This window comes from Citrobacter sp. Cpo103 (assembly GCF_030332605.1).
Taxonomy (GTDB): domain Bacteria; phylum Pseudomonadota; class Gammaproteobacteria; order Enterobacterales; family Enterobacteriaceae; genus Citrobacter; species Citrobacter portucalensis.
Genome location: NZ_JAOWHO010000035.1, coordinates 1,033,500 through 1,091,170, shown reverse-complemented (window position 1 = coordinate 1,091,170; position 57,671 = coordinate 1,033,500). Strand labels below are relative to the sequence as shown.

At 52.4% G+C, this 57,671-nt stretch carries 53 protein-coding genes and 1 pseudogene (2 of these 54 cut by a window edge); 22 read left to right on the top strand and 32 right to left on the bottom strand.

Features of this window, described 5'->3' with window-relative positions; translation table 11 throughout:
• Window positions 1-636, bottom strand: the 5' portion of a protein-coding gene (locus OGX89_RS21705; RefSeq protein ID WP_003832417.1) for an ABC transporter permease. It extends 339 nt beyond the left edge of the window; the window shows 636 of its 975 coding nt (coding positions 1-636); it begins with the start codon at window positions 634-636; its stop codon lies off the left edge, out of view.
• Complete coding sequence (locus OGX89_RS21700; RefSeq protein ID WP_126956063.1) at window positions 636-2,258, bottom strand: ABC transporter substrate-binding protein; 1,623 nt, start codon at window positions 2,256-2,258, stop codon at window positions 636-638. Before OGX89_RS21700 ends, OGX89_RS21705 begins: the two co-directional genes overlap by 1 nt.
• 396 nt (window positions 2,259-2,654) lie before the next feature.
• Between OGX89_RS21700 and OGX89_RS21695 the strand changes: the two genes are divergently transcribed.
• Entirely contained in the window at window positions 2,655-4,742 is a 2,088-nt protein-coding gene (locus tag OGX89_RS21695) for a TonB-dependent receptor (RefSeq protein ID WP_126956061.1), read from the top strand.
• Between the two features lie 116 nt (window positions 4,743-4,858).
• Here OGX89_RS21695 and OGX89_RS21690 read toward each other — a convergent pair whose 3' ends face one another.
• Window positions 4,859-5,056: a hypothetical protein gene (locus OGX89_RS21690; RefSeq protein WP_003832412.1), complete on the bottom strand. Its 198-nt coding sequence runs from the start codon at window positions 5,054-5,056 to the stop codon at window positions 4,859-4,861.
• 169 nt (window positions 5,057-5,225) lie between these two features.
• Window positions 5,226-6,749, bottom strand: coding sequence for a cyclic di-3',5'-guanosine monophosphate phosphodiesterase PdeG (gene pdeG / locus OGX89_RS21685; RefSeq protein WP_126956059.1), 1,524 nt, complete (start codon window positions 6,747-6,749; stop codon window positions 5,226-5,228).
• A gap of 241 nt (window positions 6,750-6,990) precedes the next feature.
• On the opposite strand from pdeG, the gene OGX89_RS21680 reads away from it, so the two are divergent.
• Both OGX89_RS21680 and OGX89_RS21675 read left to right on the top strand, forming a co-directional pair.
• Complete coding sequence (locus OGX89_RS21680) at window positions 6,991-7,263, top strand: hypothetical protein (protein ID WP_003832409.1); 273 nt, start codon at window positions 6,991-6,993, stop codon at window positions 7,261-7,263.
• Window positions 7,264-7,346: 83 nt separating this feature from the next.
• Window positions 7,347-7,469 (top strand): annotated as a pseudogene (locus OGX89_RS21675) (cytochrome b); the annotation flags it as partial.
• Between the two features lie 60 nt (window positions 7,470-7,529).
• Here the strand turns inward: OGX89_RS21675 and OGX89_RS21670 are convergent.
• From OGX89_RS21670 to icd, 3 genes are all read right to left on the bottom strand, one after another.
• Window positions 7,530-7,784, bottom strand: coding sequence for a hypothetical protein (locus OGX89_RS21670; RefSeq protein ID WP_003832408.1), 255 nt, complete (start codon window positions 7,782-7,784; stop codon window positions 7,530-7,532).
• 10 nt (window positions 7,785-7,794) lie between these two features.
• Window positions 7,795-8,280, bottom strand: coding sequence for an outer membrane beta-barrel protein (locus tag OGX89_RS21665; protein WP_032934565.1), 486 nt, complete (start codon window positions 8,278-8,280; stop codon window positions 7,795-7,797).
• 525 nt (window positions 8,281-8,805) lie between these two features.
• Window positions 8,806-10,056, bottom strand: coding sequence for an NADP-dependent isocitrate dehydrogenase (icd, locus tag OGX89_RS21660; protein WP_003030769.1), 1,251 nt, complete (start codon window positions 10,054-10,056; stop codon window positions 8,806-8,808).
• A 202-nt stretch (window positions 10,057-10,258) separates the two neighbouring features.
• Here icd and rluE point away from each other — a divergent pair, with 202 nt between their 5' ends.
• The 9 genes from rluE (at window position 10,259) to roxA (ending at window position 19,080) form a co-directional block, all read left to right on the top strand.
• The gene (gene rluE, locus OGX89_RS21655) at window positions 10,259-10,882 is read left to right on the top strand and encodes a 23S rRNA pseudouridine(2457) synthase RluE (RefSeq protein ID WP_003832405.1); all 624 of its coding nucleotides are present in this window, start codon (window positions 10,259-10,261) and stop codon (window positions 10,880-10,882) included.
• A gap of 34 nt (window positions 10,883-10,916) precedes the next feature.
• The gene (locus tag OGX89_RS21650) at window positions 10,917-11,855 is read left to right on the top strand and encodes a hypothetical protein (RefSeq protein ID WP_126956057.1); all 939 of its coding nucleotides are present in this window, start codon (window positions 10,917-10,919) and stop codon (window positions 11,853-11,855) included.
• A gap of 9 nt (window positions 11,856-11,864) precedes the next feature.
• Window positions 11,865-12,326 (top strand): NUDIX hydrolase, encoded by a 462-nt coding sequence (locus OGX89_RS21645; RefSeq protein ID WP_008784446.1) that lies wholly within the window; start codon window positions 11,865-11,867, stop codon window positions 12,324-12,326.
• Window positions 12,327-12,379: 53 nt separating this feature from the next.
• Entirely contained in the window at window positions 12,380-13,486 is a 1,107-nt protein-coding gene (gene mnmA, locus OGX89_RS21640) for a tRNA 2-thiouridine(34) synthase MnmA (protein ID WP_115191207.1), read from the top strand.
• A gap of 34 nt (window positions 13,487-13,520) precedes the next feature.
• Window positions 13,521-14,162, top strand: a complete 642-nt coding sequence (gene hflD, locus OGX89_RS21635; protein WP_003832401.1) for a high frequency lysogenization protein HflD — start codon at window positions 13,521-13,523, stop codon at window positions 14,160-14,162.
• A gap of 3 nt (window positions 14,163-14,165) precedes the next feature.
• The gene (gene purB / locus OGX89_RS21630; RefSeq protein ID WP_286561099.1) at window positions 14,166-15,536 is read left to right on the top strand and encodes an adenylosuccinate lyase; all 1,371 of its coding nucleotides are present in this window, start codon (window positions 14,166-14,168) and stop codon (window positions 15,534-15,536) included.
• 195 nt (window positions 15,537-15,731) lie between these two features.
• Entirely contained in the window at window positions 15,732-16,403 is a 672-nt protein-coding gene (phoP, locus tag OGX89_RS21625) for a two-component system response regulator PhoP (protein WP_003846709.1), read from the top strand.
• Window positions 16,403-17,866: a two-component system sensor histidine kinase PhoQ gene (phoQ, locus tag OGX89_RS21620; RefSeq protein WP_003832291.1), complete on the top strand. Its 1,464-nt coding sequence runs from the start codon at window positions 16,403-16,405 to the stop codon at window positions 17,864-17,866. The genes phoP and phoQ overlap by 1 nt, the downstream gene beginning before the upstream one ends.
• Before the next feature lie 92 nt (window positions 17,867-17,958).
• Entirely contained in the window at window positions 17,959-19,080 is a 1,122-nt protein-coding gene (gene roxA / locus OGX89_RS21615; RefSeq protein ID WP_126956055.1) for a [50S ribosomal protein L16]-arginine 3-hydroxylase, read from the top strand.
• Window positions 19,081-19,180: 100 nt separating this feature from the next.
• On the opposite strand, the gene pepT is transcribed toward roxA, so the two are convergent.
• Window positions 19,181-20,407, bottom strand: a complete 1,227-nt coding sequence (gene pepT / locus OGX89_RS21610) for a peptidase T (protein ID WP_126956053.1) — start codon at window positions 20,405-20,407, stop codon at window positions 19,181-19,183.
• Between the two features lie 250 nt (window positions 20,408-20,657).
• Here pepT and potA point away from each other — a divergent pair, with 250 nt between their 5' ends.
• Genes potA through potD form a run of 4 tightly spaced genes read left to right on the top strand, consistent with a single transcriptional unit; the run spans window position 20,658 to window position 24,485 of the window.
• Window positions 20,658-21,794 carry a spermidine/putrescine ABC transporter ATP-binding protein PotA gene (potA, locus tag OGX89_RS21605; RefSeq protein ID WP_126956051.1) on the top strand — a complete coding sequence of 379 codons (1,137 nt, stop codon included), beginning with the start codon at window positions 20,658-20,660 and terminating at the stop codon, window positions 21,792-21,794.
• Entirely contained in the window at window positions 21,778-22,635 is an 858-nt protein-coding gene (gene potB, locus OGX89_RS21600; protein ID WP_003832285.1) for a spermidine/putrescine ABC transporter permease PotB, read from the top strand. The genes potA and potB overlap by 17 nt, the downstream gene beginning before the upstream one ends.
• Entirely contained in the window at window positions 22,632-23,411 is a 780-nt protein-coding gene (gene potC, locus OGX89_RS21595; protein ID WP_003030794.1) for a spermidine/putrescine ABC transporter permease PotC, read from the top strand. The genes potB and potC overlap by 4 nt, the downstream gene beginning before the upstream one ends.
• A gap of 27 nt (window positions 23,412-23,438) precedes the next feature.
• On the top strand, window positions 23,439-24,485 hold the full coding sequence (gene potD, locus OGX89_RS21590) for a spermidine/putrescine ABC transporter substrate-binding protein PotD (protein ID WP_003030797.1): 1,047 nt from the start codon (window positions 23,439-23,441) through the stop codon (window positions 24,483-24,485).
• Between the two features lie 102 nt (window positions 24,486-24,587).
• Here potD and cobB read toward each other — a convergent pair whose 3' ends face one another.
• The 5 genes from cobB to lolC form a co-directional block, all read right to left on the bottom strand.
• Window positions 24,588-25,409, bottom strand: coding sequence for a Sir2 family NAD+-dependent deacetylase (gene cobB, locus OGX89_RS21585; protein ID WP_003832281.1), 822 nt, complete (start codon window positions 25,407-25,409; stop codon window positions 24,588-24,590).
• Window positions 25,410-25,424: 15 nt separating this feature from the next.
• Window positions 25,425-26,336, bottom strand: a complete 912-nt coding sequence (nagK, locus tag OGX89_RS21580; protein ID WP_126956049.1) for an N-acetylglucosamine kinase — start codon at window positions 26,334-26,336, stop codon at window positions 25,425-25,427.
• A gap of 89 nt (window positions 26,337-26,425) precedes the next feature.
• Window positions 26,426-27,670, bottom strand: a complete 1,245-nt coding sequence (gene lolE, locus OGX89_RS21575; RefSeq protein WP_003030804.1) for a lipoprotein-releasing ABC transporter permease subunit LolE — start codon at window positions 27,668-27,670, stop codon at window positions 26,426-26,428.
• On the bottom strand, window positions 27,670-28,371 hold the full coding sequence (gene lolD, locus OGX89_RS21570; RefSeq protein WP_003832278.1) for a lipoprotein-releasing ABC transporter ATP-binding protein LolD: 702 nt from the start codon (window positions 28,369-28,371) through the stop codon (window positions 27,670-27,672). Before lolD ends, lolE begins: the two co-directional genes overlap by 1 nt.
• On the bottom strand, window positions 28,364-29,563 hold the full coding sequence (lolC, locus tag OGX89_RS21565) for a lipoprotein-releasing ABC transporter permease subunit LolC (protein ID WP_126956047.1): 1,200 nt from the start codon (window positions 29,561-29,563) through the stop codon (window positions 28,364-28,366). The genes lolD and lolC overlap by 8 nt, the downstream gene beginning before the upstream one ends.
• Window positions 29,564-29,824: 261 nt before the next feature.
• Here lolC and OGX89_RS21560 point away from each other — a divergent pair, with 261 nt between their 5' ends.
• From OGX89_RS21560 to ldtC, 3 genes are all read left to right on the top strand, one after another.
• Window positions 29,825-30,889, top strand: coding sequence for an acyltransferase family protein (locus tag OGX89_RS21560; RefSeq protein WP_126956045.1), 1,065 nt, complete (start codon window positions 29,825-29,827; stop codon window positions 30,887-30,889).
• Between the two features lie 118 nt (window positions 30,890-31,007).
• Window positions 31,008-34,454 carry a transcription-repair coupling factor gene (gene mfd, locus OGX89_RS21555; RefSeq protein ID WP_286561095.1) on the top strand — a complete coding sequence of 1,149 codons (3,447 nt, stop codon included), beginning with the start codon at window positions 31,008-31,010 and terminating at the stop codon, window positions 34,452-34,454.
• Window positions 34,455-34,609: 155 nt separating this feature from the next.
• Window positions 34,610-35,575: a L,D-transpeptidase LdtC gene (gene ldtC, locus OGX89_RS21550; protein WP_126956041.1), complete on the top strand. Its 966-nt coding sequence runs from the start codon at window positions 34,610-34,612 to the stop codon at window positions 35,573-35,575.
• A gap of 86 nt (window positions 35,576-35,661) precedes the next feature.
• Here ldtC and bhsA read toward each other — a convergent pair whose 3' ends face one another.
• The gene (gene bhsA, locus OGX89_RS21545; protein WP_003030810.1) at window positions 35,662-35,919 is read right to left on the bottom strand and encodes a multiple stress resistance protein BhsA; all 258 of its coding nucleotides are present in this window, start codon (window positions 35,917-35,919) and stop codon (window positions 35,662-35,664) included.
• A gap of 243 nt (window positions 35,920-36,162) precedes the next feature.
• Between bhsA and comR the strand changes: the two genes are divergently transcribed.
• Both comR and OGX89_RS21535 read left to right on the top strand, forming a co-directional pair.
• A complete protein-coding gene (gene comR, locus OGX89_RS21540; protein WP_003832266.1) occupies window positions 36,163-36,798 on the top strand; it encodes a TetR family copper-responsive transcriptional repressor ComR in 636 nt (211 codons plus the stop codon).
• 255 nt (window positions 36,799-37,053) lie between these two features.
• On the top strand, window positions 37,054-39,234 hold the full coding sequence (locus OGX89_RS21535) for a TonB-dependent siderophore receptor (protein ID WP_126956039.1): 2,181 nt from the start codon (window positions 37,054-37,056) through the stop codon (window positions 39,232-39,234).
• A gap of 57 nt (window positions 39,235-39,291) precedes the next feature.
• Here the strand turns inward: OGX89_RS21535 and OGX89_RS21530 are convergent, their stop codons facing one another.
• The 8 genes from OGX89_RS21530 to hinT all read right to left on the bottom strand — a co-directional run bounded on the left by OGX89_RS21530 (window position 39,292) and on the right by hinT (window position 46,144).
• A complete protein-coding gene (locus OGX89_RS21530) occupies window positions 39,292-39,831 on the bottom strand; it encodes a glycine zipper 2TM domain-containing protein (protein ID WP_003030814.1) in 540 nt (179 codons plus the stop codon).
• 168 nt (window positions 39,832-39,999) lie between these two features.
• Window positions 40,000-41,304, bottom strand: a complete 1,305-nt coding sequence (gene ndh, locus OGX89_RS21525; RefSeq protein ID WP_003832263.1) for an NADH-quinone dehydrogenase — start codon at window positions 41,302-41,304, stop codon at window positions 40,000-40,002.
• Between the two features lie 1,043 nt (window positions 41,305-42,347).
• Window positions 42,348-42,890: an alpha/beta hydrolase YcfP gene (gene ycfP / locus OGX89_RS21520; RefSeq protein WP_003030817.1), complete on the bottom strand. Its 543-nt coding sequence runs from the start codon at window positions 42,888-42,890 to the stop codon at window positions 42,348-42,350.
• 21 nt (window positions 42,891-42,911) lie between these two features.
• A complete protein-coding gene (gene nagZ / locus OGX89_RS21515) occupies window positions 42,912-43,937 on the bottom strand; it encodes a beta-N-acetylhexosaminidase (RefSeq protein WP_003832260.1) in 1,026 nt (341 codons plus the stop codon).
• A gap of 10 nt (window positions 43,938-43,947) precedes the next feature.
• Window positions 43,948-44,772: a thiamine kinase gene (gene thiK, locus OGX89_RS21510; RefSeq protein ID WP_063941451.1), complete on the bottom strand. Its 825-nt coding sequence runs from the start codon at window positions 44,770-44,772 to the stop codon at window positions 43,948-43,950.
• The gene (gene lpoB / locus OGX89_RS21505) at window positions 44,753-45,394 is read right to left on the bottom strand and encodes a penicillin-binding protein activator LpoB (RefSeq protein ID WP_003832255.1); all 642 of its coding nucleotides are present in this window, start codon (window positions 45,392-45,394) and stop codon (window positions 44,753-44,755) included. The genes thiK and lpoB overlap by 20 nt, the downstream gene beginning before the upstream one ends.
• Window positions 45,395-45,407: 13 nt before the next feature.
• Window positions 45,408-45,782: a YcfL family putative periplasmic lipoprotein gene (locus OGX89_RS21500; protein WP_079937935.1), complete on the bottom strand. Its 375-nt coding sequence runs from the start codon at window positions 45,780-45,782 to the stop codon at window positions 45,408-45,410.
• A gap of 2 nt (window positions 45,783-45,784) precedes the next feature.
• On the bottom strand, window positions 45,785-46,144 hold the full coding sequence (gene hinT / locus OGX89_RS21495; RefSeq protein ID WP_003030826.1) for a purine nucleoside phosphoramidase: 360 nt from the start codon (window positions 46,142-46,144) through the stop codon (window positions 45,785-45,787).
• Between the two features lie 349 nt (window positions 46,145-46,493).
• Here hinT and fhuE point away from each other — a divergent pair, with 349 nt between their 5' ends.
• On the top strand, window positions 46,494-48,680 hold the full coding sequence (gene fhuE, locus OGX89_RS21490; RefSeq protein ID WP_126956037.1) for a ferric-rhodotorulic acid/ferric-coprogen receptor FhuE: 2,187 nt from the start codon (window positions 46,494-46,496) through the stop codon (window positions 48,678-48,680).
• Window positions 48,681-48,702: 22 nt separating this feature from the next.
• On the opposite strand, the gene paaY is transcribed toward fhuE, so the two are convergent.
• From paaY to paaD, 10 genes are all read right to left on the bottom strand, one after another.
• Window positions 48,703-49,299 carry a phenylacetic acid degradation protein PaaY gene (paaY, locus tag OGX89_RS21485; RefSeq protein ID WP_100272609.1) on the bottom strand — a complete coding sequence of 199 codons (597 nt, stop codon included), beginning with the start codon at window positions 49,297-49,299 and terminating at the stop codon, window positions 48,703-48,705.
• An 11-nt stretch (window positions 49,300-49,310) separates the two neighbouring features.
• Window positions 49,311-50,237: a phenylacetic acid degradation operon negative regulatory protein PaaX gene (paaX, locus tag OGX89_RS21480; RefSeq protein WP_003832246.1), complete on the bottom strand. Its 927-nt coding sequence runs from the start codon at window positions 50,235-50,237 to the stop codon at window positions 49,311-49,313.
• 157 nt (window positions 50,238-50,394) lie between these two features.
• Window positions 50,395-51,714 (bottom strand): phenylacetate--CoA ligase PaaK, encoded by a 1,320-nt coding sequence (paaK, locus tag OGX89_RS21475; RefSeq protein WP_286561089.1) that lies wholly within the window; start codon window positions 51,712-51,714, stop codon window positions 50,395-50,397.
• A 28-nt stretch (window positions 51,715-51,742) separates the two neighbouring features.
• Complete coding sequence (pcaF, locus tag OGX89_RS21470) at window positions 51,743-52,948, bottom strand: 3-oxoadipyl-CoA thiolase (RefSeq protein WP_003832241.1); 1,206 nt, start codon at window positions 52,946-52,948, stop codon at window positions 51,743-51,745.
• A complete protein-coding gene (gene paaI, locus OGX89_RS21465; RefSeq protein ID WP_286561086.1) occupies window positions 52,948-53,370 on the bottom strand; it encodes a hydroxyphenylacetyl-CoA thioesterase PaaI in 423 nt (140 codons plus the stop codon). The genes pcaF and paaI overlap by 1 nt, the downstream gene beginning before the upstream one ends.
• Window positions 53,363-54,781 carry a 3-hydroxyacyl-CoA dehydrogenase PaaH gene (gene paaH / locus OGX89_RS21460; RefSeq protein WP_126956035.1) on the bottom strand — a complete coding sequence of 473 codons (1,419 nt, stop codon included), beginning with the start codon at window positions 54,779-54,781 and terminating at the stop codon, window positions 53,363-53,365. Before paaH ends, paaI begins: the two co-directional genes overlap by 8 nt.
• Before the next feature lie 3 nt (window positions 54,782-54,784).
• Entirely contained in the window at window positions 54,785-55,573 is a 789-nt protein-coding gene (paaG, locus tag OGX89_RS21455; RefSeq protein WP_126956033.1) for a 2-(1,2-epoxy-1,2-dihydrophenyl)acetyl-CoA isomerase PaaG, read from the bottom strand.
• 2 nt (window positions 55,574-55,575) lie between these two features.
• Window positions 55,576-56,343, bottom strand: coding sequence for a 2,3-dehydroadipyl-CoA hydratase PaaF (gene paaF, locus OGX89_RS21450; RefSeq protein ID WP_126956031.1), 768 nt, complete (start codon window positions 56,341-56,343; stop codon window positions 55,576-55,578).
• Complete coding sequence (gene paaE, locus OGX89_RS21445; protein ID WP_126956029.1) at window positions 56,340-57,410, bottom strand: 1,2-phenylacetyl-CoA epoxidase subunit PaaE; 1,071 nt, start codon at window positions 57,408-57,410, stop codon at window positions 56,340-56,342. Before paaE ends, paaF begins: the two co-directional genes overlap by 4 nt.
• A 7-nt stretch (window positions 57,411-57,417) precedes the next feature.
• Window positions 57,418-57,671, bottom strand: partial view of a 1,2-phenylacetyl-CoA epoxidase subunit PaaD gene (gene paaD / locus OGX89_RS21440; protein ID WP_063941442.1) — the 3' portion only. It continues 244 nt past the right edge of the window; only the last 254 of its 498 coding nucleotides appear in the window; the start codon falls outside the window, past its right edge; its stop codon occupies window positions 57,418-57,420.

Genomic DNA, 57,671 nt, shown 5'->3' with positions numbered 1-57,671 from the left:
GGCGATGCTTTCCCGCGTATGAAGCGTAATTTGTCCCAGTCCCAGCAAACTGAGCGCGCAAACGGGAAGCACCAGATGGCGCAGACGCTCGGTCAGCATGGCCATATCGCCGCTGTTACCCGGCTCCCATGCGCAGCAGACCGGAAATACCGGCCAGCGCACGGCAAATAACGCCAGCAGCAACATGCCAATCCAGAAGGTCGGCAACGAGGAGAGCAGATAGCTGAGGCGACAGATTGCTTTGTCCGGCCAGCGATTCAGGTAGCGACCCGCGACAAACCCCATTGCCGTTCCCAATATGCCGGAGAGTAGCCACGCGCCGCCAAGCAGCGCAAACGAGGTGGAAAAGCGTTCCTTGATCACGCTGGCAACCGGCGCATTAAACAACATGGAATAGCCGAGATCGCCCTGCAATACCCGTAAAAACCAGTGACCAAAACGCTCCCATAGCGGCTGGTCCAATCCCCAGCGAGCAGCAATGCGTGCATATTGCTCCGGCGGCACATGCAGGAGATCGTTGCCAATATAAGCGCGAATCGGATCGACTGGAGAAAAGCTGAGCAGCACAAAAGTGCCAGCCGCAACCAGCACTAATAACACTATCAGCCGTAGAAAATGGCCCACAACAGACTTCATCAACGGCAGGTCCAGGTCCATTCGTCCAGATTATTGAGCAGTGACCAGCTACCGTGAATCTCCGGTGCACCTTTGCCTAAATCAATACACGGATTTGCCAGGTAGGTGTGCTGAATATTCAGCAGCCATGCCCAGGCAGCATCGCCCTGCACGCCAGCCCCTTGCTTGCCATCCCACTCCACCTGTTGCCAGAAAGGCAACGCCTTTTGCCAGTCTGGGGCGTCGATAGCCTGTTTAAGATGCTGTTCAACAACAGGATTGCTGTAATAGCCTGGGTTGTAATATTCCACGCCCGCGGCCTGACTACTGTAATGATGGAAAAGCTCCATCGGATCCAGGCTTCCCCAACCAAATAGTGTCGGGTTCGCATGCATGTGACGCTCAACAGTTTCCCAGCTTCCGGACTGTAGTGATACCTGAATTCCCAACGGTTCCAGCATCGCACGTACGGCCTCAGCTAAATCCCGGCGCGTACTGTCACCGCTGGCGTACCATAAAGTCAGTCGAGCCTCTTTGCCGTCTTTCACTCGCACGCCATCTTTACCTACCTTCCAGCCGGCTTCTTCCAGAATCGTACGTGCTTTTTCACTGTCACCATCTTTGAACGCAACGGATTGCCCCTGCCACGGCAGCCCCTGCACTGCGCTATACGCAGGAATCGCATGACCTTCCATGACCTGATCGGCAAGCTGCTTACGGTCGATGGCATAGTTGATGGCGCGCCTGATGGCAACATCGGCCGTGATATCGTTCCCAATCGGATAGCCATTGGCATCTTTTTTACCTGCAGGAACCATCGGGAACACAATGCCCCGGTTTTCCACGCTATCGCGTACCCAAAGTTTCAAATTTGTCTGCTGAGGAGCGACCGCCATCGACGGCGCGATACGTACGAGTCCCAGTTGGCCACTGCGCGCTGCGGCATAAGCGTTATCTTCATCAAGGAAGACAAACACCAGCTTACTAAAATCATTTTTCTTACCGGCATACCAGGGGTTAGCCTCCACGATCAACTGCTGTCCCGGCTGAAAACTCACCAGCCGATAAGGACCCGCGCCAATCGGATTTTTGGCAAATGTTTTTTCGTCATACCGTTTCGCCGGAACAATACCCAAAGAACCCAGCACATTCACAAAGGTGCTCTGTGGGCTATTTAGCGTAATTTCTACCGTACGGTTATCTTTCAGGCTGGCATGGGTGAAGTTTCCCATGTCGATTTTGCCGCCGCTTTTTGCTGCTTTGTTATAGGTGAACACCACATCTTCAGCGGTTAGCGGGGAACCATCAGAGAATTTAAGGTCAGGTTTTAACGTCAATGTCCAGGTTTTGCCGTCTGCGCTGGTCTCTACTTTTTCCGTCAGCAGGTTTCCCCAGCTCATATCTGCATTTTGTTTTAATAATGGTGCATGCAAAAGCAAATAGCTGCCATGACTCCAGCCCAGCATCGGGTCAAACCCTTCCGTTGGTTCTGGGCCAATTGCCAGTTTTAACGTCTGCCCTTCGTTCGCATTTTGCGCGGCAAGAAGTGGTGAAGTTAATGCGAGAGTCAATGCGCACGTAAGCAGTGCCAGCTTGCCTTTGATCATTATGTTATCCAGATTTACGTTATTTTTATGCTGCATAACGATTTACCCTCGTTAAGCAGTCTCCTGGGGAAGGGATTATGGCGGACAGAAATGACGAAAAAAATGATGCGGCGCAGAAAAGTATGACGATTTTCTAAAATTATCATACTTTTTTCTGATACTCCGTTATGAGTACGATGTGAACCTCAGAAAATAGATTAATCCCTCGCCATTTATTCACAGGGATATTAATCCCGAACTAATAATTGCCTGTGCGGACTATTGGCCCTTCCTGCTAATTCCTTTTCTAAAACTCATGACAATTTATGTATATTTATTCAAGAAAAACACCAGAAGTGACAAGTTATGTAAATTTGTAATGATAATTATTTGTATTATCATTTCCATCAATTATCTTACTGCCTTTGAATTTTTAACAAAGGAAGTTTGACTATGCGTTTAAAACCTGTTTCCTCTGTCGTTCTGTCCTGTTTAGGATTTTCCAGCCCCCTGGTATTTGCTGAAGATGTCATGGTGGTAACCGCTTCCGGTTATGAAAAGAAAATCACCAATGCCGCCGCCAGCGTCTCTGTTATTTCTCAGCAAGAGTTACAAACCAATAAATATAATGACTTAGGTGAAGCCCTGCGTTCTGTTGAAGGGGTAGATGTTGAAAGCAGCACCGGTAAAACCGGCGGTCTGGAGATCAGCATCCGTGGCATGCCTGCCAGCTATACCTTGATCCTGATTGACGGTATTCGTCAAAACGGCAGCAGCGACGTAACGCCAAACGGTTTCTCTGCCATGAATACCAGCTTTATGCCCCCACTGGCGGCGATCGATCATATTGAGGTGATCCGCGGCCCGATGTCGACGCTTTATGGGTCCGACGCAATCGGTGGCGTGGTGAATATCATCACCAAAAAAAGCACCGATAAATGGAGCACTTCCATCAATACCGGCGTTAACCTGCAAGAGAGTAATAAATGGGGTAACAGTACGGTCGCCAACTTCTGGTCAAGCGGCCCGTTGATTGCGGGCGTATTGGATATGCAGGTTCGGGGGAGCACAACCCAGCGTCAGGGTTCCAGCGTCACCTCCCTCAGCGATACCTCCTCCACCCGCGTACCTTATCCTACCGAGTCGGAAAACTATAATATTGGCACGCGTCTCGACTGGAAAACCAACGAGAACAATACGTTATGGTTAGATCTCGACTCCGCCAGACAGCGCTATGACAACGATGACGGGCAGTTGGGCAACCTGACAGGGGGGTATGATAAAACGCTACGCTATGAGCGTAACAAAGTGACCCTCGGCCACGATACAGCCTTAACGTTCGGCACCTGGAAATCCTCCCTCGGCTGGAATAAAACCGAAAACAAAGGCCGGCAATTGGTATCTTCCGCACTCACGCCAGAGAACGCAGGCCGGGCCGGTGACGCGCGTGAACTGAAGAACACCAACGTCATTCTTGACTCAGTGCTGCTGACGCCATTAGGTGATTCACACCTCTTAACCCTTGGCGGAGAATACTGGGATGCACGGATGAAAGATGGTGTGGTACTGGCCAATACCGGCGAGACGTTCCATCAAAAAACGTGGGCAGCTTATGCGGAAGATGAATGGCATATTCTCGACTCGCTGGCCTTAACCGCAGGAACACGCTATGAGCATAACGATGTCTTTGGCGGTCATCTCAGCCCGCGTGCCTATATGGTCTGGGACGTTTCCGACGCCTGGACGCTCAAAGGCGGCGTAACGACAGGTTATAAAGCACCATCACTAAGCCAGTTGCATAACGGGATCAGCGGTGTAACCGCACAGGGAACGGTGAATACGGTCGGTAACCCGGACCTCAAACCTGAGGAAAGTATCAGCTACGAAACCGGGCTGTATTACGAGAACGACGCCGGGCTTAACGCCAACATTACCGGCTTCTATACCGAATACAAAAATAAAATTGTCTCATATTCTATCGATGATAATACCAACAGCTATACCAACAGCGGCAAGGCAAGGACCGATGGCGTTGAATTTGCCAGCACCTTCCCTCTATGGTCGGATGTGCTGACCTTATCTCTCAACTACACCTACACTCAGAGCAAGCAAAAAGATGGTGACAATAAAGGCGCGCCATTAAGTTACACACCAAAACATATGGCTAACGCCCGTCTGAACTGGCAGGCAACGGAAGATATGAACGCCTGGCTCAGCGCACGTTATCGCGGCAAAGCCCCACGCTTTACCGAAAATTACGACAACCTTAGTGCGGTACAAAAGGCCGTCTATGACGATAAAGGCGCTGATTTAAAAGCCTGGACCGTTGTCGACATGGGGATGTCTTATAAGCTGACCAAAGATCTGACGCTTAATACGGCGGTTAATAACGTGCTGGATAAAGACTTTAGTGAGGTCAAATTGTACCAGGTGGGCCGCAATAGCACCTACGCAGGTGATTATTATCAGACTGCACAATCCACTACCGGATACGTAAACCCTGGTCGTAACTACTGGGTATCTTTAAATTATCAGTTCTAATTTTATAAGATCCTGCTGGTCGGGGCACACTAATACCCCGACCAGCAGAATATTATTGAGAGAAGACACAAGATATAATCATCATCTTATTTTAACATATAAGAATATTTAAACAATTAATACAGAAATACCCCTTCCTGCACCATTAGATATAATGCCAAAACAATAATCCCGACGATACCGCCTAAAAACAGGACTGCGGCAATCGCAAGCTGATTGCGATTTGTGTTCTTCGCTTTGCTTCGCACATCCAACTTATTTTTCGCCGCTTTGTGACTTGAATCACGCTCCATCGCGAATGTTATATCTGCCATACCATTATCCAGTTGCTGTATATGAAAACACAAATAACCACCACATCGATAAGGGTATAGATTTTAAATATCAGAATCCGAGATTTGCCTCACGATAAAGATAATCGTCGGATTTTTGCTACCGAAGCAGATTTCATGCTCACTTTTCATCAATTAGGTTATCTTGTATTTATTCGACAAAAACCTTCACTTTAGGCTTTGACAGCAGAATCATGACGAACTCAGTGAAGGTTACTGGTTTATAGAAATAGTACCCTTGCAGGAAAACAATGTTGTTTTTGTTGAGATAATCAAGCTGAGCCTTCGTTTCAACCCCTTCAGCAACGATGCTTAAAGACAGCTTGCGCGCCAAATCGAGAACACAATCCAAAATTCGGGTTGAATCGGGAAGCTCATTTACCCTTCCCACAAAGCTCTGATCGATTTTAATGTAATCAATGTGCATGTCATGCAAATAAGAAAGCCCAGAATAGCCCGTACCAAAATCATCCAGCGCAATCACAAAGCCATTCTCATGCAGGATATTGAGCCTCTGCACAAGATCTTCATCCACATCTAACGGCTCGCGCTCAGTAACTTCGATTACCAGATTGAGGTCATCTCGGTTAAAACTATCCCTGTAATGCAGGCACTCCTGCACGAATGTAGGGGATGTGATATGGGATGCGCTGAAGTTAATGCCGATATGGAAGCCAGATGGCAGTTTGCTGGCAATGGCGTTCATATTCGCCGCGACCTGCCTCATCAGACTTTGAGTTAGGGGCACTATCAGGCCTGATTTTTCGGCCACGGGAATGAAGGAAGCAGGAGAGATATATCCGGCTTTTGGATGTTTCCATCGGGCCAGCACTTCAACACCGCGTAACGTCCCCTCACGACCATTTACGATAGGTTGATAAAAGGGCACGATCTCTCCTTTTACTATCGCCCTGCTCAACGTTTCTTCAGGGGTATCGTTCTTGTTCATATACTTATCAATGGCATAAGCAACTGCGAAAGACATTAACAGGATAAAAACCAGAATCCCTGAACCTTGTGTAACCAGCCTTTTTGCACTAAACAGTGGCGGTTTATTATAAATAATACTGAACGGATACTTTGCGGAATTCACCAGGCCAGACATCCGTGCGCTTGCCGTAACGGTTTTCACATCGCCCAATAAACCCAGCACTTCGTCACCTACGAGTAGTGAATATGCCACTCCCTTTAACGGAACATTCAATGCTCCACGGATATGCACCCCGCTAATGGTGACAATGATGCGGTTAATTTGAAAACGAGTTTGATACAGCAGAACGGGTATCTCATTTTCCGTATTTCTTGCGGGAGTAAGCAGCAGATTTGTATCAGCAATCACCGGAATATGCTTAAGCAAGATCCGATTACCTGGCAGTGACGTACACCAAACCTTCCCTTGTCGGATAATGATCAGCGTTCGCAAATGAGGCCGCAGAGCAGCTTCGGTTCCGAGTTGGTATTGCCCCTCCAGATCGCATTTTTTTTCGGCGATGTGCATAGCGGTTCGGGTTGCCTGGAAAGCTTCATCCAGTATGTTATCCATATTTTTCGCGGCATATCTGGCTCCTCCAAGGGTTTCTGTCGAAGAGGAATACCAAAGCTGCATATTAAGAATAAAAACACCGATCAAAAAAAGACACACCGCAGCGGTTACCGGTAAAAGTGCTTTGCGCATTCTCATGTCCTGTGGCGAAAGCCGATCAGTCGTTGCGATGAGCATTGACGTGTTCTAATTCATCTCTACAGAGCATGGTAGACAGAAACAAAAGTCGCCATGCGCCCAGTCACATTTCCTCAATAACAACGTAACTTACTAATTTATTGATAAAATCATTACTGAAATTTGCAGTACAAAACCGGCGTTGCACCTCATCCAATTTTGCTATCATAGGAATGCACTAATAAGAGGTAATCAAATGAAAATCTTTATCACTGACAATGACGGGCACCTGATTCCTGTTGACGGAAAAAGCGTTGTCATCGAATTGAATAGTGGCGGAACCATCGAGATCGCCGAGGAGTACAGTCGGGACGATGTTCCTGAGGGCATTAATCTGTGGGGCGGACGAGAACCATCCCCTTCACTCTCTTTCGAGGAAATCAAAGCCAGAACAGAAGGCCTGGGAGTTTACCCCATCGCAGCCAACGCTCTGCATGTATTTCCGTACAAACTTTCATCAAAAGAATGATCGCACACAGCAGACGAAGCGTTTTTCTCAAACCAAAGTAAGGCCATGGTTATCAAAAAAACTCTGGCTTTGGGGGAAGTCAGTTCGCCGATATCTGTTACTTTCTGATTGCAGCCCATGCTGGCGCTGCATTATTTCATCACTATATACAGAAGGATAATACGCTTTTGAGAGTGATGCCTGAGCAAAACCATTTGAATAATTAATAGATGATTAAAATATTAAGAACATAAGCACTCAAGACCGTATGTGCGTGTTCTTAAATATTAATCGTCATCATGATGCTTATGTTTCTTGTGATCACTCATAGCCTCTTTGAAAGCATCCGCTTGTGTATTAGCTGCCTGCAGTCGACTCATATTAGCACTGTAATTATTCCAATATTCTTTTTCTTCGTGATAACAAACATCACGGCTAATTCCCTTCGCTTCGCACTTTGCTAAGCGTTGTTCTTCTGATACACAACCAGACATCAAGGAAACAGCAGAAAACGCAACCAATATTATCATTAATTTATTCATATAAATAACCTTAGAATGTCCAGCCGGCGCCGACTACAATACTATTAGCTTGTGCGCCAAAGACCTTAGAACCTTCATAGCCTGCATCAACAGTGAAACCTGCAATGGGGATAAACTGAATACCAGCGCCATAGGCAAAACCTGTAGAAGTGTCAGTTTCACCATTAGCTTTGATCGCACCTCTCCCAATACCCGCCATTACATAAGGTTTTACCACATCATTTACTTTATAACTTGCGCCGACTAATGCAGAACCATAACCACGATCTATATCATTATCGTCATTTGCTGAAATGGTTAAGGATGTCATAACACCAAAATCACTCTCATCTGGGGTATAACCATATTTAGCGTTAAAACCATTAAGGTTCTGTCCATCTGTCCGGGTATGTACATAACCGCCGGTGACTACGCTTTCTCCTGCATAAACTGTCATAGCAAAACATAATGTAACAGCCACTAAACCTGTTTTTAAACTTAGCATTTTAATAACCATTTTCATCATCAACTAATAGTAAGTAACACACATAATAAGGAATCATGCTTTGAGTTTTATTTCTCAAGCATGTTGCCAACAGAAAAACAGAAAGGTAAAAAAACATCAATCGGAGAAAATGTTCTTTTTTGGACATTACTAATATTCAGAATAATCAACTGTCATAACACGCTGATAAAAATGGATTTAAAATTAGAGCAAAAAAAATCTTAAAATGCTTATTCCTTTTACATATTCCCAATATTTTCCTTATTGTTAAAATGATTATTTCCCATCTGATAATCAATAAGATACAAACACCACTCAATTATAGTTAGTTCTCATACCCGAATAGAGTTAAATAAAGAAATATTGACAGCCATGGAAATTTTTATCAAAAAAATAAAATTGTAATGGCAAAGATAAAAATTTGTTCTTCAGTGCTATTTAAATGAGTTTAATAGTATGAGCGCCAGGAAAGCATTTTGCAGGTAAAAAAAAACGGGAACCTCTCGGCTCCCGTTCTCATACAACCCAAGATCTGGATTACATGTTTTCGATGATCGCGTCACCAAACTCTGAACATTTCAGCAGCTTAGCGCCGTCCATCAGACGTTCGAAGTCATAGGTTACGGTTTTCGCGTTAATCGCGCCTTCCATACCTTTAACAATCAGGTCAGCCGCTTCTACCCAACCCATGTGGCGTAACATCATTTCAGCAGACAGAATGATGGAACCTGGGTTCACTTTATCCTGACCTGCATACTTCGGTGCAGTACCGTGGGTTGCTTCGAACAGAGCGCATTCGTCACCAATGTTTGCACCCGGCGCGATACCAATACCACCCACCTGTGCGGCCAGCGCATCGGAGATGTAGTCACCGTTCAGGTTCATACAGGCAATCACGTCATACTCAGCCGGACGCAGCAGGATCTGTTGCAGGAACGCATCGGCGATAACGTCCTTAACCACGATCTCTTTACCGGTTTTCGGGTTCTTGATTTTCACCCATGGACCGCCGTCGATCAGTTCACCACCGAATTCTTCACGCGCTAACTGGTAACCCCAGTCTTTGAACGCGCCTTCGGTGAACTTCATGATGTTGCCTTTGTGTACCAGGGTAACTGAATCACGATCGTTGGCGATGGCGTATTCAATCGCTGCACGCACCAGACGTTTAGTCCCTTCTTCAGAACACGGTTTGATACCAATGCCGCAATGTTCCGGGAAGCGGATTTTCTTCACGCCCATCTCTTCGCGCAGGAATTTAATCACTTTCTCAGCATCGGCAGAGTCAGCTTTCCACTCGATACCCGCGTAGATATCTTCGGAGTTTTCGCGGAAGATGACCATGTCGGTCAGTTCAGGGTGTTTAACCGGGCTTGGTGTGCCCTGATAATAACGCACCGGACGCAGGCAGACATACAGGTCAAGTTCCTGACGCAGAGCTACGTTCAGAGAGCGAATACCGCCGCCAACAGGGGTGGTCAGAGGGCCTTTAATGGCAACACGATATTCACGAATCAGATCTAAGGTTTCAGCAGGCAGCCAGACGTCCTGGCCATAAACCTGAGTGGATTTCTCGCCGGTGTAGATTTCCATCCAGGAGATTTTACGCTCGCCTTTATAGGCTTTCTCGACAGCAGCATCGACAACTTTGATCATCGGTGGGGTTACATCAACGCCGATACCGTCGCCTTCAATGAACGGGATAATCGGATTTTCAGGAACGTTGAGTTTGCCGTTTTGCAGGGTGATCTTCTTACCTTCCGCCGGAACAACTACTTTGCTTTCCATTCACCTCTCCTTCGAGCGCTTCTGGTTCTGCTCGTCTGTCATCACGCTGCATGTGCGTTTGCGTCCTGCTACACGGATGCGTTAGAGCAACTTTTTGTTAATGATTTGTAATGAGCGTGTCAATACTACCCTATTGTTCGCCGCCATGAAAGACACTCGTTCTTAGGCTATAATGCGGCAATTGATATAATCTGAAAATACCATGCAAAAAACTTCTTTTAGAAATCACCGGGTTGAGCGATTCAGCTCACGACAAGTCACTAAGCAGCGTAAAGAAAACCAGCCAAAACGCGTGGTTTTGTTCAATAAACCCTACGATGTTTTGCCACAATTTACTGACGAGGCTGGCAGAAGCACGTTAAAAGATTTTATTCCCGTGCCGGGAATTTATGCGGCGGGCCGACTCGACCGGGACAGCGAAGGGCTTTTGGTGCTAACCAATGACGGCGCGCTGCAGGCGCGGTTAACGCAACCCGGTAAGCGTACCGGGAAAATTTATTACGTCCAGGTTGAAGGCGAGCCGACAGCAGAAGCGCTGGACGCCCTGCGTAACGGAGTAACGCTCAATGATGGCCCCACGCTACCCGCAGGCATTGAAGTAGTAGAGGAACCCGTATGGCTGTGGCCGAGAAATCCGCCGATTCGGGAACGGAAAAACATTCCCACCAGCTGGTTGAAAGTTACCTTATATGAAGGCCGCAACCGTCAGGTACGTCGTATGACAGCGCATGTTGGATTTCCTACGCTGCGCCTCATCCGCTATGCCATGGGGGATTACACGCTGGAAAATCTTGCTAACGGCGAGTGGCGGGAACTGAAATCGTAACCGTACGGTTTAACGTGAGTGTTAACAGGGAAGAATGAAAAAAATGGATAAGCAGCTTTTTGCAGCATTCATCCTGCTCGGCGCGTCACCGTTTTGTTCAGCAAAACTGGACTGTGAGACGATTGCCGGAACAGCAGCCGGAGAGGCAAACTACCTTTATGAGTCTGCCAAAGTAAAAACCGACTCACGCCTGCATTTCTATTCTGCACCAGCAACAGAGTGTCAACTCCCCGCGTTCATGGTCAATGGCGACACCGTCGAGGTGCTCAGGAGTTCACAGCGCTACAAAAGCACGGGCATGCTTTCCAAAGATGAACCTTATCGTTACGTACGTTATCGGGACGCTAAAGGAACCTTCGCCACCGGCTGGGTCTCGGTAGTTGGGTTAACGCCGTTATCCAGTCCGCTTGCAGTAAGCGCGTCTTGCCAGACATGGGCAAATAAAGCGATGTCGCAGCGCGGGTTCTTACCCTCCTCCTCCGCAAACCACTATCAGGTAACAGGAGACACCCGCGCATGGTTCTATGCGATGCCAACCGAACAGTGTCGCAGCCCGTCCGTATTTTTAGTGCCCGGCGACCTCGTCTCTGTACAAGAACAATCCAACGATGATTTTATGGAAGCGGTCTATTACACCACCGATCGCCAAATCATACGCGGCTGGTTAAAAAAGTCGCAGTTACAGGCTATAAACAGCGGTGACCACTATCGCGACGACATCAACCCGCAGTCGACAGACAAAGCAACAAGAGTCGCCACCCTTGGGCTACGTCACGACCACCAATGTATCTTTTATGAAAGCTGGAATGCTAAAAAGGCCATTGAAATTATCGTGCGCGAGGATCATCAAACTGCATTGTGCCGTGGAGGGGCCGACCCACAAACGTCACCTCCCGTGGCTTATATCAGTATCGACAAGGCCAGCGGTGAAATTAGCTGGCCTGATGTTACCGAAGGATTTGCTGAGGAATAAGGGGAAAACATGTTCAAACCGCACGTCACGGTCGCCTGCATTGTGCATGCAGAAGATAAATTCTTAGTCGTTGAAGAAACGATCAATGGCAAAGCCTTGTGGAATCAGCCTGCAGGACACCTGGAAGCCGATGAAACGCTGGTGCAAGCCGCAGCACGCGAACTGTGGGAAGAAACAGGCATTAAAGCGCAGCCGCAGCATTTCATTCGTATGCATCAATGGATTGCGCCGGACAGAACGCCCTTTTTGCGTTTTCTTTTCTCTATCGAGCTTGCCAATATGTGCGCTACAGAACCCCATGACAGCGATATAGATTGCTGTCGTTGGGTCAGCGCAGAAGAGATTTTCTCTGCGCCAAACCTGCGTTCGCCGTTGGTTGCAGAGAGTATTCGCTGTTATCAGAGCGGACAGCGCTACCCACTGGCCATGATCGGCGAATTTAACTGGCCGTTTACAGAGGGTGTCAAGTAAAGGGCTGCGTGCTAGAATATGCCGCCTTGAAGTTCAATGTCGTGAGTATTCCTATGTCTGAAAGCCCAAAAAAAGTGATCGTCGGCATGTCCGGCGGTGTCGATTCCTCCGTTTCTGCCTGGCTGTTACAACAACAGGGCTATCAGGTAGAAGGCCTGTTCATGAAGAACTGGGAAGAGGACGATGGCGAGGAATACTGCACAGCGGCCGCCGACCTTGCGGATGCGCAGGCTGTCTGTGACAAACTCGGCATTGAACTGCATACCGTCAACTTTGCCGCAGAATACTGGGACAACGTCTTTGAACTGTTCCTTGAAGAGTACAAAGCGGGCCGTACGCCGAACCCGGATATTCTGTGCAATAAAGAAATTAAGTTTAAAGCCTTCCTTGAGTTTGCCGCAGAAGATTTAGGTGCCGATTACATCGCCACCGGTCACTACGTGCGTCGCGCGGATGTCGACGGCAAAAGCCGCCTGCTGCGTGGGCTCGATGGCAATAAAGACCAGAGTTATTTCCTCTATACGCTCGGCCATGAGCAAATCGCGCAAAGCCTGTTCCCGGTCGGTGAACTGGAAAAACCGCAGGTGCGTAAAATTGCCGAAGATCTTGGTCTGATTACAGCCAAGAAAAAAGACTCCACCGGCATCTGCTTCATTGGCGAACGTAAGTTCCGCGAGTTTCTTGGTCGTTACCTGCCGGCTCAGCCAGGCAAAATCATCACCGTTGACGGCGAAGAGATTGGCCAGCATCAGGGGCTGATGTACCACACTCTGGGTCAGCGTAAAGGTCTGGGTATTGGCGGAACGAAAGAAGGGACAGAAGATCCATGGTATGTGGTGGATAAAGACGTTGAGAACAACATTCTGGTTGTCGCTCAGGGTCATGAACATCCACGTCTGATGTCCATTGGGCTGGTGGCGCAACAGCTGCATTGGGTCGATCGCGAACCGTTCACCGGCACCATGCGCTGCACGGTGAAAACCCGCTATCGTCAGACCGACATTCCGTGCACCGTTAAGGCACTGGATGCTGAGCGTATTGAAGTCATTTTCGACGAGCCAGTCGCGGCGGTCACGCCGGGTCAGTCGGCTGTCTTTTACAATGGCGAAGTGTGCCTCGGCGGCGGCATTATCGAACAACGATTGCCTCTGCCGGTATAATTACTTACACATTTGATACAAGGAAGCAGTGAACGTGGCAAAGAATTATTATGACATCACCCTCGCCCTGGCAGGCATTTGTCAGTCGGCACGCCTGGTGCAGGAACTGGCGCACCAGGGGCATTGTGATGCCGATGCATTACACGTTTCACTGAACAGTGTCATCGACATGAATCCCAGCTCTACGCTGGGCGTGTTTGGCGGCAGCGAAGCCAATCTGCGTCTTGGCCTTGAAACGCTGCTTGGCGTACTGAACGCCAGCAGTCGTCAGGGACTGAACGCGGAACTCACCCGCTATACGCTAAGCCTGATGGTGCTGGAGCGTAAGCTGTCAGCGGCCAAGGGCGCTATGGACACGCTGGGAGACCGTATTAGCGGCTTGCAGCGCCAACTAGACCATTTTGATTTGCAGTCAGAAACGTTGATGAGTGCGATGGCTGGCATTTATGTTGACGTCATCAGCCCACTTGGCCCGCGTATTCAGGTCACGGGTTCCCCGGCCATCCTTCAGAGCCCACAAGTACAGGCTAAAGTACGCGCTTCGCTGCTGGCTGGCATCCGTGCTGCCGTGCTCTGGCATCAGGTTGGTGGAGGCCGTCTGCAACTCATGTTTTCTCGTAATCGCCTGACGACTCAGGCAAAACAAATTCTTGCTCATTTAACCCCGGAGTTGTGATCTATGGAATTATCCTCACTGACCGCCGTTTCCCCTGTCGATGGACGCTACGGCGATAAAGTCAGCGCGCTGCGCGGGATTTTCAGCGAATACGGTTTGCTGAAATTCCGCGTACAGGTTGAAGTACGCTGGCTGCAAAAACTGGCCGCGCACGCAGCGATCAAGGAAGTTCCTGCTTTTGCTGCCGACGCAATCGGTTTCCTTGATGCGATCGTCGCTAACTTCAATGAAGAAGATGCTGCGCGCATCAAAACCATTGAGCGTACGACCAACCATGATGTGAAGGCAGTTGAGTATTTCCTGAAAGAGAAAGTGGCGGATATCCCGGAACTGCACGCTGTTTCCGAATTTATCCACTTTGCGTGTACTTCAGAAGACATCAACAACCTGTCTCACGCGCTGATGTTGAAAACCGCACGCGAAGAAGTGGTTCTGCCGTACTGGCGTAAGCTTATCGACGCGGTGAAAGATCTGTCTGTACAGTATCGCGATATTCCTCTGCTCTCCCGTACCCACGGTCAGCCAGCCACCCCTTCTACGCTAGGCAAAGAAATGGCTAACGTGGCTTACCGTATGGAGCGTCAGTATCGTCAGCTCAACCAGGTTGAAATTCTTGGTAAGATCAATGGTGCAGTCGGTAACTATAACGCCCACATCGCCGCTTACCCGGAAGTTGACTGGCATCAGTTCAGCGAAGAGTTTGTCACCTCGCTGGGCATCCAGTGGAACCCGTACACCACGCAGATTGAGCCGCACGACTACATTGCCGAGCTGTTTGACTGCATCGCCCGTTTCAACACCATCCTGATCGACTTTGACCGCGATGTCTGGGGTTACGTGGCGCTGAACCATTTCAAACAGAAAACCATCGCGGGTGAAATCGGCTCTTCCACCATGCCGCACAAAGTTAACCCCATCGATTTCGAAAACTCCGAGGGTAACCTGGGTCTGTCTAACGCGGTTCTGCAGCACCTGGCGAGCAAACTGCCGGTCTCCCGCTGGCAGCGTGACCTGACTGACTCTACCGTTCTGCGTAACCTGGGCGTAGGTATTGGCTATGCGCTGATCGCGTATCAGTCCACGCTGAAAGGCGTGAGCAAACTGGAAGTGAACCGCGATCATCTGCTGGATGAACTGGATCATAACTGGGAAGTTCTGGCAGAGCCGATTCAGACCGTGATGCGTCGCTACGGTATTGAGAAGCCGTACGAGAAACTGAAAGAGCTGACCCGCGGTAAGCGCGTTGACGCCGAAGGTATGAAGCAGTTTATCGACGGTCTGGCGCTGCCGGAAGAAGAGAAAACTCGCCTGAAAGCAATGACGCCTGCCAATTATATTGGTCGCGCCATCACCATGGTTGATGAACTGAAGTAATCTGTTTGATGCCGGAGCGTGCTTGAGCCTGTTCCGGTCTTCCGTTCATATCGTAGTAAGCCGGAAAGCATCAGCGCTTCCGGCTTTTTTATTGTCCGCGAGATTATCCCTTCCCCCGGTTTATTAAATGTTTATCCCCACAGCCACATAATCAGCGTTAAACTATTCATACCATTATTTTAGGGAGAAACGATGATGCGCGTACTGGTTGTCGAGGATAATGCTTTATTACGCCACCACCTCAAGGTTCAGTTACAGGATTTAGGGCATCAGGTGGATGATGCAGAAGATGCGAAGGAAGCGGACTATTATCTGAATGAACATCTGCCAGATATCGCGATCGTTGATTTAGGACTCCCCGATGAAGATGGTTTGTCGCTGATCCGCCGCTGGCGCAGTAATGAGGTTTCGCTGCCGATTCTGGTATTAACCGCGCGCGAAGGCTGGCAGGACAAGGTGGAAGTCCTCAGCGCTGGCGCTGACGATTATGTCACCAAACCGTTTCACATCGAAGAAGTGGCTGCGCGCATGCAGGCACTGATGCGCCGCAACAGCGGTCTGGCATCGCAAATTATCTCCCTTCCGCCTTTTCAGGTGGACCTCTCTCGACGCGAGTTATCCGTCAATGATGAAGTTATCAAGCTCACTGCGTTTGAATACACCATTATGGAAACGCTCATCCGTAATAATGGCAAAGTGGTCAGTAAAGATTCGCTCATGCTGCAGCTTTATCCGGATGCCGAGCTGCGCGAAAGTCACACCATTGATGTTCTAATGGGACGTCTGCGTAAGAAAATACAGGCGCAGTATCCGGACGACGTCATCACCACCGTGCGTGGTCAGGGATATCTTTTTGAACTGCGCTAATGAATAAACTATTGCGTCATTTTTTCCCGCTATCGCTGCGGTTGCGCTTTTTACTGGCAACCGCAGGCGTGGTGTTGGTGCTTTCGCTGGCCTACGGCATGGTTGCCCTGGTGGGCTACAGCGTCAGCTTTGATAAGACAACGTTCCGCCTGCTGCGGGGTGAAAGTAATCTGTTTTATACCCTGGCAAAGTGGGAAAACGGCAAGATAAACGTCGAGCTGCCTGAACATCTCGATATGCAAAGCCCAACAATGTCGCTGATCTATAACGAAAGCGGTGAATTGTTGTGGGCGCAGCGCAATGTTCCCTGGCTGACGAAAAGTATCCAACCGGACTGGCTAAAAACGAACGGTTTTCATGAAATTGAAGCCAATGTAGACGCCACCAGCACTTTACTGGGCGAAGATCACTCCGCTCAGCAGCAGTTAAAAGAAGTCAGAGAAGATGATGACGACGCCGAAATGACCCACTCCGTGGCGGTGAACGTCTACCCCGCCACAGCCAGAATGCCGCAACTGACTATTGTGGTTGTCGACACCATTCCTATAGAGCTAAAGCGCTCGTATATGGTCTGGAGCTGGTTTATTTATGTCCTGGTCGCCAATCTGTTGCTGGTCATTCCGCTGTTATGGGTGGCCGCCTGGTGGAGCCTGCGGCCAATTGAGTCGCTAGCGCGTGAAGTCCGTGAGCTTGAGGAACATCATCGTGAGATGCTAAACCCCGCCACCACACGCGAATTGACCAGCCTGGTTCGCAATCTCAATCGACTTTTAAAAAGCGAACGTGAGCGCTACGATAAATACCGCACCACGTTAACCGATCTCACCCATAGCCTGAAAACGCCACTAGCGGTACTGCAAAGTACGCTGCGCTCAATGCGTAACGAAAAGATGAACGTCAGCGACGCAGAGCCTATCATGCTGGAACAAATCAGTCGTATTTCCCAACAGATAGGCTATTACCTGCATCGCGCCAGTATGCGTGGCAGCAGTGCCCTACTCAGCCGCGAGCTGCACCCGGTCGCGCCGTTGCTGGATAAGCTCACCTCGGCGCTGAATAAAGTGTATCAGCGTAAAGGGGTCAACATTAATCTCGATATCTCACCTGAGATCAGCTTTGTGGGTGAACAGAATGACTTTGTCGAGGTGTTGGGCAACGTCCTGGATAACGCCTGTAAATATTGTCTGGAGTTTGTCGAGATTTCGGCGCAACTGTCTGAGGATCAGCTGCATATTCTGGTCGAAGACGATGGTCCTGGTATTCCGCAAAGCAAACGGGAAGTGGTGTTTGACCGTGGACAGCGCGTAGATACACTACGTCCCGGACAAGGCGTCGGTCTGGCGGTGGCGCGAGAAATCACTGAACAGTATGACGGGCAAATTATTGCTGGTGATAGCCTGCTGGGTGGAGCGCGCATGGAAGTTATTTTTGGCCGCCAGCAGCCGGGCCAGAAAGACGAGTAATCGTCGCATGTAATAAATATGTACTGACTTCACGCTTGAGGTTAAGTATCCGTTATAATCGGTTGCAGATACCAGCCTGCGGGATGCTCACTATGGAATACCAACTCACACTTAACTGGCACGATTTTCTTGAACGCCACTGGCAGAAACGCCCGGTGGTCTTAAAACGCGGGTTTAACAACTTTATCGACCCACTCTCTCCTGACGAACTGGCTGGACTGGCAATGGAAAGCGAAGTCGACAGCCGACTCGTCAGCCATCAGGATGGTAAATGGCAGGTTAGCCATGGTCCCTTCGAAAGCTACGACCATCTTGGCGAGAACAACTGGTCTTTGCTGGTGCAGGCGGTCAACCACTGGCACGAACCTACCGCCGCGCTGATGCGCCCGTTCCGTGAATTACCGGACTGGCGTATCGACGATCTGATGATTTCTTTCTCTGTACCCGGCGGCGGCGTTGGCCCGCACCTGGATCAGTACGATGTATTTATCATTCAGGGAACCGGTCGTCGTCGCTGGCGCGTAGGCGAAAAGCTGCAGTTGAAGCAGCACTGCCCTCACCCGGATCTTCTTCAGGTCGACCCGTTCGAAGCCATCATTGATGAAGAGCTGGAACCCGGCGATATCCTGTACATTCCACCGGGATTCCCGCACGAAGGCTATGCGTTAGAAAACGCGATGAACTATTCGGTTGGCTTCCGCGCGCCAAACACTCGCGAGCTGATCAGCGGGTTCGCCGATTACGTTTTGCAACGCGAACTGGGCAGCACCTATTACAGCGATCCTGACCTGCCACCGCGCGATCATCCGGCAGATGTTCTGCCGCAGGAAATGGACAAGCTGCGCGAAATGATGCTGGGTCTGATTAATCAGCCAGAACATTTTCAGCAGTGGTTTGGCGAGTTTATCTCTCAGTCTCGTCATGAGCTGGATATTGCCCCGCCGGAGCCACCGTATCAGCCAGACGAAATTTATGATGCCCTGAAACAAGGTGATGTGTTAGTGCGTCTGGGCGGATTGCGCGTATTGCGCATTGGCGATGACGTCTACGCTAACGGTGAGAAAATTGACTCGCCACATCGTCCTGCGCTGGAAGCGCTGGCCAGTCATATTGTGCTGACGGCTGAGAACTTTGAGGATGCGCTGGAAGATCCTTCTTTCCTTGCCATGCTTGCCGCGCTGGTCAACAGCGGGTACTGGTTCTTCGAAGGGTAATAGACTGTGCCTGATGCGACGCCATGCGTCTTATCAGGCCTACTGGAGTGAAATATTGTAGGCCGGATAAGCAAAGCGCCATCCGGCAACTACACATGCTTTATTTTTGTTTCGCGGCCAATTCAGCAATACGCACAATCACCTGCACCGCTTTTTCCATTCCTTCCAGCGTCACAAACTCATGCTTGCCATGATAGTTGTAGCCGCCGGTGAACAGATTCGGACACGGTAATCCCATAAACGACAGCTGCGCGCCGTCAGTGCCGCCACGGATCGGTTTCAGCACCGGCTCAATATCACAATCGCGCATCGCCTGCTGGGCGATATCCAGCACGTACGGATGCTCAATCACTTTTTCGCGCATATTGTAGTAACTGTCTTCAATCACCAGTTCGATATAGCAGTCTGGGTGTAACCCTTTGCCAACCTTCTTGGCGATATCCATGACCTTGCGTTTACGCGCTTCAAACTGCTTACGGTCAAAATCACGAATAATGTAGTGCATATCCGCCCGATCGACCGTCCCTTTCATGCTCGCCAGATGATAAAAGCCTTCATAGCCTTCCGTCTTTTCAGGGCTTTCATCTGCCGGAACCTCAGCGTGAATACGCGCCGCCAGGGACAGCGCATTCACCATCACCCCTTTTGCGGTGCCGGGATGCACATTGTTGCCAACAATTTTGATATTAACCGACGCGGCGTTGAAGTTTTCAAACTCCAGCTCACCTACGCCACCACCGTCAACGGTATAGGCCCACTGCGCATCGAATGCCGCAACATCAAAATGCTTCGCCCCTTTACCCACCTCTTCGTCCGGCGTAAAGGCCACGCGGATATCACCGTGCGCAATATTTTTTTGGATAAGCACAGCCAGTGCGGTCATGATTTCCGCCACGCCTGCTTTATCATCCGCGCCCAACAACGTTTTACCGTCTGTGGTGATCAGCGTCTGACCCAGAAGTTGATGCAGCACCGGGAACATCACCGGCGATAAAACTTCATCACCAATGCCTAACGCAATATCGCCACCGCGATAGTTTTCAACGATTTGCGGATTGACATTTTTACCGCTGAAATCCGGTGAGGTATCCACATGGGAAATAAAGCCGATCGCAGGAATATTGCCAGCAACGTTAGCGGGTAACGTTGCCATCAGCGTGCCTTTTTCGCTCAGTGAAATATTAACCAGCCCCATCTCTTCGAGCTGTTGTTTGAGCAGTTGTAATAATTTCCACTGTCCTTCGGTGCTGGGTACCTGCCGCACACCCGATTTTGATTGGGTGTCCAGCGACACGTAGTGTAAAAAACGCTCAAGTAGTTTATCCATGCAGTCACCCTCACTTTTTGTGACAACATTATCAATAAGCAACAAAAGACAAATATTGCGTCAGGTCACTTTTATCCCCGCAAGTGAGAATATTTCGCCCTGACATCCCCTCTGACTATAGGGCTAAGTCAGTAATTCGCAACAAGGATTGGCGATTACAATGGTTTGCCGTAGAATAACGGCCCTCATTAAGAGTCATCAAGGTGGTTAACCACAAACCCCGCATCGGTCAGCCATCCGTTGCGTTTACATGGGACAGAGTAAAAAATTGAATAAACAACCGCGTTCGCTTTCTCCACTGGTGCAATTAGCGGGAATTCGCAAAAGTTTCGATGGCAAAGAGGTGATTTCCAGCCTGGATTTGACCATCAATAATGGCGAGTTTCTTACGCTGCTTGGCCCCTCTGGCTGCGGTAAAACAACCGTTCTTCGCCTGATTGCCGGTCTGGAAACGGTTGATTCCGGTCATATTTTGTTGGACAACGAGGACATCACTCACGTTCCAGCGGAAAATCGCTACGTGAATACCGTCTTCCAAAGCTATGCACTATTCCCCCACATGACTGTGTTTGAGAATGTGGCCTTTGGTTTACGCATGCAAAAAACGCCCGCAGCCGACATTTCTCCCCGCGTTACCGAAGCCCTGCGCATGGTGCAACTGGAAGAGTTCGCCCAGCGAAAACCGCATCAACTTTCCGGCGGACAGCAGCAGCGCGTAGCGATTGCCCGAGCAGTGGTCAACAAACCCCGCTTACTCTTGTTAGATGAATCCCTCTCTGCGCTGGACTACAAGCTGCGTAAGCAGATGCAGAACGAACTGAAAGCGCTGCAGCGTAAGCTTGGTATCACTTTTGTCTTTGTCACACACGATCAGGAAGAAGCGCTGACTATGTCTGACCGCATCGTGGTGATGCGCGATGGTAAGATTGAGCAGGACGGTACGCCGCGCGAAATCTACGAAGAGCCAAAGAATCTGTTTGTCGCCGGGTTTATCGGCGAGATCAATATGTTTAACGCCACGGTGATTGAACGTCTGGATGAACAACGTGTTCGTGCTAACGTTGAAGGCCGCGAGTGCAATATTTATGTCAACTTCGCGGTAGCTCCCGGACAAAAGCTGCACGTTCTGTTACGCCCTGAAGATTTACGCGTTGATGAAATCAACGATGATAATCATATCGAAGGCCTGATCGGCTACGTGCGCGAACGCAACTACAAAGGCATGACGCTGGAGTCGGTTGTGGAACTGGAAAATGGCAAAATGGTGATGGTCAGCGAATTCTTCAACGAAGATGATCCTGACTTTGACCACTCGCTCGACCAGAAAATGGCAATTAACTGGGTAGAAAGCTGGGAGGTCGTACTGGCTGATGAAGAGCACAAGTAAATTCCAGAGTGTGGTGATCTTCACCATTGTCGGTTGGCTTGTGTTATTTGTCTTTCTGCCCAACCTGATGATCATCGGCACCAGCTTTTTGACCCGTGACGACGCCAATTTCGTCAAAATGGTCTTTACGCTGGAGAACTATACGCGTCTGCTCGATCCGCTCTATTTTGAGGTGCTGGTTCACTCCCTCAATATGGCGCTGATTGCCACGCTCGCCTGTCTGGTACTCGGCTACCCGTTTGCCTGGTTTTTGGTGAAACTGCCGGAAAAAGTACGCCCGCTGCTGCTATTCCTGCTGATTGTTCCGTTCTGGACCAATTCCCTTATTCGCATCTACGGACTCAAAATTTTCCTCAGTACCAAAGGCTATCTCAACGAGTTTCTGTTATGGCTCGGCGTTATCGATACACCCATTCGCATTATGTTTACCCCCAGCGCGGTGATTATCGGGCTGGTATACATCCTGCTGCCGTTTATGGTGATGCCGCTCTATTCCAGCATTGAAAAGCTCGATAAACCGCTGCTGGAAGCCGCACGCGATTTAGGTGCCAATAAGCTTCAGACCTTCACTCGCATCATTATTCCGTTGACGATGCCGGGGATTATCGCCGGATGCCTGCTGGTCATGCTGCCCGCAATGGGGCTGTTTTACGTTTCCGACTTAATGGGCGGTGCGAAAAACCTGCTGATTGGTAACGTAATTAAAGTTCAGTTCCTGAACATCCGCGACTGGCCGTTTGGTGCAGCCACCAGCATTACGCTGACCATCGTGATGGGTCTGATGCTGCTGATCTACTGGCGCGCCTCCCGCTTACTGAACAAGAAGGTGGAACTCGAATGATCGGTCGACTGCTTCGCGGCGGTTTTATGACCGCTATCTACGCGTATCTGTATATTCCAATCATCATTCTGATTGTGAACTCCTTTAACAGTTCGCGCTTTGGCATCAACTGGCAGGGTTTTACTACCAAATGGTACGGCCTGCTGATGAATAACGACAGCCTGTTGCAGGCAGCACAGCACTCGCTGACGATGGCGGTGCTATCCGCCACGTTTGCCACCTTGATCGGCTCACTTACTGCGGTTGCGCTGTACCGTTACCGTTTTCGCGGTAAACCGTTCGTCAGTGGCATGCTGTTCGTGGTGATGATGTCGCCGGATATTGTGATGGCAATATCTCTGCTGGTGCTGTTTATGCTGATCGGCATTCAACTGGGTTTCTGGTCGCTGCTGTTCTCGCATATCACTTTTTGTCTGCCTTTTGTGGTGGTGACGGTTTACTCTCGCCTGAAAGGTTTTGATGTCCGCATGCTTGAGGCGGCTAAAGATTTGGGTGCCAGCGAAGTAACTATTCTGCGCAAGATAATACTACCACTGGCTATGCCTGCGGTGGCTGCGGGTTGGTTGCTGAGTTTTACGCTGTCGATGGATGATGTTGTTGTTTCATCTTTCGTCACCGGACCGGGTTATGAAATTTTGCCATTAAAAATCTACTCAATGGTTAAAGTCGGCGTATCACCAGAGGTGAACGCGCTGGCGACCATTTTGTTGGTTCTGTCGCTGGTTATGGTGATTGCCAGCCAGCTTATTGCACGTGATAAAACCAAGGGCCGCTAAGGCCCTTAATTCAGGGGACGTTAAATGATGAAAAAATGGTCACGCCACCTGCTCGCGGCGGGTGCTCTGGCACTGGGCATGAGCGCCGCTCACGCGAATGACAACAACACGCTCTATTTCTATAACTGGACTGAATACGTACCACCGGGTCTGCTGGAACAGTTCACCAAAGAAACCGGCATTAAGGTTATCTATTCGACCTACGAGTCGAATGAAACCATGTACGCCAAGCTCAAAACCTATAAAGACGGCGCATACGATTTGGTGGTTCCGTCCACCTATTACGTCGATAAAATGCGTAAAGAAGGCATGATCCAGAAGATCGACAAATCGACGTTGACCAACTTCCACAACCTCGATCCGGAAATGCTCAACAAGCCGTTTGACCCGAACAATGACTACTCCATCCCGTATATCTGGGGTGCGACGGCCATTGGCGTCAACAGCGATGCTATCGATCCTAAAACCGTCACCAGTTGGGCCGATCTGTGGAAGCCGGAGTACAAAGGCAGTCTGCTGTTAACCGATGATGCGCGAGAAGTGTTCCAGATGGCGCTGCGCAAGCTGGGATATTCCGGCAATACCACCGATCCTAAAGAGATTGAAGCCGCCTATAACGAGTTGAAGAAGCTGATGCCTAACGTTGCGGCATTTAACTCTGACAACCCGGCCAACCCGTATATGGAAGGCGAAGTTAATCTGGGGATGGTGTGGAACGGCTCCGCGTATGTTGCGCGTCAGGCGGGCACACCGCTGGAAGTGGTATGGCCGAAAGAAGGTGGCATTTTCTGGATGGACAGCCTGTCTATTCCGGCTAACGCGAAAAACAAAGAAGGTGCACTGAAGCTGATTAACTTCCTGCTGCGCCCGGACGTGGCGAAAGAAGTCGCAGAAACTATCGGTTACCCGACGCCAAACCTGGCAGCACGCAAGCTGTTAAGTCCTGAGGTCGCGAACGACAAAACGCTCTACCCTGATGCAGAAACCATCAACAAAGGGGAATGGCAGAACGATGTCGGTTCCGCCAGTGCTATCTACGAAGAGTATTATCAGAAGCTAAAAGCAGGACGCTAATTCAGCGTTGTAAGGAATGCCCGATGGCGCGACGCTTATCGGGCCTACATAAATGCAAACCGTAGGCCGGATAAGGCATTTGCCGCCATCCGGCAAAAAAAATCACAGCCCTTTCAATAACTTCTCAACAAACTCAGGCACTACCTGGCTTGCCGGACCGTAATACTTCTCTTCAAACTCGCTGCCTACCTGGCTCGGTTCGAGATTTAGTTCTACCGTATGTGCCCCATGCAGCCGCGCCTCATGCACAAAACCCGCTGCCGGATAAACATGTCCCGATGTGCCAATCGCAATGAACACATCTGCCATTGCCAGTGCCATATAAATTTCATCCATACCCAGCGGCATTTCACCAAACCACACTACGTGTGGTCGCAGCGGTGCCGGAAACTGGCAGCAATGACATTTATCTTCCGGGGTCACATCGCCCGTCCATTCCAGAATCTGCCCGCTTTGCGAACAGCGAACTTTGAGCAACTCGCCGTGCATATGGATAACGTTCTGGCTGCCCGCACGCTCATGCAGATTATCAATGTTCTGCGTCACCAGTAAAAAACGATCGCCCAACTCGGCTTCGAGTTTTGCCAGTGCGATATGCGCCGCGTTGGGCTGGATTTCCGGCTGTTGCAACTGATGGCGACGGGCGTTATAAAACGACTGAACCAGTTCCGGGTTTCGACTAAATCCTTCCGGAGTCGCAACGTCCTCTACCCGATGTTCTTCCCAGAGACCATCCGCCGCGCGGAATGTTCGAATTCCTGACTCAGCGGAGATTCCCGCTCCAGTCAGTACCAGCACTCTTGGTTTTTCCATCAATTCAGGCACCACTCTGTCTCTGAAAAAGATTCGTTGACGCAGGCGATCGCGCAAATGGCGTTTATTTTTACGAAAGCGGCTTAACCGATGACCCCGACGCGACAGCATAACAACCTCTTTGTATTAATCGGTAAGATGTAGGAAAGCAGCCCCGCGCATCCCGCCGGCATCACCGTGCCGTGCCTGCTCAATACGCGGTACCCGGGCAACCGGCAGCAGATGACGCGGCAATCGGTTCGTCAGTTGCGTCGTAATAGCGGTAAAATTCGACAAGCCTCCGCCAATCACCACCAAATCAGGATCGACGATAGTCAGGATATTCCCAAGACACACCGCCAGCAAATCCAGATAGCGTTCAACGTGGGCCAGCGCGTGCTCATCACCCTGCTCCCACAGCGCGATAATTTCGCGGGCATCCAGCGGTTGATGGTAGTAATGCTGATACAACCACGCAAATCCACCGCCGGAAAGATAGCTTTCGATGCATCCCAGTTGACCGCATCCGCAGCGGCGCAGCGGGAAATCAAAGCCCATCAGCGTCAGCGCATCGACCGGCAAACGAATATGACCAAACTCACCGGTGATATAGCTGCGTCCGGTGATGGATTTCCCGTTAAGCACCAGGCCGCCGCCGACGCCCGTACCGAGGATCAACCCCATCACCAGCGGATACTGGGTGAACTCGTCATCCCAGGCTTCGGAGAGAGCAAAACAGTTCGCATCGTTATCCAGACGCACATCGCGGTCAAGGCGAGCGCTGAGATCGGCGCGGAGCGGTTTGCCACTGGCGGCAGGAACGTTGGCCGCGTACAGCGTGCCGTCTTCGGTTTCCGGCATGCCCGGAATGCCGATGCCTACCGAACCTTTGATGCCAAACCGCTGATCCGCTTCCGTCACCAGATTGCAGACCGCATCAAGGAAAGCGTCGTAGCTGTCGCGAGGCGTAGGAACGCGAGTTTCCCATTGCAGACGACGTTGCTTATCAAACACGCCCAGCGCAATTTTGGTCCCGCCGATGTCAAATCCGTAATACATCACCGCTCCTTGATACACGTCATCCTTCAAGATGCCTCTGCGTTGGCTACGCCTTGATGCAGCATGAATGCTGTCGTGTATTATTGTTGTTATTGGCCGCTAAGTACTCTCGCAGGATCAATATTGCTGGCGCGACGCGCCGGATACCAACTTGCCAAAAGACTCAGCACGAGTGCTGTCACCAGCACGTAAATCACATCCAGCCAGTGTAATTCCGATGGCAGGAAGTCAATGAAATAGATATCGCCGGACAGGAACTGATGGCCGATAAGCGCCTCAATCCCGTTTATGATCGGCGTCAGTTGCAACGAGACAACCACCCCGATGACGACGCCTATCAGGCTACCGAACAGACCCGCCAGCAGGCCGTACCAGACAAAAATGGCACGGATCAACCCATCTTTCGCCCCGAGTGTTCTTAATACCGCAATATCGCCACTTTTGTCTTTTACCGCCATCACTAACGTGGAAACGATATTAAAACAGGCCACGCCAATCACCAGCACCATAGCCAGATACATAATGGCGCGGATCATTTGAATATCGCGGTACATATAGCCGTAGGTGCCAATCCAGCTCTTGATGTAAACATAGTTATTGGTGACTTCACCCGCGTCTCGCACCAGCTTATTGGCGTTAAACACGTCGTTAACCTTCAGCGCGATCCCGGAAACGCTGGTTCCCATATCGAGATATTGCTGCGCATCTTCCATTGGGATCATGGCAAAGCTGTGATCGAGCTGACCGCTCAGTTGCAGGATCCCCGTCACGTGCAAACGCACGCGTTTAGGCTGCTGTAGCTTATGATCCGCACTGGCGTTAGGGATCATAATCGACACCCAGTCGCCCTGCTTCACCTTCAGCGCATCGGCAATACCCTTACCAATGATGATTTGTTGTTCACCGGCTTTAAAATTATCCCAGGCGTGGTTTTGCACAAAGGATGGCAGCGCGCTTAAACGCTGTTCCTGTTTCGGGTCAACGCCCTTCACCTGCACCGCGCGTAAGTTCGCCCCGCTCTCCACCAGTCCGGTAAAGTTGATATAAGGCGCCGCGGCGACAATACCCGGCACTTTTTGTACCTTGTCGAGCGCTTCCTGCCAGTTATTCCACGGCTGATTTACGGCTTCAATCTCTCCGTGTGGGACTACGGCCAGAATACGGTTGTTCAGCTCACGCTCAAATCCGTTCATGGCACTTAAACCGACGATCAGCACCGCCACACCCAACGCGATGCCAACGGTAGATATCACCGAAATCAAAGAAACCATACCGCCGCGACGCCGACCACGGCTAAAGCGCAGACCAATCAATAACGATAAAGGCGAAGCCATTACTCAGCTCCCATCAAGCTCAGTTCAGCCGTCAGGCGACCATCGCGCATTTCAAGCTGGCGACTCATCCGCTTCGCCAGTTGCAGATCGTGCGTCACCACCAGAAATGCCGTGCCCTGAGAGCGGTTCAGCTCGCCCAGAAGCTCAAAAATGCTGTCCGCGTTACGCGCATCCAGGTTACCTGTTGGCTCATCTGCCAGGACCAGGCGCGGGTTATTCACCAGCGCACGCGCGATGGCCACACGCTGGCGTTCGCCGCCAGACAGTTCAGACGGGCGATGACTGGCACGATGATCCAGCCCTACTGCTTTCAGCATATCCCGTGCGCGCTCGGTGATTTCAGCCGGTTTTTTCTTGCCGATCAGCAGCGGCATCGCTACGTTTTCCAGCGCGGTAAAATCCGGCAGCAAATGGTGGAACTGGTAAATAAAGCCCAGCTTCTGATTACGCAGTTCCGCTTTCGCCGCCGACGAGAGCTTGCTCATTGGCTGACCGCTAAAAATGACGTCGCCGGAAGTCGGGGTATCCAACCCACCTAACAGATGCAGCAGCGTACTCTTGCCGGAGCCGGAGCTGCCGACAATCGCCATCATCTCACCTTCACCGACGCAAAAACTGACATCGTGCAGTACATCGGTCTGCACAGTGCCTTCCTGATAGCGTTTGCACAGGTTGTCGCATTGCAGCAGGATCTTATTCATAACGTAAAGCCTCAGCGGGTTGAGTGGCGGCAGCGCGCCAGGAAGGATAAAGCGTAGACAGCAGCGCGATGGCCATCGCCACCAGCGCAATGACGATAACCTGCAGCGGCTCGATAGCGACCGGCAGCGCAGCGCCATCCAGCAGCACACCAATAATTGGCATCAGATTGTTCAGTTGGCTGGCGAGCAATGCACCCAGTACAGCGCCCAGCAGCGCGCCAATCACCCCGGCACTGGCCCCCTGAACCATAAACACCATCATTATCTGCCGCGGCGTTAGCCCCTGCGTTTGTAAAATCGCCACTTCCCCTTGCTTCTCCATTACCATCAGACCCAGCGAGGTAATAATATTAAAAGCCGCCACCGCCACGATCAGGCTAAGCAGCAGCCCCATCATGTTCTTTTCCATGCGCACGGCCTGGAACAGTTCCCCTTTGCGCTCGCGCCAGTCCTGCCATTTGGTGCCTTGCGGCAGCGTTTGCTGGCTCAGCGTGTCAACTTTTAACGGTTCGTTCAGCCACAGACGCCAGCCAGTGATATTACCCACCGGATAGCGCATCAGACGCGAGGCATCCTGAATGTTGGTCAGCATCTGGTAGCCATCGACTTCGCTGTTGGCGGCGAAAGTGCCAATCACCGTAAACAAACGCTGGCTCGGCAAACGCCCCATCGGCGTAAACTGGCTGGCCGAGGGCACCATCACACGGATTTGATCGCCACGGTTCACGCCCAACTGCCCGGCAAGCTGCTCGCCGAGGATGACATTATACTTACCCGGTTGCAGATCTGTTTGCTTCACATTGACCAGATACGGCGTTAACGGATCTTTTTGTGCCGGATTGATACCGAGCATCACGCCGACCGCCACGCTACGCGCGCTTTGCAGCACCACATCTCCCGTAGTTATGGGTGCAACGCGGTTGACGCCGTTCAACACCACCGCTTTTTCCGGCAGTTGTTGCGGGTTGAGGGAACCCTGTTCAGATGAGAGTACGGCCTGAGGCATCAGGCCAAGAATATTGTTTTGCAGCTCGCGCTCGAAACCGTTCATCACCGACAACACCGTGACCAGCGCCATTACCCCGAGAGTAATGCCTATGGTGGAGAGCCAGGAAACGAAGCGACCGAAGCGATCTGCTGCACGCCCACGCATATAACGCAGGCCGATGAATAGAGCGACAGGTTGGTACATGAAATCCGTCTGGTTGCTGTTAGCAAAGTCACGAGTATATAAGCGAAAGCGGAATGGGTAAATGACTGAACCGTAAGTGTTCGTCAGCACTATTCCTAAAAGTATAAATAAATCAATTCGCTAAAGTTGTCCCTCTTCCCTTCAGCCCGGGTCCCTGATCTTTATCTTAAAAAAACAAAATGCAGACAGTTACGCATTACAGCGCACAGTGGGTTGCGCAGGATGGCAGGCTATAGCCAACAATATGGATACGCCGTCTCGATGAAGAAAAAAGAACTATGGATTAATCAAATCAAAGGGTTATGTATTTGTCTGGTGGTGATTTACCACTCGGTAATCACATTTTACCCGCACCTTACTACTTTTCAGCATCCGCTTTCAGAGCTGCTGAGCAAATGCTGGATTTACCTCAATTTGTACCTGGCGCCATTTCGCATGCCGGTGTTTTTCTTTATTTCGGGATATCTGATCCGTCGCTACATTGATAGCGTCCCGTGGACAACCTGCGTGGAAAAACGGATCTGGAGCATTGCCTGGGTGCTGGTACTTTGGGGTGTGGTGCAATGGCTGGCGTTAGTTGCGCTCAATAACTGGTTGGCCCCACAGCGCGATCTGAGCCATGCCGCCAACGCCGCTTATGCCGATTCGATCACAGGTTTTACCCACGGAATGCTGACCGCCAGCACCAGCTTGTGGTATCTGTATGCGCTGATTGTCTATTTTGTTCTGTGTAAGATTTTCAGCCGCTGGGCGGCGCCGCTGTTGGCGTTATTTGTGGTGCTGAGCGTGGCGATCAATTTTGTCCCGACGCCGTGGTGGGGAATGAACAGCGTGATTCGCAATCTGCCCTGGTACAGCCTCGGTGCATGGTTTGGCGCAACGCTGATGGTATGGATCAAGGAGGTGCCTCTGCGCCGCCATGCGGTCATTGTTCTGGTTAGCGCAATCGCCGCCGTCGTCGCGTGGCTGGCAAATGTCTCACTATTACTTTCTCTGCTTTCCATTGTGCTGATCATGAAGCTGTTTTATCAATTTGAGCTGCGCTTTGGTATGCGTGAGTCCGGCCCGTTAAGCGTGATTGGTGCCAATACCATTGCCATCTACACCACCCACCGTATTTTGGTTGAGCTGTTCAGCTTAACGCTAATCCCTAAAATCAATTATACCGCCTGGCCTGCCTATGCGGAGCTGGCCCTGCTGCTGGTGTATCCGTTCGCCTGCCTGCTGCTGTGCACCTTGTTTGGCCTGTTGGTACGTAATATTTCACAAAAAACAGTGGCTGACCTGCTCTTTTCCCCGCCTTCTTTATCGGCTGTCTCGCGCTAACCCCTACGCGCTTTTTGCCCCCATCAGGGGGCGAATCAATTTGCTTATGAGAAACGATCACGGATAATAAAGAACATTGCTTATCAGATGTATATCTAAACGAGATCCTGACAACCGAATGCCTGAACAACATCGTTATACGCTCCCGGCGAAAGCTGGCGATCAGCGCCAGTTAGGTGAGCTTACCGGTGCAGCCTGCGCAACGCTGGTCGCCGAAATCGCCGAACATCACGCGGGTCCAGTGGTCCTGATCGCGCCGGACATGCAAAATGCGCTGCGTCTGCATGATGAAATTCGTCAGTTTACCGACCAGATGGTGATGAACCTGGCCGACTGGGAAACGCTACCCTACGACAGCTTTTCTCCCCATCAGGAGATTATCTCCTCGCGGCTCTCCACGCTGTATCAACTGCCTGCCATGCAGCGCGGCGTGCTGATCGTTCCGGTAAATACACTGATGCAGCGCGTTTGTCCGCACAGCTATCTGCACGGCCATGCGCTGGTCATGAAAAAGGGCCAGCGACTTTCACGTGACGCTCTGCGTGAACAGCTGGACAGTGCGGGCTATCGCCATGTTGATCAGGTCATGGAACACGGCGAATACGCCACCCGCGGCGCGTTGTTGGATTTGTTCCCGATGGGCAGCGAGTTGCCTTATCGTCTGGATTTCTTTGATGACGAAATCGACAGCCTGCGTCTGTTTGATACCGACACCCAGCGCACGCTGGAAGAAGTCGATGCCATTAATTTGCTTCCCGCGCACGAATTCCCGACTGACAAAACGGCCATCGAGCTATTCCGTAGCCAGTGGCGCGATACCTTTGAGGTGAAACGCGACGCCGAACATATTTACCAGCAGGTTAGCAAAGGCACGTTACCTGCGGGTATTGAATACTGGCAACCGCTGTTTTTCTGCGAGCCGCTGCCGCCGCTGTTCAGCTACTTCCCCTCCAATACATTATTGGTGAATACCGGTGATATCGAGACCAGCGCAGAACGCTTCCAGGCCGATACCCTGTCACGCTTTGAAAATCGCGGTGTTGATCCGATGCGCCCGCTTCTGCCGCCGGAATCGCTGTGGCTGCGGGTTGATGAGCTGTTTTCTGAACTTAAACGCTGGCCGCGCGTTCAACTGAAAACCGAGAGTCTGGCGAACAAAGCAGCAAATACCAACCTCGGGTTCCAGAAGCTGCCGGATATTGCCGTTCAGGCGCAGCAAAAAGCGCCGTTAGATGCGTTACGTAAATTCCTTGAAGGCTTCACCGGTCCGGTGATTTTCTCGGTGGAAAGTGAAGGCCGCCGTGAAGCGCTTGGCGAACTGCTCGCCCGTATCAAAGTGGCGCCGAAGCGGATATTGCGACTCGATGAAGCCGTAGATAACGGTCGTTATCTGATGATTGGCGCAGCTGAGCACGGCTTCATCGATAGCAAACGCAATCTGGCGCTGATTTGTGAAAGCGATCTGCTTGGGGAACGCGTGGCGCGCCGCCGCCAGGATTCTCGTCGCACCATCAACCCGGATACGTTAATTCGTAACCTCGCAGAGCTGCATCCCGGTCAACCGGTGGTGCATCTGGAGCACGGCGTGGGTCGTTATGCCGGTATGACCACGCTGGAAGCGGGCGGCATCACCGGTGAATACCTGATGCTCACTTATGCCAACGACGCCAAACTGTACGTGCCGGTGTCGTCACTGCATCTGATCAGCCGCTATGCCGGTGGCGCGGAAGAGAATGCGCCGCTGCATAAACTTGGCGGCGATGCCTGGTCACGCGCCCGACAGAAAGCCGCTGAGAAGGTGCGCGATGTTGCGGCAGAGCTGCTGGATATTTATGCCCAGCGCGCGGCGAAAGAAGGCTTTGCCTTTAAGCATGACCGTGAACAGTACCAGCTGTTTTGCGACAGCTTCCCGTTTGAAACCACGCCTGACCAGGCGCAGGCGATTAACGCGGTACTCAGCGATATGTGTCAACCGCTGGCCATGGACCGTCTGGTGTGCGGCGACGTCGGCTTTGGTAAAACCGAAGTCGCGATGCGCGCGGCCTTTCTCGCCGTAGAGAACCACAAGCAGGTTGCCGTGCTGGTGCCGACCACTCTGCTCGCACAGCAGCACTTCGACAACTTCCGCGACCGCTTTGCCAACTGGCCGGTACGCATTGAGATGTTGTCCCGTTTCCGTAGCGCCAAAGAGCAAGCGCAGATTCTGGAGCAAGTTGCCGAGGGAAAAATTGATATTCTCATCGGCACGCACAAACTGCTGCAAGCGGATGTGAAGTTAAAAGATCTGGGTCTGCTGATTGTCGATGAAGAGCACCGTTTCGGCGTTCGCCACAAAGAACGCATCAAGGCGATGCGCGCAGATGTCGATATTCTGACCCTGACGGCAACGCCAATTCCACGTACGCTCAATATGGCAATGAGCGGCATGCGCGATCTGTCGATTATCGCCACACCACCCGCTCGTCGTCTGGCGGTCAAAACCTTCGTGCGCGAATACGACAATCTGGTGGTACGCGAGGCGATCCTGCGTGAAGTTCTGCGCGGGGGACAAGTTTATTATCTGTTTAACGACGTCGAAAACATCCAGAAAACCGCTGACAGGCTGGCTGAACTGGTGCCGGAAGCGCGTATTGGTATCGGTCACGGACAAATGCGCGAGCGCGAACTGGAACGCGTGATGAACGATTTCCACCATCAGCGTTTTAACGTGCTGGTGTGTACCACCATTATCGAAACCGGGATCGACATCCCCACCGCTAACACCATCATCATCGAACGAGCGGATCACTTCGGTTTAGCGCAATTACACCAGCTGCGCGGTCGTGTGGGACGTTCTCACCACCAGGCTTACGCCTGGCTGCTGACGCCGCATCCGAAAGCAATGACCACCGACGCGCAAAAACGTCTGGAAGCCATCGCCTCGCTGGAAGATTTGGGCGCAGGTTTTGCGCTGGCGACCCACGACCTCGAAATTCGCGGCGCCGGGGAATTACTGGGTGAAGATCAGAGTGGTTCCATGGAAAGCATCGGCTTCTCACTGTATATGGAACTGCTGGAAAACGCGGTCGATGCGCTCAAAGAAGGGCGTGAGCCGTCACTGGAAGATCTCACCAGCCAGCAAACCGAAGTTGAACTGCGCATGCCGTCTCTGCTGCCGGATGACTATATCCCGGATGTAAACACCCGACTGTCGTTCTACAAGCGCATTGCCAGTGCGAAAGGCGAAAACGAACTGGAAAAAATTAAGGTTGAGCTGATAGACCGTTTTGGCTTGCTGCCCGACCCGGCTCGTACGCTGCTGGATATCGCCCGTTTACGCCAGCAGGCGCAGAAACTGGGGATCAGAAAGCTCGAAGGCAATGAAAAAGGCGGTACCATTGAATTTGCCGAGAAAAACCACGTCAACCCGGTCTGGCTGATTGGTTTACTGCAAAAGCAGCCGCAGCACTTCCGTCTGGACGGTCCAACCCGGCTGAAATTCATGCAGGAGTTGAGCGAGCGTAAAACGCGGATCGACTGGGTCCGCCAGTTTATGCGTCAGCTTGAAGAAAACGCCGTAGCATAAGCATAGCGAACAGGCCGGGTGAGCACACCACTCACCCGGCCTGATGAATTTACAAACTCTTTGCACTTCCCTGCACTTCCCGACACAGCAAACAGCCATAATTCTCGTTTACTTTTACACAATAAAAACCACGTAAAAACAATGGATTTATGGTGATGTTAAACAATAAACGACTCTCTCGCTGGCTCGCGTTTTTTACGCTTGCAGCGACATTCGCGTTAGCACTTCCGGTTCAGGCAAACACCTGGCCGCTGCCGCCACCGGGAAGCCGTATGGTGGGTCAGAATGCCGTTCATGTTGTTGAAGACAATGGCGGTTCTCTGGAGGCGATTGCGAAAAAGTACAATGTCGGCTTTCTCGCGCTACTGCAGGCCAACCCTGGCGTTGACCCTTACGTACCACGTCCGGGCAGCGTTTTGACGATCCCGTTACAAACTCTGCTACCTGACGCCCCGCGCGAAGGTATTGTTATCAACCTCGCCGAACTGCGTCTTTATTATTACCAGCCGGGGACCAATTCGGTGACCGTGTATCCTATTGGTATTGGCCAGTTAGGTGGTGACACGCTGACGCCTACGATGGTAACCACCATCTCTGATAAACGCGCCAATCCCACCTGGACGCCAACGGCAAATATCCGCGCGCGATACAAAGCAAACGGGATTGACCTGCCTGCCGTTGTGCCTGCCGGTCCGGATAACCCGATGGGCCATCATGCGATTCGCTTAGCGGCATACGGCGGCGTGTACCTGTTGCACGGTACAAATGCTGATTTTGGCATCGGAATGCGTGTCAGTTCCGGCTGTATTCGTCTGCGCGACGGTGATATCGAAACCCTGTTCCGTCAGGTAACGCCCGGAACTAAGGTCAATATTATCAATACGCCGATTAAAGCATCCGTAGAGCCTAATGGCGTGCGCCTGGTGGAAGTACACCAACCGCTGTCCGAAAAAATCAATGACGATCCGCAACTGCTGCCGATCGTGCTGAACGCGTCCATGCAGACATTTAAAAATGCGGCGCAAACAGATACCGCCGTCATGGATCATGCGATGGAGATTCGCTCAGGCATGCCGGTCGATGTGACCCGTCATCATGACGTTGCTCAACAACCGCTGTAATCGTAGCGTATAAAAAAACCCCCGCTGGATTTTATTCCGCGGGGTTTTTTTATTTAACTCGCAGTGGCATTGCGATGGGTTAAATCTTATTTGTAGATAACAGCAGTTCCGTGAAGAGTGTTAGGACCGGTAACGGAAGTAATACGGAAAGACTTAGCACCCATCTCATCGGCTTTCTGCGCCAGTTGATCTTCCAGAGAACCTAAGTTAGTCCCCGCATTCGCAGAAATAGTACCGACTTTCTCTTGACCCGCAGGAGTGGACTGAACTTCAACAGCGGCAAAACTTGCAAATGACAGTGAGCTAAGAACAGCAGCGACAAACAGTGTTTTTACGTTTTTCATGATAGTGACCTTTAGCAGATGAATGGGTGTCGAAAATATTAACTTAACGATCGATAGGTAAATGATAGATGTGATCCAGGTCACACGTCAACATTTTTTTATAATGATCGTTATATAAAATATAAAGGTCTTATTTTTCATGCTAATAGCTATAAATTATTTTTATCGTGAATCCGCTGGAGTGTGCAGTCGAATATTTTTATAATGGTTATTCAATAAACCCAACAAAGGTACATCGGCGCCATGACAACTGAAACGACAGGTTGTGCAAAAAAAAGCCGTGGCCGACCAAAAGTGTTCGACAGGGAAGCCGCGCTTGATAAGGCCATGACACTCTTCTGGCAGCACGGATATGAAGCGACATCACTCGCCGATCTCGTGGAAGCCACCGGCGCAAAAGCGCCCACGCTGTATGCGGAGTTCACCAATAAAGAAGGGTTGTTCCGTGCCGTACTGGACCGCTACATCACCCGCTTTGCGGCGAAACACGAAGCCCAACTGTTTTGTGAAGAAAAAAGCCTTGAGTCCGCACTAGAAGACTATTTCACCGCCATAGCGACCTGCTTTACCAGCAAGGACACCCCGGCGGGATGTTTCATGATTAACACTTCTGCGACGCTGGCGGCCTCTTCCCGCGATATTGCGCACACGGTGAAATCCCGCCATGCAATGCAGGAACAGACGCTTACCCAGTTTCTTCGCCAGCGCCAGCAACGAGGCGAAATTCCAGCCCATTGCGACGTGCAAAAACTGGCCGAATACCTGAACTGTATTTTACAAGGTATGTCGATCAGCGCCCGGGAAGGTGCAACGTTTGAAAAACTGATGCAGATCGCACACACAACGCTGCGTCTGTGGCCCGAACTCGTCAAAGCTTAACCCTTTCCCGTAATTCCCCCGCAGTACTCACAACCCCGGGAGCTGATAAAGCCCCCGGTTAGAATTTCACGCATTACCCCTACATTCTTCATTGTTTTCATCATCTTACCCGATCATTTTTTGTAAAATGTATTGATAACGACAATTATTATCAGCAATATTCGCATTTGTTTTAACGCCTGTTTCACAATGTAACCATCGGTTTCTTTACCGTCATAACAAAAACAGATCGACTCTTTTTTAAAAGGAATACAAATGCATAAGCGTCTCTGGGTGCTCAATCCTCTCCTGTTGTCTTTAACCCTTCCGGCCATTGCGGCTGAGGAAGAGAATCTCATCGTCAGCGCCAACCGTAGCCAGCGCACCGTGGCAGAAATGGCGCAAACGACCTGGGTTATTGAAGGAAGCGAGATTGAACAACAGGTTCAGGGAGGAAAAGAGTTCAAGGATGTTCTTGCTCAGCTAATCCCAGGAATCGATGTTAGTAGCCAGGGACGCACAAACTACGGCATGAACATGCGTGGTCGCGCCATTGTCGTGCTCATTGACGGCGTCCGTCTGAACTCCTCGCGAACCGACAGCCGTCAACTTGACTCCATTGACCCGTTTAATATTGCGCACATTGAAGTCATTTCAGGCGCAACCTCACTTTATGGCGGTGGCAGCACCGGCGGATTAATCAACATTGTCACCAAAAAAGGCCAGCCGGAGCGTGAAGTAGAACTCGAACTGGGGAGCAAAAGCGGTTTCAACAATAGCAACGATCATGATGAACGTGTTGCCGCGGCGGTGAGTGGCGGAACCGATCGCGCTTCCGGGCGTATGTCCGTCGCGTATCAACGATTTGGCGGCTGGTATGACGGTAATCACGATGCCCTGCTGCTGGATAACACCCAAACCGGGCTACAGCACTCCGATCGTCTGGACATCATGGGCACCGGGACAATTGAACTTGACGACAACCGTCAGTTGCAACTGGTTACTCAGTACTATAAGAGTCAGGGGGATGACGATTACGGGCTGGATCTCGGCGAGAACATGTCCGCCGTGACCGGAAACGGCAAAGCATACACCAGCAGCGGACTGAATTCCGATCGTATTCCCGGCACCGAACGTCATCTTATTAGCCTGCAATATTCAGATGCGGATTTTTATGGCCAGAACCTGGTCAGCCAAATCTATTACCGTGATGAATCACTGAAATTCTATCCCTTCCCTACGCTCAGCAAAGGTAAGGTCACCAGTTTCTCCGCATCACAGCAGGACACAGACCAGTTTGGTGCCAAAATTACTCTCAACAGCCAGTTGATGGATAACTGGGAGCTGACGTGGGGTGTCGATGCCGATCACGAAACCTTCGACTCCAATCAGAAATTCTTCGATCTGGCCTGGTCCCTGCCCTCCGGCGGTATGGATAACCGTACAGCTTATACCACCGGACGTTACCCCGGTTACAGCATCACCAACTTCGCGCCTTTCCTGCAAAACAGCTATGACATTAACGATATCTTTACCCTCAGCGGCGGCGTGCGCTATCAGTGGACCGAAAACAGGGTTGATGATTTCGTTGGCTATGCTCAACAGCAGGGAATCGCGACCGGGCTTGCGAACTCTGCCGATACCATTCCGGGCGGCAAAACCGATTACGATAATTTCCTGTTCAACGCCGGTATCCTTGCCCACCTGACCGACCGTCAGCAAACGTGGTTTAACTTTTCTCAGGGCGTGGAGCTTCCGGACCCAGGGAAATATTACGGTAACGGTACCTATTCGCTGGTTGGCGATCATTACCAGCTCCAGCGCAGCGTCAACGTGGCGGATTCACGTCTGGAAGGGATTAAAGTGAACTCGTACGAACTGGGGTGGCGCTACACCGGCGATAGTCTGCGCACGCAACTGGCCGCTTACTACTCGACTTCGGATAAATCGATCGTTATCAACCGCAGCGATATGACCATTAACGTTCAGCCCGACGATCGCCGCATTTATGGCCTTGAAGGTGCAGTGGATTATTTCATTGCGGATACGGACTGGAGTCTGGGCGGCAACTTCAATGTCATTAAATCGGAAGTGAAGCAGAACGGTAAATGGCAAAAATGGGATGTCACGCTGGCCTCACCGTCCAAAGCAACCGCGTGGGTCGGCTGGGCACCAGAACCGTGGACCTTGCGCGTACAGAGCCAGCAAACATTTGATCTGACCGACGCCAGCGGTAACAAGCTCGATGGCTATAACACCATGGACTTTATCGGCAGCTATCAGCTCCCGTTGGGTAAGCTGACCTTTAGCGTGGAAAACCTGCTGAATGAAGAGTACACCACACTGTGGGGACAACGTGCGCCACTGCTGTACAGCCCAACCTACGGCAGCCCGTCACTGTATGAATACAAGGGTCGGGGCCGCACCTTTGGTCTGAACTACGCCTTAACCTTCTGATAAAAAAAGCCCCCCAGCCTGAGCGAATGGGGGGCTAATGTTCAGGATAATGCTATTTTACGCTTTGTTATTCAGTACCAACTGTCCGTTGTTATCCAACGGAATTTGCGCGCCGGGGTCCTTATCCATACGGATTTTCCCCTGCTGATCGCCAATTTTGTACGTCACGTCGTAGCCGAGCATCTTTTCAGATTTGTCATACACCGTTTTACAACGCTGCTGCGTGGTGGTGTAAGTATCGTTTTCCTGCATCGAACCCTGAATCTGGTTACCTGCATAGCCGCCGCCTAAAGCCCCGGCCACGGTGGCAATATCTTTACCTCGTCCGCCACCAAACTGATGGCCAATAACGCCACCCGCAACCGCGCCCAATACGGAACCCGCAATACGGTTTTCATCTTGTACCGGCTTACGGTGCGTGACCGTTACGTTCCGGCACTCCTGACGCGGTGTTTTTACCGACTCTTTAATCGGTGTTGCAGAGACAACTTGTGCATACTGTGGGCCACGCTCGAAAACGTTCAGACTGGCCACTGCTGCAACACCCAGCGCAGCAGCTACGCCAATCCCTATACCCGCCAACATTGATTTATTCACGGGACTTCCTCCTTTTTTGCTATTAGCAACAACTTTGCAACAGAAGGTAAGGAATGCCAATCAGATTACGGATGAAAATAGCAGGATGAGGCACGAACGCAGGATGATTCGGAGAACTCTGAAGGAAGACGCCGGATGCGTAAAATCATCCGGCGCCACACGTCGATATTAATGCAGTTTCAGACGCGGGCGAATCACCCGGTTGATACTGCCGACCAGCATCATCAGGCCGGTTTTGAAGTAGCCGTGCAAGGCAATCTGGTGCATGCGGTACAGTGAGATGTATACAAAGCGCGCAATACGCCCTTCCACCATCATCGAACCACGAGTCAGGTTGCCCATCAGGCTACCCACGGTAGAGAAGTTAGAGAGCGAGACCAGAGAGCCGTGATCTTTGTACTGATACGCTTTCAGCGGCTTGCCGTTCATCTGTGCCAGAATATTGTTCATCGCACAGGTCGCCATCTGGTGTGCAGCCTGAGCGCGCGGAGGCACAAAACCGCCTTCCGGACGGGCGCAGGAAGCGCAGTCGCCAATCGCGTACACGTCAGGATCGCGCGTGCTCTGCAGAGTTGGCTCAACCACCAGTTGGTTAATACGGTTCGTTTCCAGACCGCCAATGTCTTTCATAAAGTCTGGCGCTTTGATACCCGCCGCCCACACCATCAGATCGGCTTTAATGTATTCGCCATCTTTGGTGTGCAGTCCGCCTTCGTCAGCGCTGGTTACCATCGTCTGGGTCAGTACGCGTACGCCCAGTTTGGTTAACTCATTATGCGCAGCACCGGAAATACGCGGCGGCAACGCAGGCAGAATACGCTCACCGGCTTCGACCAGCGTAACGTTCAGCGCGTCGTTGGTCAGCCCTTTGTAACCATAGCTGTGCAGTTGTTTTACCGCATTGTGCAGCTCAGCGGAGAGTTCAACCCCCGTCGCACCGCCACCCACAATGGCGATATTCACTTTTCCGTTAGCGCCCAGATTCGCGGAATACTTCAGGAACAGATTCAGCATCTCCTGGTGGAAACGACGCGCCTGATGCGGGTTATCGAGGAAAATGCAGTTTTCTTTCACGCCAGGGGTGTTGAAATCGTTGGACGTACTGCCCAACGCCATCACCAGCGTGTCATACGGCACTTTACGCTCAGGAACCAGCAGCTCACCCTTCTCATCACGCAGCTCAGCGAGAGTAATGGTCTTCGCTTCACGATCGATATCCACCACCGAGCCTAACTGGAACTGGAAGCCATGGTTACGGGCATGAGCCAGATAACTCAGCGCATCCACACCTTCGTCCAGTGAACCCGTCGCCACTTCATGCAGTAACGGTTTCCACAAGTGACTGTGGTTTCTGTCTACCAGTGTGATTTTGGCCTTTTTCTTACGCCCGAGTTTTTTACCCAGCTGCGTCGCCATTTCCAGTCCGCCAGCACCGCCGCCGACAATCACGATCCTTTTCAATGGTGTAGTCAACGTGACCCCCTCAAATTTATTAACCAATTGTTAATTAAAGGTTATAAGCATAGCCTTTAATTAACAACAAGTTACGGTAATGAAAATGTTCTTCGAGAGTGAGAATAACACGAACGGTGCATTGGTCATACCAAAATTGATGTGTATCAAGTTTTGATGCTGAAAAGATAGACAACCGGAACTTTAAGAACAAAAAAACAGCCCGATGGCTGTAATGCCAGTCAGTTAGCGCCTCAGTTTCAGAAAGCTTCAAGCTGTGCTGCCCGAGGTAAAAAACATGCTATCTCGGAGAAAGAGTTCCGTTCACCTCATGCTCATCATTTCTCTTAAGCACCGATTCCTGTGAACGTGTAAAGGGCGTTCTCCGCCACGCCCTTTACAATCCCGGCTCCCGGCAGGAAAATTGTTGCTGCGCAATACCCTCCGCTTATTCCTCCAGGCTACCGGGCCGGGCGCGAGGAAGCGTCCTTGCAAAGCGCGCCCTGAGCCAGCATCCATGCTGGCTCTCCCGGCCTTACGGAAACACGTCGGCAATTTTCAGCCGGACCAGCCCACACCTGACCATCTGCGTTTTTTGTTTAAACAGCAAAAAAGATTTAACTGGAAGTCAGTGCGTTGAAGCGATGACCCCGGTCCGGCTGAAAATCGATGAGGCATTGACGGCTGACCGGGTCTGTCCGCAAGGATGCGGACAGAGGGGACGGCCTGCATGGACGCAGGCTCGACCCCGACCCGACAGGCAGACGGCATAAGACGAATAACAAAATTGCCGGGAGCAATTTTGAACAGCGCTTGCGCTGGCCCCGAAGGGGTAAGCCCCAGGGATGGGGCGAATAATCGCGCAGCGACGATTTTCCCGCCGGGAGCCTGGGTTGCAAGGGAGGCGGCGGTGAGCCTCCCTTGCACGTTCACAGGTATCTGCGCTTCAGAGAAATGACACCGCTGAGGTGAACGGAACCCTGAGCCGGGATCACATGTTCACCATACGTTCGTAACTGACGAGCATTAGCCTGGAGGCTGTTTTTTTAAACGCTCAATAAGAATTAACCTAACGTCTTGAACGCTTTGATGCGCTGCAAATGCGGAGAGATATTCTTAAACTTATGCGTCTGCTCTTCGTCCCAGACTATCTCGTAAAAATGATGCAGCTCTTCCGACGAACGCTGACTGTTAAGCGCTTCATCATGACGTGACAGGATCACCAGGCAGCGATCGCGATTCTTCTCACGGAAATTGGTCACGCATTTTGTTGCGATGTCTGCATACTCCTCAGGTCTGTCGATTTTGCCTTCCATGTTCTCATACGGGAACAGGTTGGGATTAAACACTACCTGACGAATATCACACAGGAAACCAATCCGTTCAGCCCAATATCCCCCGAGCCCCACACCACAAATCAGCGGACGGTCATCCACATTCAGCTGCAGCATTTTGTCCACTTCTTTCAGCAGATGCTGCATATCATGTTTAGGATGCCGCGTACTGTAGCTAATCAGCCTGACATCCGGGTCGATGAATTGCAGCTGCAACACCTTCTCATGGTTGCCCGGGCTGTTAGAGTCAAAACCGTGTAAATAGATAATCATCGCATCCTCGCCAAACTTGCGTTAATGACCTGCTTTCTCTTCCTGCCAGCGCTCATGAAGTTGGTTAAGTTGAGCGCTTACCGTCTTCCAGCGTGCCGAGTCCATCAGTTCCTGACGTGAAAATGAACCTTTATGATACAAACGTGTAACACGTTCTGCATTGATCGGCGACAGATTATCTAACACACTGACCGCTCCCTTACGATTATTGCAGACCAGGATCATATCGCAACCTGCATCCAGCGATGCCTGTCCACGCTCCGCATAGCTTCCCATAATCGCCGCCCCTTCCATCGACAAATCGTCTGAGAAAATGACACCATCGAAGCCAAGCTCCTGGCGCAGCACCGTTTTCAGCCAGTGAGGTGAACCACTCGCCGGACGCGGATCTACATCACTGTAGATGACGTGCGCAGGCATAATGGCATCCAGTTTGTTTTCCGTAATCAACGTCTGGAACACGGACATATCTTTCGCACGAATCTCGGCTTCTGGGCGTGGATCGGTTGGGGTTTCTTTGTGTGAATCCGCCGTCACCGCCCCATGTCCTGGGAAATGTTTACCGGTCGTTTTCATGCCAGCAGTATGCATCCCGTCAATGAAGCGGGTCGCCATCGCCAGCGCTTTTAGCGGATCGGCATGGTAAGAACGCTCGCCGATTGCCGCGCTGATATGGCCCACATCCAGTACCGGTGCAAAGCTGATATCAATGTCCATCGCGATCATTTCGCTGGCCATCAACCATCCAGCGTCCTGAGCCAGTTTGCCGCCCTCTTCCAGACCGTGCAACGCAGCAAAGGATTGAGCCGCAGGCAGGCGGGTAAAGCCTTCACGAAAACGCTGTACGCGTCCGCCTTCCTGATCTACCGCCACCACCAGATGGTTACGTGACGCAGCCCGGATCTGGCGCACTAATTCACGCAGCTGTTCCGGGTCATGATAATTTCGGGTAAAGAGGATCAACCCACCTACCAGCGGATGTGCCAGAATCTCACGCTCTTCAGCGTCCAGCTCATACCCTTCGACATCCAACATTACTGGGCCCACACTGCTCTCCTTATCCTTTCATTGTTAGCTGCCGCCAGGTTTCATCGGCCAGCCTGATAAATTGTCGATCGCCGGTTTGCCGCCAGCGATACTCAAACCACCCCGCCTTCAGCATCATTATCCAGGGTTGCCATTGTCTGACCTGTCGCCACAAAACGTCTGGCTCAATGTGCGCTCGTTGGGCGTAGGTGCTAACCAACTGTTGGTGCTGGGATTCATCGCTAACCCATACTGCCGCCAGCTCCAGGGCAATATCACCGTCTCCGGCGTATTCCCAGTCAATCAGCCGCAGCCCTGAGGCTGTACGTACGATGTTGTCACCGTGAACATCCATATGCAGCGGCCCCAGGCGCAAAGGTCGGGGCTCACCTCGTTTCCTTAGCCGCTTCAGCGCGCGCAGCCAGCATGGTGTACGACGCGCCGGATCGCCACACTGCCAGTACTGTTCAAGTAGCGGAAGCAGGCTAATTCGCCAGCCCAATCGGGGTTGCTGGTGCAGATGATACAGTAAGCCTGCGAGTTCGTCGGCGTCCGGTAATCTGGATTCTACCTTACCGTGAAAAAACTCGACTGCCATCCACCCACGCGTATAAAAGTGAGGACGTGGCGCAAGGCTTTCTGGCAGGTGTTTTAGCGCATGGTATTGGCGTAAGAAATGAGATTCCGGCGCGTCAGGATCGTGATGGCAGCGCAGTACCAGTCGGTGGGAACTGTGTTCAATGATGCAGCTCCCGCCGCTCAGGCCGGTTTGGCTGGTTGCGACGGGATGATACTGCGGGAAATAGCGCGACAATACTTCGCCGCGCGTGAGTCTGTTATTGTTGCTGAACGGCACCTTTACCTGACCAGATTATCTCGCCAGTTTGTACCAGCATTAATTGCATTTGCAGCGCAGGCGAATTGACGTTGCCAGATGCGCTGGAATAAAGCACATACTGCGCACCAACGTTACGGGCGATACCAATCGCTTTACTGCGTGTTCCCAGGCTATCGTTTGGCGACAGACCTAACTGCTGCTTGGCGACGGCCAGTTGCTGAGCGGAAACCAGAGTAAACTTACCGTTATTCGCCAGCGCGTTACGCAAGGTCTCGGTGGCTTCCCCCGCGTTCAACGAGCCGTTGGTACGGTTATTCACGCTATCAACCAGCAGAACGCCACCCGCTTTGACGCCGTCGGCCTGCAGCATTTTGCCGACCATCGGCTGCATCGCCCCATTCCAGTCATAATGACGTTGACGTGGCGTCGGCTGCGCCGTTTGGTCCTCGTGCTCAATCGGGCCCGGCTGCTGCGGTATGGTTGGCACCGTTGGCACAACCGGAACCGGCTGTTGCGGCTGCGCAGGCTGTTCCGGCACCGGCTTGACTTCCTCTACCGGCGCGGGCTCACGTTGCACCACACAGCCAGAGAGAAACATCGCCAGCGCGGCAATCAGTGCGTAGCGATTCATTTTGTTCATCAAGATTCACCCCTTACAAATAAAGATAAAGTCTAACCTTGTGCGCCCCCAGATAATTGGCGCTGCCATACAGCGTCACCGACGAATGAGCCGGAACAGTCACACTGCGTGGCGCTTCCAGAGGGTGCATTTCCAGCCCTCTGGCGTCATACCAGTAAAACCGATAATGAACGGTAACGGGTTCTTGTCTTTCGTTATAGAGTCGAGAGGATGCCGAGGCCTGAATATCAGACGTGGTTAACGTGGGCTGTTCTGCTGTTATACCCGCCGCCAGAATCGTTGATTCCATCACCAGCGACTGTTCATCACTTACCGGAATTTCAGGATGTGTTCGACAACCCGCCAGCAACAGCAAACCCAGTGAAAGCGCAATGCATCCTCTGGTCATGCTTACAGACCTTTATGCGCAAGCATTGGGCCAAGCGCACGTCCACCCAGCAGGTGCATATGAATGTGATACACCTCCTGCCCCCCGTGGCGGTTGGTGTTCATGATTAAGCGGTACCCATCTGCAGCAATGCCTTCCTGCTCAGCAATTTTCGCCGCAACGGTGATCATGCGGCCCAATGCCTGTTCATGTTCCGCCGTCACATCGTTGACAGTTGGGATCAGAATGTTAGGAATGATCAGGATATGCGTTGGTGCCTGAGGGGAAATATCACGAAACGCAGTGACCAGTTCATCCTGGTATACGATATCTGACGGAATCTCACGACGAATAATTTTGCTGAATATAGTTTCTTCTGCCACGACGTTTTCCTTTTTCATTAACAGCCCAAGCGTTTTGCCATGCTACGCCGGGTAACTCTGCGAGTATAGAGTATGAGCGAGTTACTCACGCTCTTTCAACTTTAACCCTCGATTTTTTAAGCGAAAACCTCAGTTAGTGCTGCTCTTATAACCATTTCCCTGCGCTATTGCTCAAGCATAGTACTGAAACAATATTTCATTTATGTCGTAGCATCTGTTTACACATTGACTGCTAATGCGTATATTTCGCATTTGTATTTACATGCGCATTTAATAATTTACAACCAAAGGGTTCATCACAACTACCGGTGATTCGAACTTAATATTAATAATTATCAAGGGCTTTTCGATGTCTTTCACAACACTCAACGGGAATGTTCAACGCCAACCGGGGCTTGCCCTTTCTTTGCTGGCAGCATGCATCACGCTAGCCCTTTTACCTTCCACCAGCCTCGCAGCCCCTGCAGAAGAGACAGTGATCGTGGAGGGTTCTGCTCCATCCGCATCCGGTGAGGAGCAGGATTACAGCGTTAAATCGACCACCGCTGGCACAAAAATGCAGATGACACAGCGCGATATTCCGCAATCGGTCAGCATTGTCAGCCAGCAACGCATGGAAGATCAGCAATTGCAAACGCTGGGCGATGTGATGGACAACACGTTGGGGATAAGCAAAAGCCAGGCGGATTCAGATCGCAGCAGCTATTACTCGCGCGGATTTCAGATTGATAACTATATGGTCGATGGGATCCCGACCTATTTTGAATCCCGCTGGAATCTCGGTGACGCCCTTTCTGACACCGCCCTTTTTGAGCGTGTCGAAGTGGTCCGTGGCGCAAACGGGCTAATGACCGGGACGGGTAACCCTTCAGCCTCCATTAACATGATCCGTAAGCATGCCACCAGCCGCGAGTTCACCGGTAATGTTTCAGCGGAATATGGCAGCTGGAATAAACAACGCTATGTGACCGATCTGCAAAGCCCGCTTACGGCAGACGGCAACGTGCGCGGCCGCATCGTGGCGGGTTACCAGAATAACGACTCCTGGCTTGATCGCTACAATAGCGAAAAAATGTTCTTCTCCGGGATTGTCGATGCCGATTTGGGTGACACCACCAGCCTGTCTGCGGGCTATGAATATCAGCGCATTGATATCAACAGCCCAACCTGGGGTGGATTGCCGCGCTGGAATACCGATGGCAGTAAAAACAGCTATGACCGTTCGCGCAGCACTGCGCCGGACTGGGCTTACAACGATAAAGACTTCAACAAAGTGTTTGTCACCATCAAACAACGTTTTGCCGATACCTGGCAGGCGACCATGAACGCCACCCACTCCGAGGTCAAGTTCGACAGTAAAATGATGTACGTCGATGCCTATGTTAATAAGGCCGACGGCACGCTGATTGGCCCATATGGCAACTATGGTCCGGGATATGACTACGTCGGAGGAACCGGCTGGAACAGCGGCAAACGTAAAGTGGATGCTGTCGATCTATTTGCCGACGGCGGTTACGATCTGTTTGGTCGTCAGCATAATCTGATGCTGGGCGGCAGCTACAGTAAACAGAATAACCGTTATGAAAGCTCGTGGGCGAACGTTTTCCCCAACGAAATCGGCAGCTTCTATACCTACGATGGTAACTTCCCGGAAACCAACTGGAACCCGCAGTCATTGGCTCAGGACGATACCACGCACATGAAATCGCTGTACGCCGCAACGCGTATTTCGCTGGCTGACCCACTGCATTTGATTGTCGGCGCACGTTACACCAACTGGCGTATCGACACCCTGACCTACAGCATGGAGCAAAACCACACCACGCCGTATGCGGGTCTGGTATATGACATTGACGATAACTGGTCTACCTACGCCAGCTATACCTCAATCTTCCAGCCGCAGAACAAGCGCGACAGCTCCGGTAAATATCTCTCTCCGATCACCGGCAACAACTATGAGCTTGGTCTGAAGTCCGACTGGATGAACAGCCGTTTAACCACCACGCTCGCGGTGTTCCGCATTGAACAGGACAACGTAGCGCAATCAACCGGCGTGCCAATCGCCGGTAGCAATGGCGACACGGCCTTTAAAGCGATGGATGGCACGGTCAGCAAAGGGGTTGAATTCGAGATTAACGGTGCGATCACCGATAACTGGCAGATGACATTTGGCGCGACACGCTATGTTGCAGAAGACAACGAAGGCAATGCAGTAAACCCAAACCTGCCGCGGACCACGGTCAAACTGTTTACCCGTTATCGCCTGCCAGCCATGCCGGAACTGACCGTCGGCGGTGGAGTTAACTGGCAGAATCGTGTTTACAGCGATACGGTCACGCCTTATGGCACATTCCGCGCGGAACAGGGAAGCTACGCCCTGGTAGATTTGTTCACCCGCTACCAGGTAACAAAAAACTTCTCAGTGCAGGGTAACCTTAATAACCTGTTCGATAAAACCTACGACACGAATATCGACGGTTCTATCGTTTATGGTGAGCCGCGCAACGTCAGCATCACCGCCAGCTATCAGTTCTGACATCGGGTATTGCGTAGAATCGCTAACTCGCTGACTTAGGTTGCAAATTCTCATCAAACTCCAGCCGCTTTCTGTCGGGTTCTACCGCAGTCAGCGGCTTCACTTCTGCAAGCGTCTGCTGACAGCGCCCCACCAGCACCTGATACTCGCGAGTGCCCTGTTTTTTCCACACCAGTTCCTGCTCAGTTAACATGCGAATCGCTTTCGCCGGGCTGCCGACAATCAGATGGTTGGCGGGCATCTCAGCGCGCGCTTTCACAAACGCCGAAGCACCAACGATACTGTTTTCACCGATGGTCGCGCCATCGATAATCACCGCGCTCATGCCGACCAGCGCGTTACGCCCAATCACACAGCCATGCAGAATCGCCCCGTGGCCGATATGTCCGTCCTCTTCCACCACCGTATCCTGGCCGGGAAATCCGTGCATCACGCAGTTATCCTGGATATTCGCCCCATCTTTAACCACAATACGCCCAAAATCTCCGCGCAGGCTGGCGTTGGGACCAACATAAACACCTTTGCCGAGAATGACATCGCCAATCAGCACTGCGGTTGGGTGAACATAGCTTTCTGCAGGAACTACCGGGATCATCCCGTCAATCTGGTAAATCGGCATGGCTTCTCCTGTTACACCTCGGCTAATCCGCCGAAACGTTGATAATAGAGCGGCCCCGGCGCGGGCAGTTCCCCCACCGAACTCTCGCCTTTTTCGCTGACGAAAACCTGGGCGCCGGGCGCAACACGTTGATAAATATTAATGCACAGCTGACGCGCCGTCTGACCCAGCCAGTGAGCAGGCAGCAATTCTTCCGGCAGCAGCGGATCTTTGAGCACAACCCGACGATAGAAGTGAATGAGCAACAGGCGGATCTGGAAGCAGCGCTCTGGCGTAAGTTCGTCCGGCCCGGCGTCACGCAGTAGCGGTAACAACGGACGGAACAGCGTGATAAACGCCTCGTACATGGCATTTTGTTCGGTTAAGTGCCAGCACCCTTCTACCCGCTCACGCAGCGCAGCGCGGGAGAGTGCCAACGGCGAATGCGCCTCAAAAACGATGACATTTTCCGCCACCCCAGCCTCATGGAGCAGCGACTGTACGTCCGCCAGCTTTTGCGATGGCGACGCCAGCAGACTCGGCGCCAGTACGCCAAAACCTTGCCATAACAGCTGCTTTTTAACTTCGGCCAGGGTATTTTTCTCCAGCCCCTCCGACAGCAGCAGCAGCCAGGTACCGTCCCACTCAGGGGCGCTGGCACGATAGATTTTGCTCTCGGCGCGGCGCGTCAAGCGTAGCCCTTTATCACTCAGGCGGTAGAAACTGCGGCGGCCGATACGTACTACGTCCAGCCATTCTTCTTTATTAAGGCGAAACAGTGCGGTACGTACAAAACGTTCACCGAAGCCAAGCCCTTCCAGCAGCGCGGCAACGCTACCGAGCCAGACTTCTCCACCGCGTTGCGATAAACAGTCCCCGTAAAGCGAGGCGATAAGCGAGGTGCCGCTGACCGGCATCGCGGTGACCGCCTGCTGAATAAAATTATCGAGTTTTTCCATATGATTCATAGTGTTGTAATTTTTGTCCTTTTTGAATCATAGCACAGGAATAAAGCAGCGAAACGCCAGGAGTTTGTAGGCCGGATAAGGCAACGCCGCCATCCGGCAGCGTTGCACTGTTCTGCCTGATGGCGCTACGCTTATCAGGCCTACAGGGTTAACCGTTGGCGGCAACTTTGCGCAGGTCGAACACCCGGCACGCCTTACCTTCAGAGCGCGGGATGCTGCCGCAGTTAACAATGCTTACGTCGGTGGAAATACCCACCATCGACTTAATACGATGACGCAAATGATGGCAAATCTGGCAGCGCTGCTCATGGCTCAGCACCAGGCTACTCTCTTTAAGCTCCACGCGTACCGAAAGCGAATCAAGATGCCCTCGGCGATCCACTTCCAACTGGTAATGCGGAGCCAGATGCTCAATCTTGAGGATCTCTTCTTCCACCTGCGATGGGAAGACGTTGACGCCGCGAATAATCAGCATATCGTCGCTGCGCCCGCTAATGCGATCCATACGACGCATCGTGCGCGCGGTACCCGGCAGCAGGCGCGTCAGGTCGCGGGTACGATAACGAATGACCGGTAGCGCTTCTTTCGTCAGCGTGGTGAACAGCAGTTCGCCGTGCTCGCCGTCGGCCAGTGGCGTACCGTCATCCGGATTGACCACTTCCGGGAAGAAATGATCCTCCCATATTGTCGGACCATCACCCGTTTCGATGCACTCCATCGCCACGCCCGGCCCCATCACTTCCGAGAGGCCATAAATATCCAGCGCCGTAATACCGAGGCGACGTTCGATCTCCGCGCGCATCCCCGTGGTCCACGGCTCTGCGCCAAATACACCGGTACGCAGTGAACACCCCCGCGCGTCACCGCCCATCTGGCGCTCCAGCTCTTCAATCAGGTTCAGGCAGTAAGACGGCGTGACCATAATCATGTCAGGTTTGAAATCGCGAATCAGCTGCGCCTGCTTTTCAGTCTGCCCGCCGGACATTGGGATAACCGTTGCCCCTAAGCGCTCCGCGCCGTAGTGCGCGCCCAGGCCGCCGGTGAAAAGGCCATAGCCATAAGCGACGTGGATTTTATCTTTCGCGGTACCGCCTGCGGCACGCAGCGAGCGGGCGACGATATTAGCCCTGGTATCAATATCATTTTGCGTATAGCCCACCACAGTCGGTTTACCCGTGGTGCCGGATGATGCATGGATACGCACCACCTGCTCCATCGGTACCGCGAAGGTGTCGAAGGGATAGTTGTCACGCAGGTCCTGCTTGGTGGTGCAGGGAAACTTGCTCAGATCGCTCAGCTCACGGAAATCATCCGGGTGAACCCCCGCCGCGTCGAACTTACGGCGGTACATCGGGACATTTTCATAGGCGTGTTTTAACGTCCATTTCAGGCGCTCGGTTTGCAAAGCCTGTAATTCGTCACGCGATGCGGTTTCAATCGGATCTAATTTTGTTGTTGTCGTTGTCATTTTGTAGGGCACTCGCAGGTCAATTAGCTCACACTCGCTCAAGGATCATGGCAATGCCCTGACCCACGCCAATACACATCGTACACAGCGCATAACGTCCATTGCGTCGTTCCAGCTCCAGCGTTGCGGCCAGCGCTAACCGCACACCGCTCATCCCCAGCGGGTGACCTAAAGCGATAGCCCCCCCATTGGGATTCACGTGTTCTGCGTCATCTGCCAGTCCAAGCTGTCTCATCACACCCAACGCCTGGGCGGCAAAGGCTTCATTCAGCTCAATCACATCCATATCGTTGATATTCAGCCCGGCGCGCTCCAGCACTTTTCGTACCGCAGGAACTGGCCCAAGACCCATGTACTTCGGTTCAACGCCCGCGGTCGCCATGGCGACAATGCGTGCACGCGGCGTTAGTCCCTGGGCCTTTATGTGTTGCTCGCTGGCTACGATCATTGCTGCCGCGCCGTCGTTCACCCCAGAGGCATTGCCTGCGGTGACCACGCCGTTCTTACGAAACGGTGTTTTCAGTTGTGCGAGTTGCTCCAGCGTGGTTTCTGCACGCGGATGTTCATCTTCACGTACTGCGCTAACTGCCCCTTTCTTGCCAATGATTTGTACCGGCACAATTTCCTGCGCCAGAATGCCGTCACACTGGGCTTTCGCCGTGCGCTGCTGGCTGCGATACGCAAAGGCGTCCTGGTCCTCTCGGCTTATATTTAACAATTCAGCTACATTCTCCGCCGTTTCGGGCATGCTGTCAGTTCCGAATTGTTGCTGCATGAGCGGGTTCACAAAACGCCAGCCAATGGTGGTATCAAACATCTCTGCCTGACGCTGAAACGGCGCGGTCGCTTTGCCCATTACAAACGGCGCGCGTGACATTGACTCAACACCACCGGCGATCAGCAGATCGGCATCACCGGCTTTGATCGTGCGAGCAGCGAAGCCGATCGCATCAAGCCCGGAGCCGCACAGACGGTTGATGGTCGTGCCGGCAACGCTGTGCGGATAATCCGCCAGCAGGGTCGCCATATGCGCCACGTTGCGGTTATCCTCGCCCGCCTGGTTGGCGCAACCGAAGATCACATCGTCAATAGCGCTGGGATCCAGGCGTGGATTGCGGTTGAGTAATTCACGCAACGGGATGGCCGCCAGATCGTCGGCACGCACGCCTGCCAGCGCCCCGCCGTAGCGACCAATCGGGGTACGAATACCGTCACAAATAAATGCGTCACGCATTAGACTTCTCCTGTAATCGTGCCACCGATGCGGTGAGATTTGCCGCGAAACAGGGCCACGGTTTTGTGTTGCTGATTGACAATTTCAATGTAGTAAACGCCAGTGAGTTTGCCTTGCTGCTTAACCCGCGCGGTGGCGGTCAGTTTGTCACCTGCAAAGGCCGGACGCAGAAAGTCGATACTGGCTGCTGAGGCTACTGCTGCCAGTCCCTGACTGTTGCAGGCGTAAGCAAAGGCAGTATCCGCCAGCGAAAACAGTTGCCCGCCGTGACAGGTCTGATGGCCATTCAGCTGCGACGGCGACACGGTCATGGTCATCTGCGAATAACCGTCGTCCATCTCAATAATTTCAATCCCCAGCGCCTGCGCGCAGGTGTCTTTCACATACATGGCGCGGGCGTTGCGCCAGGCTTCATTACTCATGACGCATCTCCATCAGCACTTTCTGGCGCAGCAGCGCACTCGGGCGATAGCGTTCTTCGCCATAGTGCTGTTGTAGGTTTTCCAGCAGACGCAGCACACGTCCCCAGCCGAGCGAGTCGCCCCAGGCCAGCGGCCCGTGCGGGTAGTTAACCCCCAAGCGCATGGCGATATCGATATCCTCGGCGCTGGCGACTCCTTTTTGCAGCGCATCCAGCGCTTCGTTCGCCAGCATCGCTACCGTGCGCCATACCAGCAGCCCTGGGTAGTCGGCAATACGCAGCACTTTTTTGCCCTGCTGCTGGAAGTAGTACACCGCTTTGTCGGTGGCTGAAGCCGGGTTGGTTGGTGCGCTTGCCAGCACGACGGTGTCGCCCACAGCATGGTCATACACCACAACCGGGCGCTGGTGCTGCACGCTTAAGGCCAGCGCGGTTTCACCGGTTGTTTCAAGGAGCAGCACATCATCCAGTTCAGTGACAACGTCACGCTTGATATTTTTTGCTGCATTTTCAGGCGCTACCGCTGCAACAGCCAGTTCAGGCGATACTTCAGCAGGCCAGCAATAGACGCCGTGGCCGCTCTTCTTGCCCAGACGCCCCGCCAGAGCGAGCTCCTGTTGCAGCAAAGACGGTAGAAAACGGCGGTCCTGCCAGAAGGCGTTAAACACCGAACAGGTCACGGCAAAATTGACGTCCTGACCAATCAAGTCGGTCAGCGCCAGCGGTCCCATCGGGAAGCCGCCGCCGTCACGCAGCGCCGCATCAATCACTTCCGCTGACGCAACCTGTTCTTCCAGCGCGCGCCAGGCTTCAGCGTAGTACGGACGCGCCACGCGGTTGACGATAAAACCCGGCGTTGAGCGGCAGCGCACCGGCTGCTTGCCCCAGGCGATTACGCACTGGCAAAGCAGCTCGACTACCTCAGTTGAGGTGGCAAGGCCGCTCACCACTTCCACCAGTTTCATCACCGGTGCCGGGTTAAAGAAGTGCAGCCCCGCCACACGTTCCGGATGCTTCACTCCCGCCGCAATTGCGGTAATTGAGATCGACGAGGTATTACTGGTCAGCAGCGTTGACGGCAAACAGATCTCCGCCAACTGACTGAACAGCGCTTTTTTAATTTCCAGCCGCTCGGAAGCGGCTTCAATCACCAGTTGTGCATCGGCAAGCTGATTCAGTTCAGTCGCGGGTACGATTCGTGCCAGCAGCTCAATGGCCTGTTCCGCACTAATTTTTCCACGACCAACACGAACGTCGAGTCGCTGGCGAATACCCTCAATGGCGCGAGTAATCGCCTCAGCGGAAATGTCATACAGCAGGACCGAATGCCCGGCGCTGGCAGCCACCTCGGCAATGCCTGCACCCATTGTTCCGCCGCCGATCACGGCAACGCGGTGAAGAGTTTTCGTCATGGCTTATTTCCCGCTGAACTGTGGTGGGCGTTTGCCGAGAAAGGCGCTGACCCCTTCGCGATAGTCGTCGCTGCGACCGGCCATGCGCTGGTAGTCGCGCTCAAGCTCAAGCTGCTGATCCAGCGTGTTGGTTTCGGAAAGCTGCAAGGCTTTCTTAATCAGCCCCAGGCCATAGGTCGGCTGCGTCGCGAAACGGCGCGCCATGGTCAACGCGGTATCTTTCAACTCGGCATCGTCGACCACTTGCCAGATCATGCCCCACTGCGCGGCCTGTTCGGCGCTGAGGTTATCGCCAAGCATCAGTAAGCCGACGGCGCGAGCGCGACCGGCTACGCGCGGCAGCACCCAGCTTCCGCCGCAGTCCGGCACCAGGCCGAGCTTGCTGAAGGCCATGACAAACTTCGCCGAGCGTGCGGCGAGGACGATGTCGCAGCCCAAGGCCAGTGTGGCACCGGCACCAGCGGCAACGCCGTTGACGGCACAGATAACCGGCTTCGGCAGCGCGGCTAAGCGGCGCACCAGCGGGTTGTAGAAGCGTTCCACCGACATGCCCAGATCCGGCGCGGGGCCGCTCGGGTCAACGTTACGGTCGTTCAGATCCTGTCCGGCGCAAAACCCGCGTCCGGCACCGGTGATCAGCAGGCAACGAATGGCGTCGTCGCGCTCGGCCTGTTTCAGGCAGTCGGCGAGCTGCTGGTGCATCACGTCGTTAAAGCTGTTGAGTCGGTCCGGGCGGTTCAGGGTGATAGTCATCACGCCCTGCTCCACTTCGCTGAGAATAAATGCGTCCACGATTAGCGTCCTTTAAATTCCGGTGTGCGTTTTTCTAAAAAGGCGCTGACGCCTTCACGACGATCTTCGGTGCCGCTCAGCAGCGTAAACAGCTGACGTTCCTGCACCAGACCGGCCTGGAGACCCACTTCTTGCGCAGCGCGTAGAGACTGTTTTGCCGCCCGCAGCGCCAGCGGTGAGTGACGGGCGATGGTCGCCGCCAGCTTGAGCGCGTATTCATCGGAGAGGTTCGCCGGGTGGATGTCACTCACCAGCCCGGCCTGTTGCGCTCGTTCTGCATCAATGCTTTCACCGCCCAGCACCATTCGGCTGGCCAGCGCTTTGCCAACACAACGGATAAGCCGCTGCGTACCGCCCGCCCCTGGCATGGTGCCGAGAGTAATCTCCGGCAGACCAAAGCGCGCGTTATCCCCGGCAATCACCAGGTCGCACAGCAGCGCCAGCTCGCAGCCCGCGCCCAGTGCGTAACCGTTAACCACCGCGATCAACGGCTTGTTGAAGGCATCAATACGTGCCCACAGGCGTGGGCGAATATCGTCGAAAGTGGCGGGCAGATCTTTTTCCGCCATTTCATTAAGATCGGCCCCGGCGGCGAAATAGCTCGGGTTACCGCCAATCACGCAAACGCTGATGCTGGCGTCCGCCGCCGCGCTTTCCAGCGCGTCAGCAATCTGCGTTAGCAGCGCATTGTTCAGTGCATTTCGCGCCTGCGGACGGTTCAGAGTCAGTTGCAGTACACGGTCGTGACGGGAAATCAGCAGTTCGCTCATGCCATCCCCCGCGCATCGAAGTCGACCACTACGTCACCGCTGGTTGGCAGCGCCTGGCAGCTCAGCACATAGCCCGCCGCCAGTTCATCGGCTTCAAGGCTGTAGTTGGCGGCCATCGCCACCTCGCCACTGACCACCTTGCATTTGCAGGTGGCGCACACGCCGCCTTTACAGGCGAACGGCAGGTCAGCGCCCTGGCGCAGCGCGGCGTCGAGAATGCTGTCATCTTCCGCATTCAGTGAAATCAGGCGATCGCGCCCATCCTGACGAAGGGTGACCGTGCGGCCTTCCGCCTGGATGCCGGTGGCGTGTTTCACGCTGGTCCCCGGCGTATTAAAACGCTCAAGGTGAATGGATTTTTCCGCTATACCCAGTTCACGCAGTGCCACTTCGGCTTCATCCATCATCGCCGATGGGCCACAGATAAAGGCGTCATCAAAGCGGCTGAAATCGAGCAAGTTTTTGCCCAGCGCACGCAGTTTGTCGCCGTCAATACGACCCTGTAGCAGATCGCTGTCCATCGACTCCTGACTGAACAGGTGCACCACCTGTAAACGCTGCGGATAGCGGTCTTTCAGATCGGCCAGCGCCTGACGGAACATCATGCTGTGGCTGCTGCGGTTGCCGTAGATCAGCGTGAACTGGCTGGCCGGTTCGGTCGTCAGCGTCGCTTCAATAATCGCCATCATCGGCGTAATGCCGGACCCGGCGGCAATCGCCAGATATTCGGCTTCGCGCTCGGCCTGCGGCTGGTAGCCAAAATGGCCTTGCGGCACCATCACTTCCAGCGTCATACCCTGCTGGATATCCTGCTGGGCATAGCGGGAGAAACGCCCACCGTCGATAGCTTTAACCGCGACGCTAATTTCCGACGGCGAGCGGCTGCGACAAATGGAGTAACAACGACGCAGCTCTTCTCCACCGAGGTGAGCTTTCAGCGTCAAATGCTGGCCCGGTCGAAAGGCGTAGTCATTACGCAGCGCGTCAGGAATGGTGAAAGTGATGGTCACCGCATCGCGCGTTTCCGCTTCGACGTTGGCCACGGTAAGCGAATGAAATGTTGTCATCGCAACCTCAAATACATTTAAAGTAATCAAAGGGTTCGCGGCAGCTGTCGCAGCGATATAACGCTTTACAGGCCGTGGAACCGAATTCGCTAATCAGCGAGGTATGGGTGCTGGCGCAGCGCGGGCACTGTACGTCAGTTGGCATTTCGGCATGACAGGCGTGGGCCTGCGGCGGGCTGATACCATACTGGCGCAGGCGTTCGCGGGCGTCCGGGCTCATCCAGTCAGTGGTCCACGGTGGGTCAAGCTGCAGGACGATAT

Excerpts from the sequence above, each read along its gene's own strand:
- purB (WP_286561099.1), top strand. The coding sequence starts at position 14,166 with ATGGAATTATCCTCACTGACCGCCGTTTCCCCTGTCGATGGACGCTAC.
- OGX89_RS21535 (WP_126956039.1), top strand. The coding sequence starts at position 37,054 with ATGCATAAGCGTCTCTGGGTGCTCAATCCTCTCCTGTTGTCTTTAACC.
- paaF (WP_126956031.1), bottom strand. The coding sequence starts at position 56,343 with ATGAGCGAACTGCTGATTTCCCGTCACGACCGTGTACTGCAACTGACT.
- roxA (WP_126956055.1), top strand. The coding sequence starts at position 17,959 with ATGGAATACCAACTCACACTTAACTGGCACGATTTTCTTGAACGCCAC.
- pcaF (WP_003832241.1), bottom strand. The coding sequence starts at position 52,948 with ATGCGTGACGCATTTATTTGTGACGGTATTCGTACCCCGATTGGTCGC.
- paaK (WP_286561089.1), bottom strand. The coding sequence starts at position 51,714 with ATGACAACGACAACAACAAAATTAGATCCGATTGAAACCGCATCGCGT.
- potD (WP_003030797.1), top strand. The coding sequence starts at position 23,439 with ATGAAAAAATGGTCACGCCACCTGCTCGCGGCGGGTGCTCTGGCACTG.
- pdeG (WP_126956059.1), bottom strand. The coding sequence starts at position 6,749 with ATGCGCAAAGCACTTTTACCGGTAACCGCTGCGGTGTGTCTTTTTTTG.
- potB (WP_003832285.1), top strand. The coding sequence starts at position 21,778 with ATGAAGAGCACAAGTAAATTCCAGAGTGTGGTGATCTTCACCATTGTC.
- lolE (WP_003030804.1), bottom strand. The coding sequence starts at position 27,670 with ATGGCTTCGCCTTTATCGTTATTGATTGGTCTGCGCTTTAGCCGTGGT.
- nagK (WP_126956049.1), bottom strand. The coding sequence starts at position 26,336 with ATGTATTACGGATTTGACATCGGCGGGACCAAAATTGCGCTGGGCGTG.
- OGX89_RS21695 (WP_126956061.1), top strand. The coding sequence starts at position 2,655 with ATGCGTTTAAAACCTGTTTCCTCTGTCGTTCTGTCCTGTTTAGGATTT.
- OGX89_RS21560 (WP_126956045.1), top strand. The coding sequence starts at position 29,825 with ATGAAGAAAAAAGAACTATGGATTAATCAAATCAAAGGGTTATGTATT.
- lolD (WP_003832278.1), bottom strand. The coding sequence starts at position 28,371 with ATGAATAAGATCCTGCTGCAATGCGACAACCTGTGCAAACGCTATCAG.
- mfd (WP_286561095.1), top strand. The coding sequence starts at position 31,008 with ATGCCTGAACAACATCGTTATACGCTCCCGGCGAAAGCTGGCGATCAG.
- OGX89_RS21500 (WP_079937935.1), bottom strand. The coding sequence starts at position 45,782 with ATGACCAGAGGATGCATTGCGCTTTCACTGGGTTTGCTGTTGCTGGCG.
- phoQ (WP_003832291.1), top strand. The coding sequence starts at position 16,403 with ATGAATAAACTATTGCGTCATTTTTTCCCGCTATCGCTGCGGTTGCGC.
- icd (WP_003030769.1), bottom strand. The coding sequence starts at position 10,056 with ATGGAAAGCAAAGTAGTTGTTCCGGCGGAAGGTAAGAAGATCACCCTG.
- OGX89_RS21665 (WP_032934565.1), bottom strand. The coding sequence starts at position 8,280 with ATGGTTATTAAAATGCTAAGTTTAAAAACAGGTTTAGTGGCTGTTACA.
- OGX89_RS21690 (WP_003832412.1), bottom strand. The coding sequence starts at position 5,056 with ATGGCAGATATAACATTCGCGATGGAGCGTGATTCAAGTCACAAAGCG.
- OGX89_RS21670 (WP_003832408.1), bottom strand. The coding sequence starts at position 7,784 with ATGAATAAATTAATGATAATATTGGTTGCGTTTTCTGCTGTTTCCTTG.
- mnmA (WP_115191207.1), top strand. The coding sequence starts at position 12,380 with ATGTCTGAAAGCCCAAAAAAAGTGATCGTCGGCATGTCCGGCGGTGTC.
- bhsA (WP_003030810.1), bottom strand. The coding sequence starts at position 35,919 with ATGAAAAACGTAAAAACACTGTTTGTCGCTGCTGTTCTTAGCTCACTG.
- OGX89_RS21680 (WP_003832409.1), top strand. The coding sequence starts at position 6,991 with ATGAAAATCTTTATCACTGACAATGACGGGCACCTGATTCCTGTTGAC.
- lpoB (WP_003832255.1), bottom strand. The coding sequence starts at position 45,394 with ATGAACAAAATGAATCGCTACGCACTGATTGCCGCGCTGGCGATGTTT.
- OGX89_RS21650 (WP_126956057.1), top strand. The coding sequence starts at position 10,917 with ATGAAAAAAATGGATAAGCAGCTTTTTGCAGCATTCATCCTGCTCGGC.
- potC (WP_003030794.1), top strand. The coding sequence starts at position 22,632 with ATGATCGGTCGACTGCTTCGCGGCGGTTTTATGACCGCTATCTACGCG.
- rluE (WP_003832405.1), top strand. The coding sequence starts at position 10,259 with ATGCAAAAAACTTCTTTTAGAAATCACCGGGTTGAGCGATTCAGCTCA.
- paaY (WP_100272609.1), bottom strand. The coding sequence starts at position 49,299 with ATGCCGATTTACCAGATTGACGGGATGATCCCGGTAGTTCCTGCAGAA.
- OGX89_RS21645 (WP_008784446.1), top strand. The coding sequence starts at position 11,865 with ATGTTCAAACCGCACGTCACGGTCGCCTGCATTGTGCATGCAGAAGAT.
- OGX89_RS21700 (WP_126956063.1), bottom strand. The coding sequence starts at position 2,258 with ATGCAGCATAAAAATAACGTAAATCTGGATAACATAATGATCAAAGGC.
- fhuE (WP_126956037.1), top strand. The coding sequence starts at position 46,494 with ATGTCTTTCACAACACTCAACGGGAATGTTCAACGCCAACCGGGGCTT.
- paaX (WP_003832246.1), bottom strand. The coding sequence starts at position 50,237 with ATGGAAAAACTCGATAATTTTATTCAGCAGGCGGTCACCGCGATGCCG.
- ycfP (WP_003030817.1), bottom strand. The coding sequence starts at position 42,890 with ATGATTATCTATTTACACGGTTTTGACTCTAACAGCCCGGGCAACCAT.
- cobB (WP_003832281.1), bottom strand. The coding sequence starts at position 25,409 with ATGCTGTCGCGTCGGGGTCATCGGTTAAGCCGCTTTCGTAAAAATAAA.
- comR (WP_003832266.1), top strand. The coding sequence starts at position 36,163 with ATGACAACTGAAACGACAGGTTGTGCAAAAAAAAGCCGTGGCCGACCA.
- paaE (WP_126956029.1), bottom strand. The coding sequence starts at position 57,410 with ATGACAACATTTCATTCGCTTACCGTGGCCAACGTCGAAGCGGAAACG.
- phoP (WP_003846709.1), top strand. The coding sequence starts at position 15,732 with ATGCGCGTACTGGTTGTCGAGGATAATGCTTTATTACGCCACCACCTC.
- paaH (WP_126956035.1), bottom strand. The coding sequence starts at position 54,781 with ATGACGAAAACTCTTCACCGCGTTGCCGTGATCGGCGGCGGAACAATG.
- potA (WP_126956051.1), top strand. The coding sequence starts at position 20,658 with ATGGGACAGAGTAAAAAATTGAATAAACAACCGCGTTCGCTTTCTCCA.
- pepT (WP_126956053.1), bottom strand. The coding sequence starts at position 20,407 with ATGGATAAACTACTTGAGCGTTTTTTACACTACGTGTCGCTGGACACC.
- ldtC (WP_126956041.1), top strand. The coding sequence starts at position 34,610 with ATGTTAAACAATAAACGACTCTCTCGCTGGCTCGCGTTTTTTACGCTT.
- lolC (WP_126956047.1), bottom strand. The coding sequence starts at position 29,563 with ATGTACCAACCTGTCGCTCTATTCATCGGCCTGCGTTATATGCGTGGG.
- paaI (WP_286561086.1), bottom strand. The coding sequence starts at position 53,370 with ATGAGTAATGAAGCCTGGCGCAACGCCCGCGCCATGTATGTGAAAGAC.